Origin of the sequence: Flavobacterium sp. PL12 (genome assembly GCF_039123485.1) — a bacterium.
In the GTDB taxonomy this organism is placed as follows: Bacteria; Bacteroidota; Bacteroidia; order Flavobacteriales; family Flavobacteriaceae; genus Flavobacterium; species Flavobacterium weaverense.
In genome coordinates this window covers 1-57671 of record NZ_JBANDI010000005.1, presented here as the reverse complement: position 1 = coordinate 57671, position 57671 = coordinate 1, and the positions used below count along the sequence as shown (strand labels likewise).

Annotated in this window: 56 protein-coding genes (1 of these 56 running past the window's edge); 30 read left to right on the top strand and 26 right to left on the bottom strand. The window is 32.4% G+C overall.

The window, feature by feature from the left end; translation table 11 throughout:
• The 3 genes in view from RCH19_RS03825 to RCH19_RS03815 are tightly spaced (at most 53 nt apart) and all read left to right on the top strand, a layout consistent with a single transcriptional unit that may run on beyond the window.
• On the top strand, positions 1 to 202 hold the 3' portion of the coding sequence (locus tag RCH19_RS03825; RefSeq protein WP_343022108.1) for a DNA topoisomerase IV subunit B. Its footprint begins 1661 nt before the window's first position; the window shows 202 of its 1863 coding nt (coding positions 1662–1863); its start codon lies off the left edge, out of view; it ends in the stop codon at positions 200 to 202.
• Between the two features lie 33 nt (positions 203 to 235).
• A complete protein-coding gene (locus RCH19_RS03820; protein WP_343022107.1) occupies positions 236 to 1297 on the top strand; it encodes a PDDEXK nuclease domain-containing protein in 1062 nt (353 codons plus the stop codon).
• A 53-nt stretch (positions 1298 to 1350) separates the two neighbouring features.
• Positions 1351 to 4053 carry a DNA gyrase/topoisomerase IV subunit A gene (locus RCH19_RS03815; protein ID WP_343022106.1) on the top strand — a complete coding sequence of 901 codons (2703 nt, stop codon included), beginning with the start codon at positions 1351 to 1353 and terminating at the stop codon, positions 4051 to 4053.
• Between the two features lie 41 nt (positions 4054 to 4094).
• Here the strand turns inward: RCH19_RS03815 and RCH19_RS03810 are convergent, their stop codons facing one another.
• The 7 genes from RCH19_RS03810 to RCH19_RS03780 form a co-directional block, all read right to left on the bottom strand.
• The gene (locus RCH19_RS03810) at positions 4095 to 4865 is read right to left on the bottom strand and encodes a TerC family protein (RefSeq protein WP_121925571.1); all 771 of its coding nucleotides are present in this window, start codon (positions 4863 to 4865) and stop codon (positions 4095 to 4097) included.
• A gap of 28 nt (positions 4866 to 4893) precedes the next feature.
• A complete protein-coding gene (locus RCH19_RS03805) occupies positions 4894 to 5268 on the bottom strand; it encodes a DNA topoisomerase IV (RefSeq protein WP_343022105.1) in 375 nt (124 codons plus the stop codon).
• 9 nt (positions 5269 to 5277) lie between these two features.
• Positions 5278 to 5850 carry a pentapeptide repeat-containing protein gene (locus RCH19_RS03800; RefSeq protein ID WP_343022104.1) on the bottom strand — a complete coding sequence of 191 codons (573 nt, stop codon included), beginning with the start codon at positions 5848 to 5850 and terminating at the stop codon, positions 5278 to 5280.
• A complete protein-coding gene (locus tag RCH19_RS03795; protein WP_121925705.1) occupies positions 5850 to 6071 on the bottom strand; it encodes a DUF6095 family protein in 222 nt (73 codons plus the stop codon). Before RCH19_RS03795 ends, RCH19_RS03800 begins: the two co-directional genes overlap by 1 nt.
• Before the next feature lie 25 nt (positions 6072 to 6096).
• Positions 6097 to 6921, bottom strand: a complete 825-nt coding sequence (gene murQ / locus RCH19_RS03790; RefSeq protein ID WP_343022103.1) for an N-acetylmuramic acid 6-phosphate etherase — start codon at positions 6919 to 6921, stop codon at positions 6097 to 6099.
• A 161-nt stretch (positions 6922 to 7082) separates the two neighbouring features.
• Positions 7083 to 7778, bottom strand: a complete 696-nt coding sequence (locus RCH19_RS03785) for a ZIP family metal transporter (protein WP_343022102.1) — start codon at positions 7776 to 7778, stop codon at positions 7083 to 7085.
• On the bottom strand, positions 7778 to 8542 hold the full coding sequence (locus tag RCH19_RS03780; RefSeq protein WP_343022101.1) for a class I SAM-dependent methyltransferase: 765 nt from the start codon (positions 8540 to 8542) through the stop codon (positions 7778 to 7780). The genes RCH19_RS03785 and RCH19_RS03780 overlap by 1 nt, the downstream gene beginning before the upstream one ends.
• Positions 8543 to 8745: 203 nt before the next feature.
• Between RCH19_RS03780 and RCH19_RS03775 the strand changes: the two genes are divergently transcribed.
• Together RCH19_RS03775 and RCH19_RS03770 are read left to right on the top strand one after the other, a co-directional pair.
• On the top strand, positions 8746 to 9927 hold the full coding sequence (locus RCH19_RS03775; RefSeq protein WP_343022100.1) for a THUMP domain-containing protein: 1182 nt from the start codon (positions 8746 to 8748) through the stop codon (positions 9925 to 9927).
• Between the two features lie 42 nt (positions 9928 to 9969).
• On the top strand, positions 9970 to 10206 hold the full coding sequence (locus RCH19_RS03770; protein WP_121925564.1) for a hypothetical protein: 237 nt from the start codon (positions 9970 to 9972) through the stop codon (positions 10204 to 10206).
• A 96-nt stretch (positions 10207 to 10302) separates the two neighbouring features.
• Here the strand turns inward: RCH19_RS03770 and RCH19_RS03765 are convergent, their stop codons facing one another.
• The 5 genes from RCH19_RS03765 to RCH19_RS03745 form a co-directional block, all read right to left on the bottom strand.
• A complete protein-coding gene (locus RCH19_RS03765; RefSeq protein ID WP_343022099.1) occupies positions 10303 to 11166 on the bottom strand; it encodes a DUF6048 family protein in 864 nt (287 codons plus the stop codon).
• A complete protein-coding gene (locus tag RCH19_RS03760) occupies positions 11138 to 11659 on the bottom strand; it encodes a DUF6452 family protein (protein ID WP_343022098.1) in 522 nt (173 codons plus the stop codon). Before RCH19_RS03760 ends, RCH19_RS03765 begins: the two co-directional genes overlap by 29 nt.
• 80 nt (positions 11660 to 11739) lie before the next feature.
• A complete protein-coding gene (gene rlmD, locus RCH19_RS03755; RefSeq protein WP_343022097.1) occupies positions 11740 to 13155 on the bottom strand; it encodes a 23S rRNA (uracil(1939)-C(5))-methyltransferase RlmD in 1416 nt (471 codons plus the stop codon).
• Between the two features lie 299 nt (positions 13156 to 13454).
• Positions 13455 to 14756, bottom strand: a complete 1302-nt coding sequence (locus RCH19_RS03750; RefSeq protein WP_343022096.1) for a mechanosensitive ion channel domain-containing protein — start codon at positions 14754 to 14756, stop codon at positions 13455 to 13457.
• Between the two features lie 285 nt (positions 14757 to 15041).
• Positions 15042 to 15686 (bottom strand): SGNH/GDSL hydrolase family protein, encoded by a 645-nt coding sequence (locus RCH19_RS03745; RefSeq protein ID WP_343022095.1) that lies wholly within the window; start codon positions 15684 to 15686, stop codon positions 15042 to 15044.
• 195 nt (positions 15687 to 15881) lie between these two features.
• Here RCH19_RS03745 and RCH19_RS03740 point away from each other — a divergent pair, with 195 nt between their 5' ends.
• The gene (locus RCH19_RS03740; RefSeq protein ID WP_343022094.1) at positions 15882 to 16937 is read left to right on the top strand and encodes a HAMP domain-containing sensor histidine kinase; all 1056 of its coding nucleotides are present in this window, start codon (positions 15882 to 15884) and stop codon (positions 16935 to 16937) included.
• 201 nt (positions 16938 to 17138) lie between these two features.
• Positions 17139 to 17549, top strand: coding sequence for an OsmC family protein (locus RCH19_RS03735; protein WP_343022093.1), 411 nt, complete (start codon positions 17139 to 17141; stop codon positions 17547 to 17549).
• A 75-nt stretch (positions 17550 to 17624) separates the two neighbouring features.
• Here the strand turns inward: RCH19_RS03735 and cysM are convergent, their stop codons facing one another.
• Positions 17625 to 18512: a cysteine synthase CysM gene (cysM, locus tag RCH19_RS03730; RefSeq protein ID WP_121925556.1), complete on the bottom strand. Its 888-nt coding sequence runs from the start codon at positions 18510 to 18512 to the stop codon at positions 17625 to 17627.
• Between the two features lie 286 nt (positions 18513 to 18798).
• On the opposite strand from cysM, the gene RCH19_RS03725 reads away from it, so the two are divergent.
• Positions 18799 to 19497 (top strand): DUF1003 domain-containing protein, encoded by a 699-nt coding sequence (locus tag RCH19_RS03725; protein WP_343022092.1) that lies wholly within the window; start codon positions 18799 to 18801, stop codon positions 19495 to 19497.
• A 32-nt stretch (positions 19498 to 19529) separates the two neighbouring features.
• Here RCH19_RS03725 and RCH19_RS03720 read toward each other — a convergent pair whose 3' ends face one another.
• A complete protein-coding gene (locus RCH19_RS03720) occupies positions 19530 to 19811 on the bottom strand; it encodes a DUF2752 domain-containing protein (protein ID WP_343022091.1) in 282 nt (93 codons plus the stop codon).
• A 100-nt stretch (positions 19812 to 19911) separates the two neighbouring features.
• Between RCH19_RS03720 and RCH19_RS03715 the strand changes: the two genes are divergently transcribed.
• Both RCH19_RS03715 and RCH19_RS03710 read left to right on the top strand, forming a co-directional pair.
• Positions 19912 to 20094 carry a hypothetical protein gene (locus RCH19_RS03715; protein ID WP_343022090.1) on the top strand — a complete coding sequence of 61 codons (183 nt, stop codon included), beginning with the start codon at positions 19912 to 19914 and terminating at the stop codon, positions 20092 to 20094.
• Entirely contained in the window at positions 20087 to 20638 is a 552-nt protein-coding gene (locus RCH19_RS03710; protein ID WP_121925552.1) for a Smr/MutS family protein, read from the top strand. Before RCH19_RS03715 ends, RCH19_RS03710 begins: the two co-directional genes overlap by 8 nt.
• Before the next feature lie 137 nt (positions 20639 to 20775).
• On the opposite strand, the gene RCH19_RS03705 is transcribed toward RCH19_RS03710, so the two are convergent.
• Positions 20776 to 21723, bottom strand: coding sequence for a hypothetical protein (locus tag RCH19_RS03705; RefSeq protein ID WP_343022089.1), 948 nt, complete (start codon positions 21721 to 21723; stop codon positions 20776 to 20778).
• A gap of 204 nt (positions 21724 to 21927) precedes the next feature.
• Here RCH19_RS03705 and RCH19_RS03700 point away from each other — a divergent pair, with 204 nt between their 5' ends.
• Together RCH19_RS03700 and RCH19_RS03695 are read left to right on the top strand one after the other, a co-directional pair.
• The gene (locus RCH19_RS03700; RefSeq protein ID WP_343022088.1) at positions 21928 to 22833 is read left to right on the top strand and encodes an EamA family transporter; all 906 of its coding nucleotides are present in this window, start codon (positions 21928 to 21930) and stop codon (positions 22831 to 22833) included.
• Positions 22834 to 22862: 29 nt separating this feature from the next.
• A complete protein-coding gene (locus tag RCH19_RS03695; protein ID WP_343022087.1) occupies positions 22863 to 23987 on the top strand; it encodes a cysteine desulfurase family protein in 1125 nt (374 codons plus the stop codon).
• Positions 23988 to 24302: 315 nt separating this feature from the next.
• On the opposite strand, the gene RCH19_RS03690 is transcribed toward RCH19_RS03695, so the two are convergent.
• Positions 24303 to 24596 carry a chaperone modulator CbpM gene (locus tag RCH19_RS03690; protein WP_343022086.1) on the bottom strand — a complete coding sequence of 98 codons (294 nt, stop codon included), beginning with the start codon at positions 24594 to 24596 and terminating at the stop codon, positions 24303 to 24305.
• Positions 24593 to 25486 carry a J domain-containing protein gene (locus RCH19_RS03685; protein ID WP_343022085.1) on the bottom strand — a complete coding sequence of 298 codons (894 nt, stop codon included), beginning with the start codon at positions 25484 to 25486 and terminating at the stop codon, positions 24593 to 24595. Before RCH19_RS03685 ends, RCH19_RS03690 begins: the two co-directional genes overlap by 4 nt.
• Before the next feature lie 693 nt (positions 25487 to 26179).
• On the opposite strand from RCH19_RS03685, the gene RCH19_RS03680 reads away from it, so the two are divergent.
• From RCH19_RS03680 to RCH19_RS03655, 6 genes are all read left to right on the top strand, one after another.
• Positions 26180 to 28498, top strand: a complete 2319-nt coding sequence (locus RCH19_RS03680; RefSeq protein WP_343022084.1) for a PAS domain S-box protein — start codon at positions 26180 to 26182, stop codon at positions 28496 to 28498.
• A 6-nt stretch (positions 28499 to 28504) separates the two neighbouring features.
• On the top strand, positions 28505 to 29233 hold the full coding sequence (locus RCH19_RS03675; protein ID WP_343022083.1) for a HAMP domain-containing sensor histidine kinase: 729 nt from the start codon (positions 28505 to 28507) through the stop codon (positions 29231 to 29233).
• A 4-nt stretch (positions 29234 to 29237) separates the two neighbouring features.
• Complete coding sequence (locus RCH19_RS03670; protein ID WP_343022082.1) at positions 29238 to 29648, top strand: response regulator; 411 nt, start codon at positions 29238 to 29240, stop codon at positions 29646 to 29648.
• Between the two features lie 21 nt (positions 29649 to 29669).
• Positions 29670 to 30080 (top strand): response regulator, encoded by a 411-nt coding sequence (locus RCH19_RS03665; RefSeq protein ID WP_343022081.1) that lies wholly within the window; start codon positions 29670 to 29672, stop codon positions 30078 to 30080.
• Positions 30081 to 30099: 19 nt separating this feature from the next.
• The gene (locus RCH19_RS03660) at positions 30100 to 32451 is read left to right on the top strand and encodes a response regulator (RefSeq protein WP_343022080.1); all 2352 of its coding nucleotides are present in this window, start codon (positions 30100 to 30102) and stop codon (positions 32449 to 32451) included.
• Positions 32452 to 32555: 104 nt separating this feature from the next.
• On the top strand, positions 32556 to 32921 hold the full coding sequence (locus RCH19_RS03655) for a response regulator transcription factor (protein WP_343022079.1): 366 nt from the start codon (positions 32556 to 32558) through the stop codon (positions 32919 to 32921).
• Between the two features lie 88 nt (positions 32922 to 33009).
• Here RCH19_RS03655 and RCH19_RS03650 read toward each other — a convergent pair whose 3' ends face one another.
• Complete coding sequence (locus tag RCH19_RS03650) at positions 33010 to 34428, bottom strand: adenosine deaminase (protein ID WP_343022078.1); 1419 nt, start codon at positions 34426 to 34428, stop codon at positions 33010 to 33012.
• Positions 34429 to 34849: 421 nt separating this feature from the next.
• On the opposite strand from RCH19_RS03650, the gene RCH19_RS03645 reads away from it, so the two are divergent.
• Entirely contained in the window at positions 34850 to 36382 is a 1533-nt protein-coding gene (locus RCH19_RS03645) for a SulP family inorganic anion transporter (RefSeq protein WP_343022077.1), read from the top strand.
• Between the two features lie 77 nt (positions 36383 to 36459).
• Here RCH19_RS03645 and RCH19_RS03640 read toward each other — a convergent pair whose 3' ends face one another.
• Positions 36460 to 37698, bottom strand: coding sequence for an NAD(P)/FAD-dependent oxidoreductase (locus RCH19_RS03640; protein WP_343022076.1), 1239 nt, complete (start codon positions 37696 to 37698; stop codon positions 36460 to 36462).
• 386 nt (positions 37699 to 38084) lie between these two features.
• On the opposite strand from RCH19_RS03640, the gene yaaA reads away from it, so the two are divergent.
• Positions 38085 to 38843, top strand: a complete 759-nt coding sequence (gene yaaA, locus RCH19_RS03635) for a peroxide stress protein YaaA (protein ID WP_343022075.1) — start codon at positions 38085 to 38087, stop codon at positions 38841 to 38843.
• A 150-nt stretch (positions 38844 to 38993) separates the two neighbouring features.
• On the opposite strand, the gene RCH19_RS03630 is transcribed toward yaaA, so the two are convergent.
• The 4 genes from RCH19_RS03630 to RCH19_RS03615 all read right to left on the bottom strand — a co-directional run bounded on the left by RCH19_RS03630 (position 38994) and on the right by RCH19_RS03615 (position 43691).
• On the bottom strand, positions 38994 to 40577 hold the full coding sequence (locus RCH19_RS03630; protein ID WP_343022074.1) for a DHA2 family efflux MFS transporter permease subunit: 1584 nt from the start codon (positions 40575 to 40577) through the stop codon (positions 38994 to 38996).
• Positions 40578 to 40654: 77 nt separating this feature from the next.
• Complete coding sequence (locus tag RCH19_RS03625) at positions 40655 to 41734, bottom strand: HlyD family secretion protein (RefSeq protein WP_343022073.1); 1080 nt, start codon at positions 41732 to 41734, stop codon at positions 40655 to 40657.
• Between the two features lie 9 nt (positions 41735 to 41743).
• Complete coding sequence (locus RCH19_RS03620) at positions 41744 to 43075, bottom strand: TolC family protein (protein WP_343022072.1); 1332 nt, start codon at positions 43073 to 43075, stop codon at positions 41744 to 41746.
• Positions 43065 to 43691 carry a TetR family transcriptional regulator gene (locus RCH19_RS03615; protein ID WP_343022071.1) on the bottom strand — a complete coding sequence of 209 codons (627 nt, stop codon included), beginning with the start codon at positions 43689 to 43691 and terminating at the stop codon, positions 43065 to 43067. Before RCH19_RS03615 ends, RCH19_RS03620 begins: the two co-directional genes overlap by 11 nt.
• 361 nt (positions 43692 to 44052) lie before the next feature.
• On the opposite strand from RCH19_RS03615, the gene RCH19_RS03610 reads away from it, so the two are divergent.
• From RCH19_RS03610 to RCH19_RS03595, 4 genes are all read left to right on the top strand, one after another.
• Positions 44053 to 44442: a hypothetical protein gene (locus RCH19_RS03610; RefSeq protein WP_343022070.1), complete on the top strand. Its 390-nt coding sequence runs from the start codon at positions 44053 to 44055 to the stop codon at positions 44440 to 44442.
• Between the two features lies 1 nt (position 44443).
• Positions 44444 to 45022, top strand: coding sequence for a TetR/AcrR family transcriptional regulator (locus RCH19_RS03605; RefSeq protein ID WP_121925533.1), 579 nt, complete (start codon positions 44444 to 44446; stop codon positions 45020 to 45022).
• 41 nt (positions 45023 to 45063) lie between these two features.
• The gene (locus RCH19_RS03600) at positions 45064 to 45696 is read left to right on the top strand and encodes a nitroreductase family protein (RefSeq protein WP_121925532.1); all 633 of its coding nucleotides are present in this window, start codon (positions 45064 to 45066) and stop codon (positions 45694 to 45696) included.
• Positions 45697 to 45878: 182 nt separating this feature from the next.
• Positions 45879 to 46433: a DUF4494 domain-containing protein gene (locus tag RCH19_RS03595; RefSeq protein ID WP_343022069.1), complete on the top strand. Its 555-nt coding sequence runs from the start codon at positions 45879 to 45881 to the stop codon at positions 46431 to 46433.
• Positions 46434 to 46556: 123 nt separating this feature from the next.
• Here RCH19_RS03595 and RCH19_RS03590 read toward each other — a convergent pair whose 3' ends face one another.
• Positions 46557 to 47141, bottom strand: coding sequence for a fasciclin domain-containing protein (locus tag RCH19_RS03590; protein WP_121925530.1), 585 nt, complete (start codon positions 47139 to 47141; stop codon positions 46557 to 46559).
• 202 nt (positions 47142 to 47343) lie between these two features.
• Entirely contained in the window at positions 47344 to 47817 is a 474-nt protein-coding gene (locus tag RCH19_RS03585) for a heme-binding protein (RefSeq protein WP_343022068.1), read from the bottom strand.
• Positions 47818 to 48895: 1078 nt separating this feature from the next.
• Here RCH19_RS03585 and tkt point away from each other — a divergent pair.
• From tkt to pgi, 6 genes are all read left to right on the top strand, one after another.
• Positions 48896 to 50896: a transketolase gene (gene tkt / locus RCH19_RS03580; protein ID WP_343022067.1), complete on the top strand. Its 2001-nt coding sequence runs from the start codon at positions 48896 to 48898 to the stop codon at positions 50894 to 50896.
• A 163-nt stretch (positions 50897 to 51059) separates the two neighbouring features.
• Positions 51060 to 51188, top strand: a complete 129-nt coding sequence (locus tag RCH19_RS03575) for a hypothetical protein (RefSeq protein WP_343022066.1) — start codon at positions 51060 to 51062, stop codon at positions 51186 to 51188.
• 208 nt (positions 51189 to 51396) lie between these two features.
• Entirely contained in the window at positions 51397 to 52845 is a 1449-nt protein-coding gene (gene gndA / locus RCH19_RS03570; RefSeq protein WP_343022065.1) for an NADP-dependent phosphogluconate dehydrogenase, read from the top strand.
• A 26-nt stretch (positions 52846 to 52871) separates the two neighbouring features.
• Positions 52872 to 54392: a glucose-6-phosphate dehydrogenase gene (zwf, locus tag RCH19_RS03565; protein WP_343022064.1), complete on the top strand. Its 1521-nt coding sequence runs from the start codon at positions 52872 to 52874 to the stop codon at positions 54390 to 54392.
• Between the two features lie 4 nt (positions 54393 to 54396).
• Positions 54397 to 55125 (top strand): 6-phosphogluconolactonase, encoded by a 729-nt coding sequence (pgl, locus tag RCH19_RS03560; protein WP_343022063.1) that lies wholly within the window; start codon positions 54397 to 54399, stop codon positions 55123 to 55125.
• A 62-nt stretch (positions 55126 to 55187) separates the two neighbouring features.
• The gene (gene pgi, locus RCH19_RS03555; RefSeq protein ID WP_343022062.1) at positions 55188 to 56837 is read left to right on the top strand and encodes a glucose-6-phosphate isomerase; all 1650 of its coding nucleotides are present in this window, start codon (positions 55188 to 55190) and stop codon (positions 56835 to 56837) included.
• Positions 56838 to 56987: 150 nt separating this feature from the next.
• Here the strand turns inward: pgi and RCH19_RS03550 are convergent, their stop codons facing one another.
• Positions 56988 to 57509: a c-type cytochrome gene (locus RCH19_RS03550; protein WP_343022061.1), complete on the bottom strand. Its 522-nt coding sequence runs from the start codon at positions 57507 to 57509 to the stop codon at positions 56988 to 56990.
• Between the last annotated feature and the right edge of the window lie 162 nt (positions 57510 to 57671).

The following is a 57671-nucleotide window of genomic DNA, read 5'->3' as shown; positions in this document are numbered from 1 at the left end:
ATTTAAAGGTTTAGGAGAGATTTCGCCAGATGAGTTTAAAAACTTCATTGGAGAAACCATTCGCCTAGATCCTGTAATGATGGATAAAAATACTTCGATTGAGCAATTATTGTCTTTTTATATGGGTAAAAATACGCCTGACAGACAAGAATTTATCATCAAGAATTTGAAGGTGGAATTGGATGTAATTGAGAAGAATTAGATTTTTAAATAGATATAAAGAATACTATAATTGATGTCAGAAAATCTTCAAAATAATTCGTTATTCGCTCAAGTTGTCAATTTGCTTCAGCAATCAAAGCAACAAGTAGTACGAGCTATAAATCAAACTATGGTTTATACTTATTATGAGATTGGCCGAATGATTGTTGAAGAAGAACAAAATGGAAAAGATAGAGCAGAATACGGCAAGCAATTATTAAAAGGACTTTCAAAAGAGCTGAATCACGAGTTTGGAAAGGGGTTTTCGGTGGATAATTTACAAAACATGAGAAAATTGTTTTCTGTTTATTCAATTTACGAGACAGTGTCTAGTATTTCTGAAAACGAAATTCCTCACGTAGAGTCTGTTACTTCACAAATAACCGAAATAGTATCTCCTATTTTTAAATTGACTTGGTCTCATTATATTTTTCTAATTCGCATTGATGATTCTAATGAAAGAAGTTTTTATGAAATCGAAACTGCAAAAAATAGCTGGAGTGTTCGGGAATTAAAGCGACAATATGATACTGCTTTATATACCAGATTGTCTTTAAGCAGAGATAAGGAAGGAATTTTGAAACTTTCTCAACAAGGACAAATTATAGAAAAGCCAAAAGATATAATCAAAGATCCTTACATTCTTGAATTTCTTGGTTTACCCGAGTTAAATCAATATTCAGAAAATGAACTTGAAGAAGAAATCATCAATAAATTAGAACATTTTTTGTTAGAATTAGGTAATGGTTTTACGTTTGTTGCCAGACAAAAAAGAATCAGTTTTGATGATAAACATTTTAGAATCGACTTGGTTTTTTATAACCGAATATTAAAATGTTTTGTTCTTATAGATTTAAAAATAGGAGAATTAAAACATCAGGATTTAGGTCAAATGCAAATGTATGTAAATTATTATGACAGAGAAATGCGTTTAGAAGAAGAGAACAAAACAATTGGATTAGTTCTTTGTCAGAATAAAAGTGATTTAGTAGTAGAATACACATTACCTGAAAATAATGAACAGATTTTTGCTAGTAAATATAAAATGGTGTTGCCAAGTAAAGAGGAATTAATCCATTTAATTGAACAAATATAGAAGAATTTAAATGGAGTTATTATAGCGCCATAATTTGAGTTTTAAGCATTTTTATGAAAGACGAAGACGAAGATAACATTATACTAAACGAAGACGAATCGCAAAACGAAACGAATGATTCCAGTGAATCAAATGAAGAGGGTTTTGACGATATTATAACTTCGGGAGGACAGCATTTTTACGATAATCAAGAAGACGGAAACGATACCATTACCAAAGTTACGGGAATGTATAAGGACTGGTTTCTGGATTATGCTTCATACGTAATTCTAGAGCGAGCTGTTCCTGCGATTGAAGATGGTTTTAAACCAGTGCAACGTAGAATAATGCATTCGCTTAAAGAGTTAGATGATGGTCGTTACAATAAAGTAGCAAACGTCGTTGGGCACACTATGCAATATCACCCTCACGGTGATCAGAGTATTGGTGATGCAATGGTGCAAATAGGCCAAAAAGAATTATTAATAGATTGCCAAGGAAACTGGGGGAATATCTTAACTGGTGATGGAGCAGCAGCTTCGCGTTATATTGAAGCCCGTTTATCCAAATTTGCTTTAGAGGTTTTATATTCTCCAAAAATTACCGATTGGGGTGTTTCGTATGATGGTCGTCGTGCAGAGCCTAACAATCTTCCCGTAAAATTTCCTTTACTTTTAGCACAAGGTGCAGAAGGAATTGCAGTTGGTCTTTCAATGAAAGTATTGCCTCATAACTTTAATGAGTTAATAGATTGTTCTATCAAAATATTAAAAGGAAAGCCTTTTACCTTGTATCCTGATTTCATGACGCAAGGAATTGCTGATATATCTAATTATAATGATGGTTTACGAGGTGGACGTGTTCGTGTTCGCGCTAAAATTGCACAACTCGACAAGAATACATTGGTAATTACTCAAATTCCGTTTTCTACTAATACTACCACTTTGATTGATAGTATTTTGAAAGCCAATGACAAGGGCAAAATCAAAATCAAAAAAATTGAGGATAATACAGCCGCGGAAGTTGAGATATTAATACATCTTTTTCCAGGAGTTTCTCCCGATAAAACTATTGATGCATTATTTGCTTTTACCGCTTGTGAAACTTCAGTGGCGCCTTTGGGTTGTGTTATTGAGGATAACAAACCGCTATTTGTAGGTGTTTCTGATATGTTGCGCATTTCAACGAATAGAACGGTACAATTACTTAAAAGCGAACTTGAAATTCAATTAAGTGAATTAGAGGAGCAGTGGCATTTTCTTTCTTTGGAACGAATTTTTATCGAAAATAAAATTTACCGTGACATTGAGGAAATGACGACTCGTGAAACTGTTATAAAAGCGGTTGATGATGGATTAAAACCGCATATTCAGCATTTAAAGCGAGCAGTTACAGAAGACGATATTTTAAGATTGCTTGATATCCGAATCATGCGTATTTCTAAATTTGATAGTAATAAAGCGCAAGATAAAATTGAATCGCTAGAAGGTGATATCGAACAAGTGAAACATCATTTAGAAAATCTGATTGATTTTGCCATTGCCTATTTTGCCAAACTAAAAGAGAAGTACGGAAAAGGCAGAGAACGTCAAACTGAACTTCGTATTTTTGATGATATCGAAGCTACAAAAGTAGTATTAAGAAATACGAAATTGTATGTAAATAAAGAAGAAGGTTTTGTAGGAACAAGTTTGAAAAAAGATCAATATGTTACGGACTGTTCTGATATTGATGATGTGATTGTTTTTCTTCGTGATGGTAAAATGATGATTACCAAGGTTGATGCAAAAACCTTTGTGGGTAAAGACATTATTCACATTGCCATTTTTGATAAAAGCGACAAGCGAACCATTTATAATATGATTTACCGTGATGGTAAATCAGGTCCTTCTTATATAAAACGTTTTAATGTTTCCGGAGTTACACGTGATAAAGCCTACGATTTAACCAATGAAACGGCTGGATCGCAAGTAGTGTATTTTTCGTGTAATCCAAATGGAGAAGCGGAGGTAATTACGATTTTACTACGCCAAATAGGAACGGTTAAAAAACTAAAATTCGATATTGATTTTGCTAATCTTGCGATAAAAGGTAGAAGTTCAAAAGGGAATTTGGTAACTAAATATCCTATCAAAAAAATCGAATTGAAAGAGAAAGGAATTTCTACTTTATTACCTCGCAAGGTCTGGTTTGACGATACAGTACAACGTTTAAATGTGGATGGAAGAGGAGAGTTGTTAGGCGAATTTAGACCAAGTGATAAAATCTTGATTATCTCGCAAACTGGAAAACTAAAAGTCATTACTCCAGAATTAGCGACACACTTTGACGAAGATATGATTGTGCTTGAAAAATGGGTTCCAAAAAAGCCAATTTCAGCGATTTATTATGAAGGTGAAAAAGAACGTTATTACATTAAACGCTTTTTGATTGAAACAGAAAATAAGGAAGAGAGTTTCATTACGGAACATCCTAACTCTCATTTAGAAATCGTTTCAACGGATTACCGTCCTGTGGCTGAACTAATTTTCCCTAAGATTAAAGGAGTTCAAAAAGAGAGTATGACCGTTGATATAGAATCCTATATTGCTATCAAAGGATTTAAAGCATTAGGAAATCAATTGACAACCGATAAGTTAAAACAAGTAAACTTGTTGGAGCCTTTGCATTACGACCTTCCAGTTGAGGTTACTCCTGAACCAACACCAATAGAAGATATTGACGAGTCAGGTATTCAGTTAGATGATGATGGTCAAATAACTTTAAGTTTAGAATAAAAAAATAGCGCTCATCGAGCGCTATTTTTTTTGAAGTGTAATTAGTTTTTCTTTCGCATTTTCATATTCAGGAATTCCACTCCTAATGAAAAGGCAATGGCAAAATATAAATATCCTTTTGGTACCGCACCAACGTGTTCACCAACTAAAGCCGCGTTAGACAAGTGCATACTTTCCGTAATCAACATAAATCCAATTAGAATTAAGAACGCTAATCCTAAAATTTGAATTGATGGGTTTGCATTCACAAAATTCCCAACAGGAACAGCAAAAAGCATCATGACTCCTACAGATATAACAACTGCCGTAACCATAATGTATAAAGCTCCTTCAACACCATTAGTCATTCCTACAGCAGTTAAAATACTATCTACTGAAAATATAAGGTCAATCAATAAAATTTGGAATATTACATTACCAAAAGATTTTGCTGCAGTTGTTTTTAAATTTTTTTCTTCTTCCCCAGTATGATCCACTTTTTCATGAATTTCTTTGGTGCTTTTATAAATTAAAAACAATCCTCCAAGAAATAGTATAATTGCTTGACCAGTAAAATCTGCACTAAACCAAGTCCAGTTTACACTAAAAAAGGGTTCTTTCATTGCAATTAAAAGCGTAATTCCAAAAAGCAGGGCAATACGCATGAACATAGCTAAAAACAAACCAATTTGGGTTGCTTTTTTACGCTTTTCTTCTGGTAATTTACCTGTTACAATTGAGATAAAAATGATATTGTCAATTCCCAAAATAATTTCGAGAAAAGTTAAAGTTAACAACGCAATCCATGCATCTGGATTTAAAAATACTTCCATCTATTTACTATTTTTATTAATTAAGGTTTTATTCAGAGATTTTAGTTACGGTTCCTCTTTGCTTTGCATCAGAACCAACTATTCCAAACTCAAATGTGTACGTGTCTTTTGTAGTTGTTAAAATCTTCATTGCGATAGCTTTTTCTTCAGCCATATTTTTTGGGTGTAGTTTGTTCAACACATATTCACAATCGCTAATCCATCTTATAGAGGCAGTATCTGTCTTGCCTTCATAAGTCTCGATTTCGATACTTTCATTGCGTTCGAATACCGTAGTTTTTTTAACACCATCAACCATGTGTTCAAACTTGAATTTTCCAGTTTTAAAATCTTTGCAGTTACGTTCTTGATTATAGCAAGAAAACAAAAGTAAAATCAGGGGAAGTAAAAATATTTTTTTCATAGTATTTTATTATTGTATTTTAATATCATATTTCTCCAATAGACCAGAAATTCCTTGCACAGAAAATTTAGCTTTTCTCATTGGATTATCTTCTGGATCTATCTTATAATTATAAGCTGTTGCGAAATTAACTGCTGCCAATTGTGTGTCGTTGAAAATAGCGTTATCTAGATTGCAGTTATCAAAGACAGAGTTGGTTAAATTTGCACCATTAAAAGAACCTTCTTTAATGGAACATGAGTTGAATTTTGTTTTAGGCATTTTTTTATTGGCGAAAGATGCATAATCTAAAATACAATCTTGAAACGCTACAGTGAATAAGAAATCAGTGCATTTGTTGAAATGAATTCCTAATAACTTACAATTCTTGAAGCTAACTGATTTAAGACTTGTCGAAGTGAAATCAATCATTGATAAATTACAGTCGATAAACTCGCAATCCATAAAAATATTATTCGAAAAATCACTGTTGGAAAAGTCACAGTTTTTAAAAGTGCAATCCTCAAATTCTCTATTACTTATCCTTTTGTCAATCCAATCTACTTTCTCAAAAGTTTTTTGAATATGTATTAGCTCTTCCATTAATCGTTGAATAAACTTTTCATAATAATTTTTAAACCTAAAAAAGCGAGGTAAACGCCAGCAATGCAAAATATAATACCAAATGCTAATACCAAATAATGCCAAACATTATCTTTATTCATAAAGGCATTGTAGATTACGGCTGGTCCAATGAAGAGCAGTGGTAAAGCACCTCCTAGATATTTAATTCCTTTGTTTAAAAGTTCTTTGTTCGTTGCCATTTTTAATTTAAAATTAGAATCAACTTTATTTAATAGTACTTAGGTTAAAAAAGTCAACCGCTTTTCTGACACTTCCATGAGTTTGCAGTAAATCGCTTGCTTCTACGTAAGACACATCAATTTCCTCCATTATCATTTTCACGCCGCGATCTACAAGCTTGCTATTACTAAGTTGCATATCAACCATTTTATTCCCCTTTACCTTACCTAGCTGAACCATAGTAGCTGTTGTAATCATATTAAGCACTAGTTTTTGGGCAGTTCCTGCTTTCATCCTTGAGCTTCCAGTTACAAATTCTGGTCCTACAACTACATCTATTGGGTATTTTGAGGTTAATGAAAGTGGACTACCTTCATTACAAGAGATACTTCCCGTTATAATATTATGGTTGTTACATTCTTCTAATCCAGCAATTACGTAAGGAGTTGTTCCTGATGCAGCTATTCCGACAACTACATCATTTTCATTTATATTGTATGCCTTTAGATCATTCCAAGCTTGAGTTGTATCATCTTCTGCGTTTTCCACAGCTTTACGAATGGCTGTATCTCCACCAGCAATAATACCGATTACCAAATCGAAAGGAACACCAAAAGTAGGTGGACATTCTGATGCGTCTAGAATTCCTAATCGTCCCGACGTTCCAGCGCCAATATAAAATAATCTACCTCCCAAGTTCATTTTAGGAATAATAGCATTTATTAATTGCTCAATTTGTGGCAATGCTTTTTCGACTGCTAATGGAACCGTTTTATCTTCGTTATTAATATTCGAAAGCAAGCTTGAAACCGACATTTGCTCTAAGTTTTCGTATTTTGAAGATTGTTCGGTCGTTTTAGTAAATGTCATTTTTAATGCTGTTAAAATTTTTAGAACGCAATTTATGTTCTATTCTTATTTTTTTGCGTGAGGGATAGTTGTGAAAATCCTTTATTATGTAGCGATAGCGAAATAATAAAGATTGTAACTTATAGCCCGGTTCGCCCTTGCGAACACGCCCAAATTATTAATTATAAAAAATATGCCAATACAATTCCAATTACTATCATGGAAACTTTAGCTATATTAAATTTGTGTCCTTCACTACTTTCAAAAATGATTGTAGATGAAATGTGAAATAAAATTCCAATTACTACTGCCGTTATTTGGCTATGATATTCGTCTAATCCTGTTAAATAGTCTGACGCTAGAGTTCCTGAAGGAGTCATTACTGCAAACGTTAACATAAAGAAGAAAATTGCTTTCTTATTTAAATTAGAATTGATAAAAAAAGTTGTCAAAATTATTGCGATGGGAAGGTGGTGAATCGCGATTCCTAGCGCTAATTTGCCGTGATCGTGGCCAACAGGAAATCCTTCTAGAAAAGCGTGGATGCACAAACTGATAAATAACAGCCAAGGAATATGCGACATATTAGGTTTTCCATGCACGTGACCGTGCTCAGCACCTTTAGAGAAAAACTCTAAAATGATTTGGAACAATATACCTAACATGATGAAAATCCCCGCGTTATTGCTGTGACTTTCGCCGATTGCATGTTCGTGATCCGCGTAAACTTCTGGCAATAGATGCATGACCGTTAGCGAAAGTAAAAACGATCCACTAAAGGCGAGTAATAATTTGAGATTGGTTTTATTCTTTGGTTTTAAAACCAAAGCTATTATATATCCGAGTAGTACGGAAAGTAAGGGTAAAAGATAATTCATTACTTAAAAATCATAATTAATCGCTCGCTTTCTGTTTTATGAAATTTCTTTAATTTGTAATCACCGAAGATATCCAAAAGGTAGATTCCTGCTTCCTCCATCATCTCCTCAAAATCTTGAAGCGTCAATGCTTTCACTTTTTCAGTGTAGTGAAACTTTTCTCCCTTGTCTTCAAAATCGATTTCCTTGTAAATATGACCGTCTTTCTCGTAACGCTTTATGTGGAATTCAATATCTTCTACCGTTTTGATTTCTTCAGGAACTAAAGTGTCGATCACTTGATTCACATTCATAAAATCAATTGCTGCAAAACCATATTCAGATAGACTATCCTTAATTGCTTTTAAAGTAGTTAAGTTGTCCTCATCATTTTCGAAATAACCAAAACTGGTAAACAAATTGAATATTGCATCATATTTTTCTTCAAAAGGTTCACGCATGTCATGAACTTTAAAATGCAAAGTCTCATTAGCGTTTTTATTAGCTTCAGCGATGCTATTTTCTGATAGATCAGCGCCCAATACATCAAAGCCTAACTGGTTTAAATAGATAGAGTGACGACCTTTCCCGCAAGCTAAATCTAAAACTTTTGCTTTTTCTGGAAGATTGAGATAATGTGTCAAGTTATCCATGAAAATTTGCGCTTCTCTATAGTTGCGTTCTTTATAAAGTATATGATAATACGGCGTGTCAAACCATGAAGAATACCATTTTTCAGGTGGTTTTACTAAATTTTCAGTTGACAGTTTTTGAGCTTCAGACATTTATTCTTTTTCAATTAATTCGATTGATGCAAATTTAGTGTATTTTTGCAGAAAAAGAACTATTTCACTGCGATACAAACAGAACAATGGCATATATTTTTTTAAGAATTGTTTAGTTAGCAATTTTGACTTAAAAAGTATTGCCTATAAATGTTTTTTAGATCGAGTTTAAGTGAAATTTACTTGTTGGAATTTATATAAAGATGGAAGATAATTTTAGAATGGTTGCCAAAACCTTTTTTGGTTTTGAAGAGATATTAGCAAAAGAATTGCAAATGCTAGGCGCGCAAAACGTCGAGCAAGGTGTACGAATGGTAAGTTTTAAAGGCGATAAAGGTTTTATGTATAAAGCAAATTTAGCTTTGCGTACAGCTTTAAAAATCCTAAAGCCTATTTATTTTTTTAAGGCTAATAATGAACAAGCTTTATACAAGGGAATATCAGGTGTAAACTGGTCAAAATTGATTGGTGCAAACCAAACTTTTGTAATTGATACCACTGTACATTCTGAATACTTTAATCATTCCGAATTTGTTTCTCAAAAATGTAAAGATGCTATTGTAGATCAGTTTAGAGAAAGAACAGGTCAGCGCCCAAGCATTGATAAAGTACATCCTGATTTACGGATTAATATTCACATTGATAAAGATCAAGTTTCAGTAGCGTTAGATACTTCTGGAAATGCTTTGAATCAACGTGGTTATAGAACAGCAACAAATATTGCGCCTATAAACGAAGTATTAGCCGCTGGGATTTTATTGCTTTCTGGTTGGGATGGACAAACTGATTTTTTAGATCCTATGTGTGGTTCAGGAACTTTTCTTGCTGAAGCAGCAATGATTGCTTGTAATATTCCTGCAAATATTAACCGTAAGGAATTTGCATTCGAAAAATGGAATGATTGGGATAATAATTTGTTTGATGCTATTTCAGATAGTTTGTTAAAACGCGTACGCGAATTTCATCATACGATAAAAGGATATGACAAGGCACCAAGTGCAGTTCAAAAAGCAAAAGACAATATCAAAAACGCTAATCTTGACGATTATATTACTATCGAAGAGAATAATTTCTTTGATACTGAAAAATCGACTGAAGGTAAATTACATTTAGTTTTCAATCCACCTTATGATGAGCGATTGGATATTCACATGGAAGAGTTTTACAAAAACATAGGTGACACTTTGAAGAAAAATTATCCGGGAACAAATGCTTGGATGATTACTGCAAACTTAGAAGCACTTAAATATGTTGGTTTAAAACCTTCCAGAAAAATCAAACTTTTCAACGCAGGCTTAGAAGCAAGATTAGTGAAATACGAGATGTATGAAGGAAGTAAGAGAACAAAGTTTAATCCTGTAAACGAAGACATCGAAAAAGAATAATTATTTATCCTATTTCGACTATTCAACATAAGAACTGATATAATGACTAAATTACAAATAAGAGCTTTTATATACCAATTAGGGTGTTTCGCAATATTATTTATTTCTGCAAGATATCTCGTGGGAAGATATACAAATCTAACTGGATTTTGGATTCCGCTAACGGCTTTTGTCATAGGAACACTTTTATCTCCAAAATTTCATGCATTGAAAACCAAAGATGGAGAGAAGTTTTACATGAAGTGGATTTTTATGAAAGGTGTTCGGGAAATAGGTTAATTTTTTACATTAAAAATAGCTTCAAAAAAAATGAGATGATTTCGCAAAGAAGTCATCTCATTTTTTTTACACTATTACATTTTATAAGTAAAATTACTATTTAGCCTTTTCAGTTTTGATATTAATAGCTGGTTTTACTTTCTTTTTATAAATAGGAACAAAGTAGGTAACGGTATAGTTAAAACCCACTCCAAAACTACCATCGTAAGTTCTATTAAATCCAGGAATATATAAGTTAGAAAAATTTTCTGGCTCTTTGTTCGTGATTAATCGGTTTAATCTCAAACTGAAACCCATGAACACATTATCAAAAACTTTAGCTTTTACTCCAGCTACGACTTCAATCCAACTCGCGGATAATCCATCAAATTTTTTACCAGAAGCGATAACAGGAATTTCTCCAAAATATGGATTTGAATTATAAACTTTATAGCTATTCAATTGTTGATTGAATGTACTAAAACCATATCGAAGACCAATAGAAATAATGTTTTCCATGTCTAGCCAGTTTTCGTAAGCGTTGTAATCAAAACCAGCTTTGATATAGGAACCTTTTGTCGTAAAATTTACACGATCATCATCAGTGGTTTTATTTTCGTTCCCTAATTCGGCAGCTAGAAAATATTTTTTCGTGAGTCGGTAATCACCAACTAATTCAATTCCTTTGTAATTTTTATCATATAAAGCACGAGTAAGTTTATAAATATCAACTCCAACTCGTACACCATAACGATCAGTTTTTACAGGAATAGAATCGCTCTTTTTTACAATAGGCTCAAGGTTGACTAAAGTTAAAGGTGCATCAGGAATTTGCTGACTATCATCACTAGTTTTACTTTTACTAATTTCTGTAGGATTTGTTTTTTCTTGTTTCGGTTTCGGAGTAGTTTCTTGTGCTTGCGCCAAAGTCATCGATAGAACGAGAAAAAAACTAAAAAAAGATTTTAATGTGTGTTTCATTTTCGTTTTCTATATTATTTTTTTCTACTGATATAAATTTGATCCACTTTTGATTAGCAGCAATTGGGTCTTTATGCGTGTAAGGAGTTGTTGGGTCTAAAGTGAAAATTGATTTGTATCCACAAGCTCTTGATACAAAAACTTCCTTTGTAGTATAATCAAATTTAATAATATCCTCATCAACTAATGCTGCGTTTGAATTACCTGAATTTAATGTCAATCGATAAGTTGTAGTGGTCCCAACAGTTTTTAATGGAATTGAAATCGTATTTGCACTAGTCGTTTCTGCTCCATTAAAAAGAACACCTTTTGGCATTCCATCTCCTATAACTTTTAAATCGGTTACGTTTTTCAATACTGAAGGATTTAGAAAATCATAAAACCCAATCACTAATCGTGGAGTCGTAGGTGTATTTGCATCACAAATATCATCTTTCTCACAACCAGAAAAAGATAGCGCTAAAACAAATAGAAATAAAATTATTTTTTTCATAAATTAAATGTTCAGTGTTCAGTGTTCAATAATTAATGTTCAGATCGTTGAAACTGAATACTGTTACTGAGCACTGCCAACTATTTTCTTCTCTCTAAAAGCACTACATTTTCAACGTGATGCGTTTGTGGAAACATATCAACGGGACGCACCCTTGTTACTTTATATTTCTCATCCATTAGCGCTAAATCGCGCGCTTGTGTAGCAGAGTTACAACTTACATAAACCACTTTTTCAGGAGCAATTTTCATAATTTGTTCAATAACATCTTTGTGCATACCATCTCTTGGTGGATCAGTGATGATAACATCAGGATGTCCGTGTTGTGCAATAAAATCATCGTTAAATACGACTTTCATATCACCTACATAGAACTCGCAATTTGTAATTTCATTGCGTTCTGCATTTAACTTAGCATCTTTGATCGCTTCTGGAACACTTTCGACACCTATTACTTTCTTAGCTTTTTTAGATACAAACTGAGCAATAGTTCCCGTCCCAGTATATAAATCGTACACAATTTCATTTCCTGATAATCCAGCAAAATCTCTTGTTATTTTGTATAATTCGTATGCTTGATCAGAATTGGTCTGGTAGAAAGATTTAGCATTAATACTAAATTTCAAACCTTCCATTTCTTCTAGAATATAATCTCTTCCTTTGTATAATTTAATATCAGTATCATACAAAGTATCGTTTGCTTTGCTGTTTATCACGTATTGCAAAGAAGTAATTTGCGGGAATTTCTCGTAGATATGATTTAAAAGTAATTCTCTATTAGCTTTATCATTTTCGAAAAACTGAATCAATACCATGATTTCACCAGTGGAAGATGTTCGCAACATTAAAGTTCGTAACAAACCTTCATGCGCTCTTGGATTAAAAAAAGTTAAGCCATGCTCATTTGCAAAAGAACGAACTTCGTTTCTAATTGCATTAGAAGGATCTTCTTGTAAATGACATTTATTGATGTCTAGAATTTTATCCCACATTTTCGGAATATGGAAACCTAGCGCATTTCTATTTCCTAAATCTTCAGTACTTCCAATCTCAGCGTCTGTTAACCAACGGCTATTAGAAAAAGAAAATTCCATCTTATTTCTGTAGAAAAACTGTTTTTCTGAACCTAAAATTGGTTCAAATTCAGGAAGTTCAACTTTTCCTATGCGTTGTAAATGATTTAACACTTCATTTTGCTTGTAATACAACTGTTGGCTGTACTTCATATTCTGCCATTTACAACCACCACAAACACCAAAATGTTCGCAAATAGGTTCGATTCTATGCTCAGAATATTCATGAAAATGAATTGCTTTTCCTTCGTAATATGCTTTACGTTTTTTGAACGTTTGCACGTCCACTACGTCGCCAGGAACGACATTAGGAATAAAAACTACTTTTCCATCGGGAGCCTTTGCTACCGAAACGCCTTTTGCACCAGCATCAAGGACTTTTATTTGATGAAAGACAACTTTGTCTGTATTTTTCTTAGCCATGGCGCAAAAATAAGCCTTTGATTGGTTTTATAAATTCAAAATGTCAACTATTTTCAAAAAGTAGTATTTTTATTTGGGCCTTATCCTGCTTTCCGCTACAAATCTTCATTAATTTAAGCTGCAACGCTACGTCAGTAAAGGAGCTTCCACTGGTCGCTCTTTACTAACAAGAGTTGCAAAGCTTTAATTAATGGAGTTTTTCCACTGCAATCAGGGGCAGGGATTGTGCTTTCAAACAATTTTTAGACACAATCTATATTTCCAACTTTAAATTTTATGAAGTAAGTGATAATTATACTTTAATTTAAAATTGGTTTTTGAATAGTTATGGCACTCAAACTTCTAAAATCTCTTCCAGAAGGCTCTTCAAAAACTTCCAGTTGGAATTGAGAAGCAATGGTTAACAAATGATCAAAAATATCTGATTTTACTGCTTCGTGCTTTGCCCATTCCTTATCATGCGTAAAACAATATATTTCTAACGGCATTCCTTGAGAAGTAGGATCGAGTTGTCTCACCATAGTTGCCATTTCGCAATTAATATGTGGATTTGAAAGAATGTAATTTTCAGCATAAATTCTAAAAATACCAATATTGGTAAGACTTTTAAAATTAACTTCATCAGAATCTTCATTAAACAGCGAAGAATTGCATTTCTTTATTTCTTCTTCTTTTTTAATGATGTACTCTTTGATGAGCGCGTATTTTTTGAATTCAGTAAGCATTTCTTTATCACAGAAACAAAAGCTACTTACCTTAAGATATATTGATCTTTTTATTCTTCGTCCCCCTGAATTGCTCATTCCACGCCAGTTCTTGAAGGAATCATTGATAAATGCATATGTTGGAATTGTAGTTATCGTTTTATCCCAGTTTTGAATTTTGACTGTGGATAAATTAATAGACATTACATCACCATCTGCATCATATTTTGGCATAGCAATCCAGTCTCCAACACGTACCATATCATAAACCGACATTTGTACACTAGCGACAAAACCTAAGATTGTGTCTTTGAAAATTAATAATAAAATGGCAGTCATAGCTCCCATAGCTCCAAGAAAGTAAAGTGGACTTTTACCTAACATTAGAGATAGAATTAAAATGCCTCCTATAAAATAAACTACAATATTAAGAACTTGAATGTAGCTAGTAATGGGTTTGTCTTTAAAAATCAATGATTTAGACATGATTTCATTGATTACAGCTAGCAACGCAATAACGGTCCAAATAATTACTAGCAAAACGACCATCGTAGTGAATGTAACTATATACTTTGAAATTGTAGGGTAGTCCGCTAATATAGAGGGCAAAGTGAAAATGACAATTTCTGCTGGGATAATGAAAGCAAGTTTATCAAATATTTTTTTCTGAATTAAGATATCATCCCACGTAATTTTAGTCTTTACAAAAAGTCTATTAATTGATGTAACAATTAATTTTTTAGTTATCAACCAAGAAATGTAGCAAATGATTAGTAGGCCAAAAAGTAGTATAGGAATAGAAATATAAACAGCAACTTTAGGTTCGATGTTAAAATAATCGGTTAACCATTTAGTGTCAAACTTTATAAGGAATTGTAATTTAATAACTGAATTCATTGTTTTTGCTATGATTTATAGCAAAGGTAACATTCAAAATTCAAGCGAGCGGTAGATCGAGAGTATTGGCTTTAACTTAACATTAAAGTACATTTTATGATGTAAAAAAAATGTTTAAATTATTTTTAGGTTTGAAGAAGATAAAATTTAAGCAAAAAAAATGATTTTAAAAATTCGTTATGATAAATTGCAAAGTATTTTTTATGAATTTAGATTTGAATACTAAAACCTTGCTTGTGGATTATGAAACGAAGTCGATAGTGTTATCTTATTTAAAAAGATTTTTTATTTTCTATTTAATGCTACTTTAATTGCTTTCTCAGCAAGTGGTTGCATAACTTGATATCCATTTTGATTAGGATGTACGCCATCATCAGATAATTCTTTTTTGAGTCCCTGACGATCGTCAACCATTGAGTTGTAATAATCAATGAATTCAATGTTATTTGCAAAAGCATGATCTTTAAGAATCTCGTTTAGTATTTTTATTTTCTCAATTGGTTCTTGATTAGGTCTCCAGTGAAAATCAAAAGCGGGCAAAACCGAACAAAGAATAACTTTTATGTTATTTGCATTAGCAATATCTATCATTGAGAAAATATTATCAGTAATCATTGCAATAGTTGAGAAACCGGTATTTCCAGCAATGTCATTTATACCTGCGAGAATTACAACTACAGTGGGTTTTAAAGCGATGACATCGGCTCTAAAACGAATCAGCATTTGTGGTGTTGTCTGGCCACTAATTCCCCGATTAACGTAATTTTTGTTAGTAAAAAAATTGGGGTTGACAATACCCCAAAATTCAGTTATAGAGTCCCCAAAGAAGACGACTCTTTCTTCGTCTTGTTTAACGAGAGAAAGTGTGGTATTCATTTCTCTGTATTTCTTTAGGTTGGGCCAGTCTTGGCTCTGAAAGTTCTCTGCCATAGTATCGAAGTTTGAAAATTATATTTTTTTTAATTCCGTTTAAACTTAACTTTTAAATTATATTTTTCGATGAAGATCGTAGTTATTGTAGCGTCAAAAAAATAAATTCAAACAATGTTAAACAGTTTATAAATGTAGCTAAATAGGCATGTATCGTATATAGTTTATCTCTATATTTACGAAAAAAGAGGTAGAATGAAATTCTATCAGAAATTATCTACAATTAGTTTTTTAAAAAAGAGCTATGCTTTTAAATTTCTTTTTGTGGCATTTATTGGAATTCACATCCCACTAATAGGCATGTTATTTTACGTGCTTTATGGGAGTAATAATATATCGGCAAATACAATATTAATTGTGGCGCTCGTTATGACATTGATCGCGAGTGCCGCTACATTATATTTTTTAAAGCATTTAATTAAGCCAATTGAAATTGCCTCTAAAGCTCTGGATAACTACAGAAATGAGCGAGAAGTTCCATCTTTGCCCGTAGGTTTTACTGATGAAGCAGGTTTACTAATGTGCAATATTCAAAAATCGATTCTAGAGAATGAGCGATCTTTAAATGATAATCAAGATCTAATTTATTTGCTTTCACACGACTTTAAAAACTTCACTGCAAATTCGCAAGGTTTGGCCGAACTTATTTTGGATGAAAATCCTTCAGAAACAGTGCAAGAATATGCTCAATTAATTAAAAAGAGTACTACCCAGCAGTTTGTTTTTATAGAAATTTTTATAAAACTATTGAAAGATGAGGAAGAACTTTTAAATCGTCCCTTAAAGGTGAATACTATCAATTTGCGCTCAATTTTTGATATTGTACTTATACAAGCCGCTCCAAAATTAATTTCCAAAAAAATAGACTTAACCCCTATTTTCGAAATTGACGAAGTGCTTTTAACAATCGAAGAGGATTTGTTGGTTAGAGTTTTGGTAAACTTGATTGATAACGCGATCAAGTTTTCTTACCCAGAAAGCAAAATCCAATTTAAAGCAAGTATGATTGATGGTAAAATTGGACTTGTAGTTTCTGATTCCGGGATTGGTTTTGACCGAAAATATAAAGAAGAGCTGTATAGAAAGTTTACCACTAGAAGTAGGGTTGGTACTTCAAACGAACCTTCAACTGGAATTGGATTGTACTTATGCAAAAAAATAGTCGAAAAATATCAAGGAAAATTGACCTTAGATAGTGCTGGAGTCAATTTAGGATCAACTTTTTCTGTACTTTTTAATAAGATGGAATAAGTGTAATTATCCTTTAAAATTTCGTTAAAAAGCGTGTTTTTAAAAGAAAAGTAGGATTAAATGAGCTAAATTTGAGAAGAGTTAGATTTTTTAAGGACTATTGACTTTTTGCTTTAAGAAAAAAAACGGTCACGATCTTTTAAGAATCTAAATTTTTATCAACAATACATTTAATTTAATTCATTTAAAAATAAAGTTATTATGAAAAGAAGTGCAAAAGCAGTTTGGAATGGTTCATTAAAAGAAGGAGACGGAAAAATAAGTACCCAAAGTACAACTTTACAGGATACACAATATTCATTTAAATCACGCTTTGAAGAGGGTGTTGGTACAAATCCAGAGGAGCTAATAGCCGCAGCGCATGCAGGATGTTTTACGATGCAGCTTTCTGCTTATTTAACTGAAGAAGGTTTTGAAGTAGGAAGTATTGAAACAAAATGTGATATTGATTTAGTAGATTTTACAGTTATTAGTTCACATTTGACTGTTAATGCTAGTGTAAAAGGAATTTCTGATGAAGCATTTCAGCAGCAAGTTACAAAAGCAGAGAAAAACTGTCCTATTTCGAAATTATTAAATGCAGAAATATCTTCAACTGCAACATTGAAATAAATTTAAATTTTTATTATAAAAAAAGCTTGGTTTTACTAAAACCAAGCTTTTTTGTTTTCAACTTAAGGATTAAAGTTAATCAAACAGGTCTGAAGATAAATATCGGTCACCGCGGTCGCAAATAATAGCAACTATCACACCTGATTCTAGAGTATTTGCTATTTTGATAGCAGCAGCAACTGATCCGCCGCTACTCATTCCAGCAAATATACCTTCCTCCAGTGCTAATCGTTTTGTCATCGCACGAGCTTCTTTTTCTGAAACTTCTATTATTGTATCCACTTTTGACGCATCAAATATTTTTGGTAAATATTCTTGAGGCCATTTTCTAATTCCTGGAATTTGAGATCCATCACTAGGTTGCGCTCCTACGATTTGAATATTAGAATTTTGTTCTTTTAGATAGGTCGAAGTTCCTATAATTGTTCCGGTTGTTCCCATCGCTGCTACAAAATGAGTTACAGTTCCATCAGTATCTTTCCACACTTCTGGACCGGTGGTATTATAATGTGCTTTCCAGTTGTCATCATTTGCAAATTGATTCAGCATAATGTAACCACCTTCGGCTACTTTTTTATCTGCATAGTCTCTCGATCCAATGATTCCTGTACTAGCAGGTGTTAATATAACTGTAGCGCCGTAAGCTCGCATTGTTTGGGTGCGTTCCTTAGTCGAATCTTCAGGTAATACTAATTCTATCTCTATGTTGAATAATTGGGCTATCATCGCTAGCGCAATACCTGTATTTCCGCTTGTAGCTTCTATTAGTTTATCACCTTTTTTGATTTCGCCTCTTTCCATTGCCGATTTGATCATGAAATAAGCAGCTCGATCTTTTACACTTCCTCCAGGATTATTTCCCTCTAATTTTAATAGAAGTTTTACATTTTTATTTTTTACCAATTTGGTAGATTCCACTAAAGGAGTATTACCAATTAAGTCAATTATTTTTTGCGATTTCATCGTATTCTCTTTAATTTCAATTTGATAATTGCATTACTAAACTCTCAATAATTCCAGCTATTATTACTAATAATTTTCAGTTAAATTACTTCACTTATCTATTCATAACGCTTAAAACAAAGGTATTGAAGTAATTTGGAAAACATGGAATGGGATTAAAGAATATATACAGAAAAATTTCCTCCATTATTATTTAAATTATTTCTCGTAATAATTTATACATTTAGTATTTATAAGAAAGCTTGCTAATGTGGTTCTCTTAAAATTAGGCAATAAATGAACTACTATGAAAAATGACTCAACTTTTATAAGTGATGTTTCTAAAAAGGAATTTCCTATTTCCGACAGAATTTCTGCAAAAACTGTACGCGACCCTATTTTTACGCTGATACAAGCGGATTATCCTGATTTTGATGAAAATAAATTTCTTTCTATTGAAGAACTTAATATGTATAGAGAGAAATATATTTCTAATTATCTATCGGTTGAAATAGGGGAGTTGTCAAACTTGGAAAATAAAGTAATTGGTTCGCTAAAGGCGGATGTGTCATTAGTTAATACTGTAGAAGACGAAATAGGTTATAGAACCATAGGACAAAAAGTTGCTGATACAGTAGCTGCTTTTGGCGGAAGCTGGAAATTTATCATAATGTTTGGTGTTTTTATTTTATTATGGATTTTAGCAAACATTTACATTCTTTTAGATAAAGGTTTTGATCCTTATCCTTTCATTTTGCTGAATTTAATATTATCATGTTTAGCGGCACTTCAAGCACCAGTGATTATGATGAGTCAAAATCGCCAAGAAGAGAAAGATAGAGAAAGAGCCAAGAAAGATTATATGATCAATTTAAAATCGGAATTGGAAATAAGAATGCTACATGAAAAACTAGATCATTTAATTATGCATCAGCAAGAAGAATTGATCGAAATTCAAAAAGTACAAATCGAAATGATGAATGACATTTTGTCTAGAATTAAATAAATTTTTAGTAAGAATAAAAAATGAAAGCAAGCTTAACAGTAGTTTTTAAAAACATAACCTACAATGATAAATGTTCCGTTTAAAACTGCCGAAAACAGCAGTAATTTTTTATAATTTCTGGAGGTGTCAAAATGATTTAATCCCAGAATTAACAGAAATAAAAAAGTCGTAAAAAGTGCTGGATACATTTTAAAAGATCCAGAAATATCGCCTTGTAAAAGCAGAAAAAAACTTCGCTGAAATCCGCAACCTAAACACTCTATTCCAAAGAGTGTTTTGCTTAAACAAGGGAACATATATTTTTCTAAATCCAACAGTTTTATTTTTTACAATTTTACAATAAATTAACTAAGCATTGAAATAATAAAGAGGTAATTTTAAATTCATTACTTTTGGAATCTGATATTTTAAAAGATGAAAAAGTTTCTAATTCCCATAATGATAGTAGCCATATTAGTGGCGCTATACCAACAGGCGAGTGCTGAAAAAAACGTTTATATAATGGTTTGCGCAATTGCAGTTTTCATGTTTGGCATGATGCAATTGAGCGCAAAAACACCAAGTAAGAATCAAGATAAAGAAGATGACAATGTATAAAAAAGGGGATAAAGTTTCGGTACTTGATGAAGCGATGGATGGAGTAGTGCTGTCAGTGCAAGGCGACCAAATCACAATAGAAACACAGGATGGATTTGTGATGACATTTTTTGTCAATGAATTACTTAAAATAAATGATTCCAGTAACTTACTTGATTCTATTAGAAGATTTGATGTAAGTGAAATTTCTAAGGAAAAAGAAATTCCAAAAGCTCGAAGTTTTGTAAAAGAGAAGAAATCTAAGCATGAAATTCCTGCTCCAGAATTTGATTTGCACATAGAAAAATTAGTTCCTAACAAACGTGGAATGTCAAATTATGACATTCTTACATTACAAACTGATACGGCTAAACGTCACATAGAATTTGCAATTAGAAATAGAATTCCCAAGATAGTTTTTATTCACGGCGTTGGTGAAGGAGTGTTAAAAGCAGAGCTAGATTTCTTATTAGGAAGATACGATAACATTGCTTTTGTAGAAGGTAATTATCAAAAATATGGTCAAGGTGCCACCGAAGTTTTTATAAAACAAAGCGCGATGTAATTTGCTACATCTATTTTTAGATTAAAAAAGAGGTCCAATTTTAAACTGAAATTCACATAGAAAATTCAGTTTAAAATTGGACCTTTTACTATTTATTAGGAGCAGTTCTAATGCTATTATATACGTTATTTATAAGCCTAATTAGTGGTTAGTAATTCACCATAAATGTAATTATCACCTAAAAGAAAATCGCTATTTCCTTTCTTTAATTTTCCTTTTTTTATGACGATAGTATGCTTGAATCCATTTCCAAAAACCGTAGTTGTTACCTCGATGATTCCAGTTGTATTTGCTACGCCGGGTACTGCAATCCATTCCTCAATAATTGCAGGAGTTGCTGGATAAACACTATTACAAAAGTAGTCATCGGTTAATAAGCCAGAGAATAATCTATACGTTAGTTTATTTTTTATATCTGATATCAAACCTGTTCTCGGAGCGTTTAATGGTGTAGCTGTATTAACAATTAGTAGTGGATCAATATCTAATATTAGCGCTTCGCTACTATTCTTGTCGTAAACTTGTTTAGTGGAAGGACATTGCTTTAAAACCTTTGTAAAAGCTAAAGGTAATGCTGTTGCGCTTACAACCAAGTCACCAAAAGTAAACGTCTCGTATACTTGAGTTTTACCGTCGCTTTTATTAAATGTGATATTTTTAAACGTGATATTATGGTTATAACCCGTAATTTTAGAGCTGTTATCAGTATCCTTCACAGTTTTAACCGCTGTAGTATTTATAATTATTTTCCCTCCAGTTGCTGACCACTGATCTGTTACAACAGGAATAGCCGGTGGAATAGCGTCACAGATTGTAGCAGATGTAACCTTGTTATTATAAAAACGATAAATTAAACGGTTGGACTCACTTACGTTTAGTGTTTGAGTTGTAGTCTCTGTTGGGAAATTAATTCCAGTTGAGTTAAAAATTAAAGCTTCACTATCTTTTACTTTATAAAGTAGCGAATTTGATGCGCATTGTTGCACGCCAACAGTGTCAAAGCTAATATCTTCTTGTATTAAATCTCCGTCGTCGCAACTGTTTAAACACAAAGTAAAAATCAATAAACCAATTATTCTTTTCATTTTTATAATATTTCTAACAAAAATAGAATTTTTAATTTGTTCCAAATGGAATACCCTTTAAAATTAGATTATTTAACATCAAATTGTGTTTGTTACGCACTTAAAATTTGAGAAGAATTATTACTTATTTTTATATTCAAGAACGATTTGAAACGTGTTAAAGCAGAATGAAATCAGTATATTTGCAGCAATTTAATACTTCTTATGCCAGTTAATAAATATTATTCGGCCGCTTTCGTAGCATTCTTTCTCTGGGGTTTTTTTAGTTTCGCTTTAAAACCATTGCATAATTACGCTTCACTTGATATTCTTTTTTACCGTGTGTTTTTTAGTGTATTGACGATGGTAGCGATCAACCTTGTTTTCCGAAGAAACGTATTAAGGAAAGATTGGAGACAATTTAAAAGTAGCACCTTGCAACAAAAGAGAAGCGTAATATCTCTAACTCTGGGAGGAGCTGTCTTTCTTATTTTAAATTGGTTTGTTTTTATTTATGTGGTCAATCACGTCAGCGTAAAAGCAGCATCTTTAGCGTACTTAATATGTCCAATTCTAACAACAGTCTTCGCTTTCTTTATTTTGCAAGAGAAATTAAGTAAAATACAATGGATAGCTGTTATCATCAGTCTTTTTAGCTGCGTCTTATTGTCATTTAATCATTTTACCGATATATTCTACAGTCTTATAGTCGCCACAACCTATGCTCTTTATCTTGTTAGTCAACGAAAAAATAGCCAGATGGATAAATTTTTAGCATTAACCATACAGCTGCTCTTTACAGCTATAGTTATTCTTCCATTTTATCCTAGTTACAGCGGCGCGCTTCCTAGTGAACCTTTATTCTATGCTTGCATGTTTTTTGTGGTAGTGTTTTTTACTATAATCCCACTGTTTTTAAATTTGTATGCACTTAAAGGAATCAACTCTTCGGCGGTAGGAATTATGCTTTATATTAATCCTATAATAACGTTTTTAGTAGCGATTTTTTATTACAATGAACAAGTCAGCACATTACAATTATTGTCCTATTTTTTAATTTTAATTTCGATAGTGGTCTTTAATGCCAAAGCTTTATTCTCCCGCAGAATACTACTATTGAACAAAAAGTAGTTTTTTTTAATGCTTTATAATAAAACAAAATGAAAAATATATATCTCGATAATGCCTCAACGACGGCACTTCGGCCAGAAGTAATTCAAGAAATGACTAAGGTATTAGCAGAAGATTATGGTAACCCTTCTTCAACTCATAGCTTAGGACGCAAGTCTAAAAGTGTTTTAGAACTTTCAAGAAAATCAATTGCACAAAATTTAAATGCGACTGCACAAGAGATTATTTTTACTTCTTGCGGCACAGAAGCTAATAACTGGATTCTTCGTTCGGCTGTCAAGGATTTACAAGTGACGCGAATAATCACTAGTAGAATGGAACATCATGCGGTTTTGTACACTGCATTGGTTTTACAAAAAGAATTTGATATTAAAATAGATTATGTAAACGTCAAAGCAAGCGGAGAAATCGATGTCACTCATTTAGTGGAATTGTTATCTCAAGACGAGAAAACGCTGGTGAGTTTGATGCATGTTAATAATGAGACTGGTACTATTTTAGATTTAGAACGCGTTGGTGTAATTTGTAAAGAACATGCTGCTTTGTTTCATTCGGATACCGTACAATCCATTGGTAAAATAGAAATAGATTTACAGAAAACAGCAGTTGATTTTATTGTTGCAAGTGCTCATAAATTTCACGGACCTAAAGGTGTCGGTTTTACCTTTATTCGAAAAAATTCTGGTATCCAACCATTATTTTTTGGTGGAGAGCAAGAAAAAGGATTACGCGCCGGAACTGAAGCATTGCATCAAATTGCAGGGATGTCAAAAGCCCTAGAGTTATCCTATACCAACTTGGAAACAGAAAAAAGTCATATTTTAGACCTAAGAGATTATCTTATATCCAAATTAGAAATAGAGTTTCCAGATTATAAAGTAAATGGCAATATTGACGGCTTTTACACTATTTTAAACGTACTATTACCTTTTACCGAAGATAAAACAGCAATGATTTTATTTCATTTAGATATGAAGGGAATTGCAGTTTCTAGAGGAAGCGCTTGCCAGTCAGGAAGTATAAAGCCTTCCCACGTTTTATTAGAAATGCTTTCAAATGAGGATTTAAAAAAACCAAGTTTAAGAATTTCTTTCAGTCATTTTAATACACTGCAAGATATCGATGCTCTTATAGAAGCTTTAAAAACGATATAAATAATCAATTATAAACACAAAACCCAAAGTAGTGTAATGCTATTTTGGGTTTTCTCTTTAATAGGTGTTAGAGTGTAGTAATTATTTTGATTTATTTTACTCTAATTCTGCCTTTCTTCGATGTTTTTCGAAAGCCTCTTAGTGAATATTGATTCTATGAAGATATTTTTTTCAGATACATTGCTAGATATTTTTTTTGCTCATCTCCATCTTTAATGTGTATTTTGATAAACTCTTCAATAAAATAAAAGTGATTCAAAATTGTCCAAAATCAATATTCAGTCTTTTTATATTTTTAAAGAAGATTAGTGCAATCTAACTTTCGTAAAGTCTAAGTCTATTTTTTAAAGATTGTAGTTCACTTTGTAATCCATCTAATTTTTGTAACATGTTTAAAACAACGTCAATTCCTTCTAAATTAACTTCTAAATCTTGATGAATATGGATCATTTTTTCAATTTCGTAAATTGCGTTTAAATCGATATACGAACTGCTTTCGATCTTTATTATTTCTAATCGGCCCATTTCACTAAGTTTTGTAAAAAATGACATTTCAACTTCATAATAGGAACATAGTTCTGGGATTGGTATTAATTTTTCTATATTCATGAGGTTTTTAATTTTGCAAGTTCAGTAAATAATTCTTTTTCCTTTTCACAGAGATTTGTTGGAATTTTAATTTGATAAGTAATATATAAGTCTCCAAATTCTCCTTCTTTTTTGTAAACAGGAAATCCTTTTCCTTTCAATTTGACTTTACTTCCGTTTTGAGTTCCGGGTTTTAAAATTAGTTTTACTTTACCGTCAAAAGTGTCTGCAGTGATTTCTCCGCCTAGTATTGCAGTATATAAATCTACATCTACTGTAGTATATAAATTATGTTTCTCTAATTTGAAATTTGTATGATTTTCAATGGAGAAAGTAATGTACAAATCACCTTTTGGACCGTTAGCAGATCCTTCGCCACCTAATCCGCTAATTTTTATTTGCTGGCCGTTTTCAACTCCTGCAGGAATTGTAATCCTGATATTTTTACCATTTATAGTTAAAGTACGTTTATGAGTGGCATAAACATCTTTTAAATCTAATTGTAGTTCAGCGTTAAAATCTTGTCCTTTAAATTGTGTTGTTCTACGACCGCCATTGCCTTGAGCGCGACCACCAAACATAGATTCAAAAAAATCAGAAAAGTCCGCACCTTCGTTGAAACCTCCTTGTTGACCATTGGCTTGGTATTGCTGTTGCTGCTGTGTCGATTTTTCATACTGCTCTCCATGCTTCCAGTTTTCACCGTAAGCGTCATACTTTTTTCTGTTTTCGACGTGGCTCAAAACTTCATTTGCCTCGTTTAATTCTTTAAATTTCTTTTCGGCTTCCTTATCATTTGGATTTAAATCAGGATGGTATTTACGAGCAAGTTTGCGGTACGCTTTTTTAATCTCAGCTTCGGTCGCTTTTTTATCTATTTCAAGAATTTTATAATAGTCAATAAATGCCATTTTGTTTTTATTTATTTCGGTTTATAGAAAACAGAGTGAAGTCATGTTAAAAATTTGCGTTCTCTTGTTCCAAATTTAATCAATTTTTTAATTAAAGGACTTTATAAATCAGAGAATTACAGTTATATCTTAATCATTAAATGATATAGAAAACTTTAGTGGGAAGTTTTGTTTAGTTGATTGGAAACGATTCTTTTTTCAGTTTATTACGTGCAAGTAAAAAGTTCTGTTTACAAATCTTAATCTCTTCAACGATTGATTTCGAACATAAATTTGATTTTTTCGAATGAGAGACACTAACACAAAAATTTTGAAACGTAAATTTCTAATCATTCTATTTTCTAAATTTTAATTTTTTTAAGCTATAAGAAAGTTTTAAAAAACAGTCATATTTGAATCAATGGAGTGAATAGTTTTAATTTAAAAATGAATGCATTACCAACTCTGAATATAGCTGAAATAGGATTAAAAAGATATAATACGAAAAAGTACGAATATCAACTGCTGCTCTTTTCCGTATTTGCTAAAGAATAACGTGCTAAGTCACTGTTTAATTCAAAAATAATTTTATTTTTGTAAGGCAACCGTTTATTTAAGCAGCAAAGAACTTATAGTAGTGACAGAGATCATTATTGTCTAATCTGCGTAATTTATCGAGATTGCAGTTCACTTTTACAAAACAGCCCCAAGTTAATGAAAAAGTATCCTATACCTGAAAATGAAGTTAAAAGATTAGAAGCGCTCAAAAAGTACTCTGTTATGGATACTTTGTCTGAGAAGGAATACGATGCGATTACGCAACTTGCCTCTTTTATTTGCAAAACCCCAATCGCTCTAGTGAGTCTTATTGACGAAGATCGTCAATGGTTTAAATCAAGATTTGGTATCGATGCCACTGAAACACCAAGAGAGATTTCATTTTGTCAATATACCATTATGGGTGACGAAGTATTTGAAGTTCCAAATGCTACTGAAGATCTATTATTTTCAGATAATCCCTTAGTAACAGGTAATCCTGATATTCGTTTTTATGCTGGTGCTCCACTACGCACTAAAGACGGCTTGAATATGGGTTCGCTATGTGTTATTGACACAGAACCAAAAAATCTATCTGATGAGCAAAAAAATGCTTTAAAGCTTTTAGCGGATCAGGTTGTTACTTTACTAGATTCTAGAATGAAACATTCAGATTTTCTTGAATCGCAGAAAGAATTACAGAATTTCATTGAGCTTTCTAAAGACTTAGTTTGTATAGCAAATGTCAATGGTCTGTTTTACAAAGTTAATCCAGCAATTACAAAAGTTTTAGGTTTTTCGAACGAAGAGTTGGAAGGTGCTGCTTTTGTTGATTTTATCCATCCTGATGATTTAGCTGTTACATCAAAGGAAGTTGAGAAATTGGTAAAAGGAGAATTAACTGTTAGTTTTGTAAATCGTTTTAGATGTAAAAATGGAGATTATATTGCATTAAGCTGGAATACATCTCCAGATCCCATCACTGGAAATCTATATTGCATAGCTCGAAATGTTACAGAGGAAAAAGCAGCTGAACAAGACCTTATTGACCGCGCTAATTTATTAAATGAGTCACAAAATATTGCAAAAATAGGTAGCTGGAGTTATGATATAAAATCCCATGATCTTATTTGGTCAGAAGGGCATTATAAAATATTTGAAATGGATAATTTGCCAGCTGATCAATTGTTTCAAGCTTTTAGAACTAGAATTCATCCAGATGATTTAGAAATGATGGATAAAAGCAATGAGAGTAGCATCAAAGCAGGAGAAAGTAAAAAAATTAAGTATAGAATCGTTCTGAATGATGGAAGTGTCAAACATATTTTAGAGATTGGCCAACCCTTTAAAAACGATAAAGGAGAAGTTATAGAACTTAAAGGAATTATTCAGGATATAACTGAAATTACAGTTGCGGGGCAGGAAATTATTCGAACTTCAAAGGAAATTACAGATATTCGTTCGGCTCTTGATGAGGCGGCTATTGTCTCCATTTCTGATCAAAATGGATTGTTAACGTATGTAAATGAAAATTTCTGTACGGTTTCAAAATATGAAGAAGCAGAATTAATAGGGAAAAATCAACGAGATATCACAGGATATTTTATAAAAGCAGGAGCCAAAGCAATTTTAAATACGATAGTTAATGGTGATATTTGGAAAGGTGAAATCCGAAATTTAGCTAAAGATGGATCCTGCTATTGGGAAAAAATGACGATTGTTCCCTTTAAAGACGATCAAAATCGACCTTATCAATATATCTCCATCAGTACAGATATTACGGATCAAAAAATTGCAGAGGAAAATTTAACTAATGTGTTGAAAAATCTTGAAAAAAAGAATAAAGAACTGGATGAGTTTGCATACGTAGTTTCTCATGATTTGAAAGCGCCCTTACGAGCAATCAATAATCTAGCGGAATGGATTGTTGAGGACATGCCTACAATGCCACAGGATGTGAGTTCAAATTTTGAATTGCTTCGCGGACGTGTTTTGAGAATGGAAAATTTAATTAATGGTGTTTTAGAATATTCTCGAATTGGTCGTGTTGAAATCGAGGATGAGACGATTGATCTAAAATCCATGTTGCACCAAGTAATTGACTCGATAGTACCTAAAACAGGATTTGAAGTTATTGTTGGTGATGAATTTCCTATAATTGAATCAGAAAGAATACTTTTAGAACAAGTTTTTAGCAACTTGATAAGTAATGCAGTTAAATATAATGATAAATCAATTGGAAAGATTGAATGTCATTATGAATCGTTGCAAGGACATCATCAGTTTACTGTAACGGATAATGGACCTGGAATCGCAGAGGAGTACCATCAAAAAGTCTTTAAAATTTTTCAAACTATTGTAGCGCGAGACGTAAAGGAAAGTACGGGAGTTGGGTTGTCAATAGTCAAAAAAATTATTGAAGAAAAAGGAGGGACAATTTATATTGAATCAGTAGAAAACGAGGGCTGTAGTTTCATATTTACATTCCCTAAATAGAATATAATGGAGGAATCTTTAAAAAATTGCCAAGAGGAATTGGCCGCTTTAAAAAAAGAATACGATGAGTTTGTTTATATTGTTTCTCATGATATAAAATCGCCAATGAGAGCAATTTCAAATATAACAACTTGGATTGAAGAAGATTTAGAAAATGGATTGAGTGAGGATATTACAACTAATTTTGGATTGCTGAAAAACAGAGTCAACCGACTTGAAAACATGATGAATGGTTTATTAGAGTTGACGCGTGTAGACAGAATGGATTTAGAGTTTTATGAAGTTAATATTCCTAAAATTATTGGAAACTGTATTGACTTACTCAATAGCGACCCCAATATTGAATTTGTAGTAAAGGCAGACCTAATTAAAGAAAATGTTATAACTCTGGGCGCAAAGTTGCAAAAAGTAGTGATGAATTTGATTGATAATGCGGTGCGCTTTAATGATAAAGTAAATAAAACAGTTAGCATTACTCTTTTAGAAAGTGAAACGGATTATAAAATCGAAATTACAGATAACGGTCCCGGTATTCCAGAAGAGGTAGCGCATAAAATATTCTCTATTTTCTATACTGTAAATTCTAAAGATGTTGTGGACACTACTGGAGCAGGATTAGCGATTAGTTGTAAAATAATAAAATTAGTTGGAGGAAAAATTAAATATAAAGAAGGTATAGAAAATGGTTCAATTTTTACACTAAATTGGCCTAAAAATATAATATTAAAAAGCTAAAATTATGAACCAGAAATTGGTAAACATTTTATTGGTCGAAGACGACGAAGTAGATGTAATGAATGTGAAAAGAGCATTCTCTAAAAACAATATAAAAAATCTGCTTTTTGTTGCTGGTAACGGTATCGAAGCTTTAGAGATGTTAGAAAATCAAATTATTCCGCTTCCAAAAATTATAATTTTAGATATAAATATGCCAAAAATGAATGGTATTGAATTTCTAAAAGTAATGAGGGAAAACGAAAAGCTTAAAAATATCTCCGTTTTTGTAATGACGACTTCAAATGAAGATTCAGACAAAATAAATGCTTACAATCTTAATGTAGCAGGTTATATACTTAAACCATTGTCTTTTGAAAAGTTTCTGACTTCAGTTGCTACACTTAAGAATTTTTGGCAACTATGTGAAATGTAGGCAGTAAAATTCATTTATGTTATGGCGAATATAAGTATCTTGTTAGTTGACGATCGAGTAACTATTCTCGACAGTATTAAAAGTTTCTTTTCAGAATTTGAAATTAAACCTACTTTATATTCTGCTTGCAATGAAGACGAAGCATTATCAATGCTAAAGGGGTCTTGTAAAGTATTTCCTGTTCCTAAAATAGTTTTAATAGACGTTAATAGGACAAAAGATGAAGGTATTCATTTATTAAACACTTTACGAAATCATCAAGATTTGAAGTCAATGTTAGTGTTTGTAATCACTAATTCCGTTTCGCAGTCCAATAAATTAGCTGCCTTAAATTTAAATATTGCAGGATATATACCAATAACTTTTGGAGTACAAGAGTTAAATAACTGTTTTTCTGTACTAAATGATTATTGGAATATAATTGAGTTATAAGTTAAACCAACATAGTACTATGGCAGTCGCTTTAAAAATATTAATAATGGACGATGATAAAATCGATTCCATAACGATCAGTCGCTCCATATCTCAGTCGGGAATTGTTGCAGAGGTCGATAGCGTTTTCTCTGCTAAAGAAGGAATAATAAAAATCGAATCTTTAAAATATGATTTAATTTTTCTAGATTATATGATGCCAGATACGGATGGCATTTCTTTTCTTAAAAAAATTCGTGATCGTGGTATTGAAACTCCTGTGATTTTTGTAACGTCTCAAGGAGACGAAAAAATTGCAAGTCAGGCGATATTAAGTGGTGCTTCTGATTACATCCCTAAAACTTTACTAACGCCTGATGGTGTATCGCAAAGTATTAGAAATGCGATGAAAATGCACGACAGTTTAAAGCAGCGAAAAATAACTGAATTAGCACTTAAAGTAAATTCAACGCGTCTTTTAGAAGCTCAGAAGTTAGCTAAAATTGGTAGTTGGGAATTTAATTTGTCTAATGATGAAATGTTTTTTTCGGATGAATTCTATACTATTTTTGAAGTTGATTGTGAGCAATTATTATCAGTAGATTTTATTAAAACTTGCATAACAGATGAAAAAGAGTTAGTTCGTTTTGAAAAAAATCTTTACGATGTAAAGACTACAAGAGCTGAAGTGCAGTTTTATCATGCTATAACAACGAAAAAAGGCAATATTAAATACATGAATCAATTTATTAAATGTTTGATTGATGAGAAAGATAAACCTTGTAAAATACTAGGTACGATTCAAGATATTACAGAACAAAAGCGAACTGAATCAGAGCTTATCAAAGCCAAAGAATTAGCAGAGCAAGCTGTCATCATCAAAGAACAATTTCTAACCAATATGAGTCACGAAATACGTACTCCTATGAATGGAATCATTGGTTTTGCAAGGATACTTGAATGTACTAGCTTAGATAATGATCAAAAACAAAGTGTTGAAGCTATTAAAAAAGCTGGTCAAAACTTGATGTATATCATTAACGACATACTTGACTTTTCTAAAATTGAAGCTAATAAAATGACTTTGGAAGAAGTTCGTTTTTCTTTATCAAAAACAGTTCATTCAGTAATCGAATTATTGGATACAACCGCAAAAGATAAAGGAATTAAATTATTGTGTCAGATAAGTCCAGACGTATGTGATAATTTAATTGGCGATCCCACTAAGCTTTCTCAAATTTTGTTTAATTTAATTGGAAACGCTATAAAATTTACTGAGAAAGGATTTGTAGAATTAATAGTTAAAGAAGTAAAAAATACAGACACAGACTGCTATTTTAAATTTTCGGTGACTGATAGCGGTATTGGTATTCCAAAAGATAAAATCGATTCTATATTTGAGAGTTTCAATCAAGCATCAAATGAAACTACAAGGAAATATGGCGGAACAGGACTTGGACTCACAATAACTCGTAAACTTGTTGAATTGCAAGGAGGTAAAATCAATGTAGAAAGTTTTATTGCTAAAGGAAGTGAATTTTCATTTTCATTAAAGTATGCTAAAGCCAAAGAGAGCGAAGGCAGAAATGATGACCACATTGGAGAGAAAATTTCAGCTGATTTCTTAAAAGATATAAATATACTTTTAGTAGAAGACAATGAGCTCAATCAACTTTTAGCAATCAAAATTTTTAGAAAATGGAATAAAGAAATTGATGTTGCTGATAATGGTAAAATAGCAATTGATAAAATTGAAAACAATAGCTACGACATTATTTTAATGGACATTCAAATGCCAGAAATGGATGGGATTGAATTGACAAATCATATTAGAAATAATATGGGAGAAAAATCTACTATTCCAATAATTGCGCTAACAGCTCACGCTACAGTAGGAGAAGAGGCAAAATGTCTTGAAAATGGTATGGATGATTATTTATCTAAACCGTATGATTTTGATATTCTTTTAAATAAATTATACCAAAACTTAAATAGAAGAGTGGAAAAAAGCATACCATTAAAAGAGGTGAAAAAGGATTTAAAAAGTGTAGAAAATTTAGTTAATTTCGAATACCTAAGAGATCTTGCAGATGGAGATACAGAATTTATGAAGACAATGATTTCGTTGTTTTTAAAAAATACGCCTCAGTCACTGGATTTAATTATGAACGCTTGTCATAGCGACGATATCCAAGTTTTGAAAGATGAAGTTCATAAATTAAAATCTTCGCTTAGTTTACTAGGAATAGTTAAGGCTTCTAGAGTTGTTGATGTAATAGAAAAAGAGATAGAAGATAGTCCACTATCGCAGAAAAGAAAGGACGAGGTAACGCATTTAAATCAAATATGTAATTCAGCTATGTTAGAATTGCAAGAGGTACACGCTTTCTAGAATTCTATCTTAAATTTAAAATTTTTAAAGTCTAACAATACCGGTCTAAAGCTTGTAGGATTTGTTATCATAAATTTTATATTATAATTTTTAAATTAATTATTATGAAAAAAATATTAATTGCTGAGGATGATGAAATGATGTTAAAAGCCATGGAGTTTAAAATGGTAAAAGAAGGTTATGAAGTAATTTTATGCCAAAATGGCAAAATTGCTTTAGAGAAGATAATTTCTGAAAAGCCTGATTTAATAATATCAGATATTATGATGCCGTTTGTGAGCGGTTTAGATATTGTCAAAAAAGTAAAACTAGAACTTTCCTTATCAATCCCAATAATTATGTTATCAGCAGTGGGACTAGAAAAAACGGTTTTGGAAGCATTTGAGCTTGGCGCTGATGATTTTATCACCAAACCTTTTAGCCCCAACGAATTGTCGATTCGAGTAAAACGACTATTACAAAAAAGATAAAAAATATATTTTTGAATATTTTAAACTATAAAATAACCTCGCTAATTTATAGAATCAGCGAGGTTTTTCAGTAATTTAGTATAGTTATTTATTGCAAAGGGAAGTTGGATTCAAAAGTTTTAAATCGAGTATCTAAATCTTTGGTTAATTGCTTCTTCACTTTATCTTCTTTTATAAAACTGTAAGCGATACTATTATAAACAAATTGCTTAATATCAGCATAAGAAACGTCCTTGTACCTTTTTGCTAATAGCACATATTGTTCCGTCATATTGGTCCGCAAGATTCCTGCATCGTCAGTACTAATAACAATAGGAACGCCAAATTCCTTATACAATGTAAAAGGGTGACGGCTATCTTTTACTTTTAAAATAAATTCATTACTCACTAAGTTTATTTCTATTGGAATTGATTCTTTAGCCATGTAACGTAGCAAATTGTAAGCATCTTTCTCGTAAGCCATGCCAACACCATGACCAATGCGATTAGCTCCTGCAGTGTAAACTGCAGCGCCAATATGCCACGTTAATTCTTCAGGTTGAACTAGACCAAGAGTAAGTTCTCCAGCATGCATCGTATATTTTACATTTGGATATTTAGAATGGCAGTATTTAAACATTAACATGTGCAACCAATAATCTTTCATTGAAGTTTCACCATCTTCTGGAGAAACTATATTAACTCCTGCCATTAGCTGACTTCCATCAGCAGATATGAAAGCGATTACTAAATTTTTAAATAAGTCAACTGGTTCCATAAATCGAAGTACAAAATTTTGATAACGCATTGTAAAACGAGCATCATCGATTTTCAAATCGTTATGCATTTTCGTAACAAAATTTATATTAAAACTTTTAGCATCATTCGCAGCACCTTTTTTAAGTAAAGAAGCGTAAACAGAATCTAATGCTTTGATGATTGCTTTTTCATCTTTTACCAGCGCTAATGTTCTCAAGCGAGCATTAAATGAACTCAAATCTTCAGTATTGATGGCGGTAGGAATTGTAGAGAGTTGTGTTTCAATGTAGCTTACGTTTTCTGAAATTGCCCTATTTTTTAATTCTAATAATCCTTGTCCAAAATTACCTTGAATCGCTGGTTCAAATTTCATAAAGGATTCAAAAAACAATTTATCAGACGGATAGTCAGCAAAATTATAATCCTTTACAGACCATTTTTGCATAATTTTTTGTTTGTAGTTCTCTAATGTGCCATTTTTTTTCAAAGTTGAAAATTGTGTCCAGTTCCCAGTTAGAGGTTTGTCCTGCAAAACATCCATCGTTTCAATATTAAGATAAAAATCATCATTTATTGCTCGCTCTAATAATGGTTCAGCATAAATAGAACCAGAAAAGTGATGGTGTAAATCACCTCCTTTAGGCATTTGAGAAAAAAAAGCAGTCAATGCTACTTCATTATCTCTAATTTTTTCAAAATAGTCACTAGCTGATTGCGAATAAGAAGCAGAAAATAAAAGAGTAAAGAATAACGTATATAGTAGTTTCATAGCGTATTTATTGTAGAAATTTTAAAAAACCAGTTTAATAGTGAACACGATTTTCTTAAAAAAATAAAATTTGTCAAAGATGAATATTTTTGATTGATTTTGAAAGCTTTAACGAGAAACTCTTATCATATCATCATGAATTTTGCTTTTTAAGCATCTGAAATCACTATTTTGCTAAAAAGCGTGTCATTTAGTGCTTTATTGATATTGGATAATAGTATTCAATATTCTAAAAGGTCTATAGCAACTCCATTATATCGATTAGGAGAACGCATTTAAAAGTTTTAGTTTTGCACTTCCAATAAAAACAGTTTGAGTATTGGGTTTAACCATGATTAATGATCTTCATTTCAGCTAATTTTTCTAATGTATTTCGAAAGTTTTTCTGTTTGTTAAATTATTGGACATTTTTAATTATCATATGAAAAAAGTATTTAATTTATTTGATTTTTCTCAAAAAGTCAATTTTCGAACAGAAATTCTGGCAGGTTTAACGGTTGCTATGACTATGATTCCAGAATCGCTGTCATTTGCAATACTAGCGGGTTTTCCGCCTTTGATGGGTTTGTATGCAGCTTTTATTGCGGGTTTAGTAACAGCAATATTTGGTGGTAGACCTGGTATGATATCTGGAGGTGCAGGTGCTACGGTTATTGTTTTAATAGCTTTAATGAAATCTCATGGATTAGAATATGTTTTCGCTGCAGTTGTTTTAGCCGGAATTTTACAAATTTTAGTTGGTATTTTTAAGCTGGGAAAATTTATTCGCTTAGTACCACAGCCTGTTATGTTTGGTTTTGTAAATGGTTTAGCAGTAATCATTTTTATGTCTCAGTTAGAACAATTTAAAGTCGTCGTCAATGGAAATACGGAATGGCTGACTGGAACTCCTTTCATGATAATGGCTGGTTTAGTAATTTTGACAATTGCAATAATAGTTTTATTACCTAAAATTACAAAAGCTTTACCTGCCTCATTAGTGGCAATTATAATTGTATTTGCACTTGTCTTTTTCTTTGGAATCGAAACTAAAACAGTGCGCGACATTGCATCGATTAGCGGAGGTTTTCCTCCATTTCATATTCCTAATGTGGCGCTAAATGTAGAAATGCTACAAGTTATATTTCCATACGCATTGATAATGGCATCTGTAGGTTTAACGGAAGGATTGCTTACATTAACTCTAGTAGATGAAATTACAGAGACAAAAGGAAATGGTAACAGAGAGTGTATTGCTCAAGGAAGTTCTAATATTCTCAATGGATTTTTCTTCGGAATGGGCGGTTGTCCTATGATTGCACAAACTTTAGTGAATCTATCAGCAGGTTCAAGAGCCCGTTTGTCAGGAATAATTGCTGCTTTAACAATATTGATAATCATCTTATTTGGAGCGCGAGTTATTGAGCGATTGCCTATGGCAGCTTTAGTTGGCGTAATGTTTATGGTTGCGATTGGAACTTTTGAATGGGCAAGTTTCCGAATTATAAATAAGATGCCGAAGCACGATATATTTGTTGGAGTGCTGGTAGCAGTTATAACGATACTCTTGCATAATTTGGCTTTAGCAGTTTTAATTGGAGTGGTAATTTCGGCGCTAGTATTTGCTTGGGAAAGTGCTAAACGAATTCGAGCTAAAAAATATATCGACGAGAAAGGAGTAAAGCACTACGAAATTTATGGTCCCTTATTCTTTGCCTCAACTACTGCTTTTTTAGAAAAATTTGATGTTTATAACGATCCAGTAGAAGTTATAATTGACTTTAAAGAAAGTAAAATAACCGATATGAGTGCAATAGACGCAGTCAATAAAATTACCGAAAAATACGCTAAGCTTAATAAAAAGGTGCATTTGCAACATTTAAGTTCTGACTGTAAAGCTTTACTTAAAAATGCAGACCAAATTATAGACGTAAACATATTAGAAGATCCAACATACAAAATCGTAATTGATTAATAAAAAAAGCTTCTTATTATTAAATGATTTTGCTGCCCTTTAAAAATAAGAAGTTTCAATTATCTAAAATATTTGAACTATTGCTTCATTGCTTCTGCTGCTAATCTACCTGTCTTCATCGCGGCGTTAATAGAACCATTTAAAAGATTGTCTCCACAAATATAAAGTACATCCGAGATCTTAATCTCTTCAGCTGAAATTTCATTCCTAACAGTTTGTTGAGTGGGAAGCGCATATTCTATTCGATACCCTTTTAACATTTTCCAACTATCTACTTTTTCGCCGTACCACTGTTTTAATTCCTGCTTCATATTTTGAGCTAAAGTTGCATCATCAAAAGCTGGTTTTCCATTATAAGAAACTGAAATAAGTACTTTCCCTGCTGGCGCATAGGCTTTAGAAACGATAGAAATCACAGTCAAGTTATTTACAAACTTTTTTTGTTTTGATGCATTTAGTACTACAACAGCCTTTTTTGTTGGTGCTTCTGTGGCCTCAAAATAAATATTAGTCACCTGGTGTGACGTCATTTTTTGCTTTGGACTAAAGTTATGGGTCAATTGATTAGCTTCGGTAGCTAAAAGGATTTGGTTCGCTTCAAGAATAGTTCCATCTGCGATAATAATTTTATTACCTTCAATTGCAGTTACTTTAGTATTGCATCGAACGGTGTTTATTGGAAGCATGGTAACTAATTGCTTCGGAATTTCTTCCATACCTAATTCAGGAATAGCGACATCTCCATCAGAAAACATTTTCATTACAAAATCAAACATTCTTCTACTAGTATCTAATTTATTTTCTAAAAATATTCCAGACATAAAAGGTGCGTAAAAGCGCTCAATCATTTTTGGACTAAAACCGTATTCTATAAGTTGCTTGCTTGTTGTTTGTTCAGGTTGTTCGAAAATAGCATCTATAGATAGCTTTTGTAATCGATTTTTTAACCAAAGTGTATTTATTTTATCTTTCAATGTTCCTACCGGAGCAAAAAGAGTGGCTAACGCTGCTGACGGTCTACGGAAAGGATCTGCAATTTCAAACTGTCCGCCGTCATAGAGAACTGTCGCTCCAGGCAGCATTTTTTTTAAATTTAAGGTCGAATAATTTAGTAAGGATTTCGTCTCTGGATAAGCAGTTAAAAGGACTTGAAAACCTCTGTCGAGCAGAAAACCTTCATGCAAGTCCGTTTTTATTCTTCCGCCAGCACGTTCGCTTTCTTCTAGAACAAGAACTTTTCTACCAGCGCGATGCAAATGGACCGCAGCAGTTAATCCAGCAATTCCAGCACCTACAATTATTACGTCCTCTTTCATAATTTAAAAAAATAATTTAAGACAAAAATAAGCTAAAATTTGTCATGGTATAGGATGAAAAATTTAAATGCAGTAACAGATTGTCTATTTAAATTCCGATATAAGATTTGTCGCAGTATTCAACTCTTTAACAGTTTTAATGAAATCGGCAAGATATAATTTTTTTATATTCTCTATTTCTGTAACTAAAACATTAACTATTTTTATGCGATTTGATATATAGTTAACTTGTTTACTAATTAAATTTAAAAATACATAAATAAATCTCGAATCAATTTAAGTTGTCTATCAGGCTATTAAAGAAATCAATGTCTATGATCAAGATTTCTTATTTTCAATTTGTACTTTTGATAAAACTAATAAAAAGAACTAAAAGACTATCTATTATGAAAATTGTTATATCACCAGCTAAGTCCTTAAATTTCGATAAAGAATTACCAACAAAATTGCATACAGAATCTTTATTCCTAAAGGAATCAAGACAAGTTCAAAAAGTTTTAAAAGAGAAGAGTCCACCAGAATTATCAGAGTTAATGAGTATTTCTGATAAATTAGCCGACTTGAATTGGAAGCGAAATCAAGATTGGAATACTCCATTTACCAGCGCAAATGCTCGTCCAGCAGTTTACACATTTGATGGTGATGTGTATACTGGATTAGATGCTTACACAATTCCAGCAAATAAAATTGATGCTTTACAAGATCGTTTGAGAATACTTTCAGGATTATATGGCTTTTTGAAGCCACTTGATTTAATGCAAGCGTATCGTTTAGAAATGGGAACAAAATTGCCCATTGGTGAAAATCAGAATTTATATCATTTTTGGAAACCTACAATTACGGCTGCCTTAAATCAAGAACTTAAAGATGATGAGTTATTTGTAAATTTAGCTAGTAACGAATACTTCTCAGCTATCGATGTGAAAACTTTAAAAGTTCCAGTGATTACTCCTGAATTTAAAGACTATAAGGATGGAAAACTAAAGATTATTAGTTTCTATGCTAAAAAAGCGAGAGGAATGATGGTGCGTTACATAATCGATACAAGCGCTGAAACTATCGAAGACTTAAAAGGCTTTAATTACGACGGATACCAGTTCGATTCTAATTTATCTGAAGGCAATCAGTTAGTTTTCATAAGATAAGTTTTTTATATAAAATTAAATTGCCACTAAAATTTAAAACTCTTTTAGAATTAAAATTTAGTGGCAATTAATTTTAAACTATGTCGATTGTGAAATTTATTTTACACTTTCAGAGAAAGAAAAACTTTTTCAGACAAGCTGAAACCTATATTAATGCATTGCATCTGCAGGGTTGATTTTGTTTTTTCCTTTCTTAATTAACAGTATGAAAGGAATACACAATAAAAATAGCGCGCCTAGATATAAAAATATATCCATATACGATAAAACTGCGCTTTGCAAAGTCACTTTTAAATCGATTGCTTTATAGGCTTTTGCCAGTGACTCATTTGTCGAATACCCTTTAGACATAAAACCTAACTGTAATTGCTGAATCGTTTTTTGTACTTCAAATGAGGTTTTGTCAAGATGCGCAATTAGATTTACGCGATGCTCTTGATTGAATCTCGCTAAGAAAGTTGTAATAATAGCAATTCCGAATGATCCTCCTAGTTGGCGCATCATTCCAGTAAAAGCTGCTCCTTCACCAATACTTTTTCCTTTTAAAGTTGATAGTGAAAGTGTAGTAATTGGCACAAAAAGTAAACCTAATCCAATTCCTCTTAATATTAGCGGCCAAAACATATGCTCTTCACCTGAATCTGGTGTGATAACGTTTTGCATCCAAAAAGTAAATAAGAAAAATGCAAGAAATCCTGCTGCTACCATGTACGTCTGTGGAACACCACGCTGAATCATTTTACCTATGAAAGGCATCATAATTCCGGTAGTAATAGAACTTGGAATTAAAAGTAAACCTGCATCTAAAGCACTCCAACCTAATACGGACTGTGTGTAAATAGGAATAATAAATGTAGATCCATACAAGCCGAAACCAAGTATGAAACACATAATAGTTCCAACTCTTAAGTTAGTGTCCTTTAAAACTCTTAAATTAACAATAGGATGCTCGTATGTAAGTTCTCTCCATATAAAAAGAATCAAGCCAAAAACGGTTATAACACTCAAAGCCACTATGATCATATCATTAAACCAATCGTCTTGTTGACCATGCTCTAAAACATATTGAAGCGAACCAATAAATGACGACAAGAGAATTATTCCCCACCAATCCACTTGACTTGCTTTTAGCTTAGCACCGTAATTAGGACTTTTGACAAAAGATAGCGTTAGTAAAGTCGCTATAATTCCCAGAGGAATGTTGATGTAAAATATATAGGGCCATGAAAAGTGATCCACAATATAACCTCCTAATGGCGGACCAAGGGTAGGACCCACGATTACACCCATTCCGTAGATAGCTTGAGCCATTCCACGTTTTGCCATTGGGTAACTCTCAGTGATTATGGTTTGTGCTGTTACTAATAACGCACCACCACCAAGTCCTTGAACGAATCTAAAAGCAACTAACTCCCAAATATTATCTGCATTACCGCATAAAAAAGATGCAACTGTAAAGATTATTATTGAAGCTGCGAAATAGTTTCGGCGTCCAAATTGCTGCGAAAGCCAACTCGTCATTGGAATTACAATTACGTTTGCAATTGCGTAAGCAGTAATAACCCAAGCTACATCAGTTAGAGACGCACCAAGGCTACCACGCATATTATTTAGAGCTACATTTACAATTGTAGTATCTACAATTTCAAGCATAGCGCAAAGTACGGCCGTAATGGTTATTATGACTCTTCTAAAGCCATATTCTACTAAATCATCATCTCCGTTTTCTGCCATCTTTATACTAAATTCTAAACTGTAATTTTATTGAATAATAAATCATTTTGGCTCTTTTGAAAACGCCAACTATTATTTTAATCTAAGTGCACATCTACATCAACGTTCATTCCTGCACGTAATAATTTTATTTTTTCAGGATCATTTGCGCTATTCAAGTTTATTTTAACGGGTAGTCTCTGTATTGTTTTAACAAAATTTCCTGTTGCATTATCAGGAGGTAATAATGAAAAACGAGAACCAGTTGCAGGAGAAAAAGAAGTGATTGTTCCTTCAAAATCATAACCTGGATAGGCATCGACTTTGACAGTTACTTTCTGTCCAATGATCATTTTGTTCAATTGGGTTTCTTTGAAATTAGCAATTACCCACGCTTCTTTATTATTAATGATGTAGAATAATGATTGACCTGGTTGCACGAGTTGACCTGGTTGTATATCAATTTTTGAGACTTGACCGTCAATTGCAGCTGTAATTATAGTGTAACTTAAATTTAATTTAGCAGCGTCAAGCATTGCTTTTGCTCTTTTTATATTGGCTGCAGCCACTTCAGTTTGTTTGTTAGAAACTTTAGATTTAGCTACAATCACTGATTTTTGAAATGCACTCGCTCTTTGTTGCTGTTGTAAAACACGTACTTGGCTTTCTGCTTCCAGTTTTGCTGCAAGTGCCTGCTCATACTGTTGCTTTGTTATAGTGCGACTTTTATATAAATTGTCATAGCGATTGTAATCACTTGTAACACGATCTAATCTAATTTTTGCCGATTCAATATTTCCGCCAGCAGATTGCACATTCGCATCAGAAACCGAAATACTTGCTAAAGCACTTCCAATGTCAGCTTTTGAAACTTCAAAACTACCTTCAGCACCAACCATTGCAGCATTTGCTTCTTCAATTTTTAATAAGTAATCTCTTTTATCAATTGTAAAAAGGGTATCTCCTTTTTTTACATAATCATTATCCTTGATATACACTTTGTCAACATATCCTGAAACTCTTGGAATAATAGGATTCATATTTTTTTCAATTTGCGCATCATCTGTTTCCTCGTGTGACTGCGCATGAAGGTATTTATATGTTCCATAGCTTCCACCCAAAACCACTAAAGACACTAGGATAATAATAAATTTTGTATTTGTTTTCTTCTTTTCCATAGGACTTAATTATTTTTGAGCAACGTTGAAGGTTTGTGATAATTGGCCAGTTACGGATAGTAACTCGTAGTATTTTTGGATTGTATTGGCTTTCGCCAAAGCTTTGTTAATTTTAGAACTCAATTGTTCTACATCAGCTTCCAGTAAGTCATTTGTATCTGAGAGACCGTTGTCGTATTTATCTTTAACAATCCGATAATTCTCAGTAGATTGTTCCTCTGCTTCACCGTAAACTACACTTTGTTTTAAGGCTAAATCGTAATCTTCAATCGCTTTTTTAACCTGTATTTTGATGTAATCAGTTAGCATAGATTCAGAATTTTGAACTTCCTCAAATTTACTTTCTGCTAATTTGACTAACGTACCGTTTTTAAGAATCGCACTCAAATCATAAGAAATTCCTACGCCAATATTCATAGCATTTTTGACAGCAATGACATTGTGAAGGTCAAGCGCTGTGTAACCTCCTATAATGGCAATAACCGGATAGTAAGATCCTTTTGCTATTTTAATATTTGCTTCACTTGCTTTTCCTTGAAATCGAAGCGCTTCTAAATCTTTCCTGTTTTCAAGAGCAGGTAATTCATTTGTGGGTACATTAGTCATTTGGAAATCAACAAAATCCTCCTCGCGAACGAATAGTTTAGTGTTCGGGTTTAATTTTAAAAGCGTAACCAGATAAAAGTTGATTATTTTTAAATTGTTATTCGACTCGTCTAATGAAAGTTGAATTTTTGAAGTCTGTAACTTTGATTTTAGTAAATCATTTCTGGGAATGATACCGTTTTTTTCTAATTCGATAAAATCTTTTACGCGTTGCTGCGCACTTTTTTGATTTTCTTTTAGCAGTTCGATAGTTTTTTGTGCTTTATATAGACTAGCATAATAATCAATAACTCTGATAGCTATTTCTTCTTTAGTTTGCGAAGCAGTCGCCATTTCTGCCTGATATAAATTCTCGTAAGCTGCAATACTATTTTGAATTTTAAAACCAGAAAATACAGGAAGACTTGCGTTTAATTGACCTATCATTAACTGATCGACGACCGGTAGCGCTTGTTGGTTGGCAGAGGCATTTTGATTAATTTTAAAATTAACCGAAGCATTTGCTAATCTTTGATATTGACCTGAAAGTTTTAAATCGGGATATTGATTGTTTTTAGTTGACTGCAATTCGTATTTCTTACTTTTTACTTTCGTATTAGCAAGCGTAACTTCGTTGCTTTTGTTCCAAGCCATATTAATGGCTTCGTTCAATGTTAAACTTGTTTTTTCTTGTGCCTCCAAAGTAGAAATTCCGATAAAGAAAATCCCGAAGAGCATGAATTGACTAACTTTCATAAATTAGAAGTGCTTTAATTGTTTGTTGAATGTGCTTTGTCAAATTAGTTTCAATATAATTGTTGTACAAATTTTCTGTTTTTAAATTCAGTAAATTCTCGAAGAATGGTTTGTTCATGTGAAAGTGAAAAAAAGTACCCAAAATGGTAGGAGTGATAAGAGGAATAATTATATCCTTTCTAAAAACACCTTTTCTCTGACCTTCCTCAATAATTGTCTCTAAAGATTTTAAATTTCCTTTCTTGAGTTCAGAAATAGCATTTAAGTTTTGCTCTCTCTTTTTCGAAGCAAATTCGAAATGTAAAATTCTATATATTCCTCTATTACTATTAATTCTATTGATGTATAACTCAATAAGTTTATTAACTTTTTCAATAGGTTCTATTTCCTCTTGTAGTAAGTTTTCCAACTGGTTTTTTAGATCAGAAGTCCTATAAATAATAAGTGATTCTAGTAGTCGTTCCTTAGATCCAAAGTAATAAGAAACCATGGCAATATTAATTTTTGCCACTTTTGCAATATTCCGAATAGAAGTTCCGTCAAATCCTTTTTCTGAAAAAAGAATCTCAGCAACTTCGAGAATTTGAATTTGTTTATCGTTAAAATTACTTTTCAAGGTGGAGGGATTATTTCGAAAACAAAATTAAACAAGCGTTTAAATTAAACAACTGTTTAATTAATATTTTAACTTTATTTTAACAATATTTTACGCGTTTGTTTGAGATATAAATAACTTTAATAATATTTTTATATTATTGATTTATAGTTAATTAAGTAAATTTATTTTCAATTTCGTAAATTGAATTTGAGAATTAAAAGCGCGCAAATGTTAATCAAAAACTTGATCGCTTAGGTCCTTAAAAACAAAAAATTATAATATTAAGGAAGATGATTTACTTTCTTTAAAAGTTAAAATTAATTTATTTATGAACGTTCATTCTTTTTTAATTTATCTTTGCGCTATTAAATGGAATACAATGAAAAAACCTGCTACTACTTTTATGTCCGTAATTTCAGTGATAATTAGTTTTTTTATGATTTATGCTGGCATGATGCATTTTGTTGATCCGGAATTATTTACCCCTTACGTTACGAAATTTCTAAAATATGATTTGGCTATAATTTACATTTCAGGTGTCGTAGAAATTATAATAGGTACTCTAATTTTATTCACTAAATATCGGGGTATTGGGTCAGTTGCACTTTTTATACTTCTACTTACCTTTTTACCTATTCATATTTGGGATGTAATTTTAGATCAACCAGTAATAGGTAGTAAAGTTAAAGCTGTGGTTAGACTTTCACTTCAATTTCTGTTTATAGCATTAGCTTGGGAATTAAAGACTATCTATTTTAATAAAAAATAATATGGCATTACTGCAAAAAAGTATTGAGAAACGTGATGCGCTTTTAAAAGCTACATTATGTCTTGTTAATAATGGAGGAATTCAAGAAGCTTCGATGGCGAAAGTCGCTAAGCTTGCTAATGTTTCTCCAGCAACTATATATCTGTATTTTGACTCCAAGCAAGATATGGTGAATCAATTGTATCTGGATGTTAAACAGTCTTTCACAGACGCTGCTTTTAAAAATTTACTAACTGATAGCTCGGTCAAAGAAAATTTTGAAAAGATTTGGTTTAACATGGTTGATTTTAAGTTACACCAAAAAGAAGAGGCTTCTTTTTTATCGCAATGTGATAATACGCCTATGATTGATGAGCAAACTAGGCAAAAAGGGTTAACATTTTTAACTCCTCTTTTTGATCTATGGATAAAGGGTAAGCAACAAGGTATTATAAAAGAATTGTCACCATATCTACTTTATGCCTTCACAATTTATCCACTAGCTTTCTTAATGAACATGGAAAATAGAAAGTTATGTGAGTTGGGTGATGCTGTTTTAAAAGATGCTTACCAAGCGGCATGGGATAGCATCAAAATTTAAATGAATTATAAGTTAAAATTAAATAATTAAATAAAATCTAAATGGAATTAATAGATAGATTGAAGTGGCGTTACGCTGCAAAAGCGATGAATGGACAAAAAGTATCGCAGGAAAAAGTAGATAGGATTATTGAGGCAGCCTCATTAGCACCAACTTCTAGCGGATTACAACCATTTGAAATTATGGTGATTACGAATCAAGAGATTAAAGAAAAAATTAGAGAAATAGGTTGGAAGCAGTCTGTTATAACTGACTGTTCGCATTTACTTGTATTTGCTGCATGGGATAATTATACTGCAGAACGTATTAATAAAGTGTTTGATCTTACCAATGAAATTAGAGGTTTTAAAAATGAAGGTTTTGAAAATTACCGTCAGATGCTTTTAGGACTTTATCCACAAAGAGATCCTGAAGTAAACTTTCAGCACGCTGCGAGGCAAGCGTACATTTCTTTTTCACAAGCGATTGCAGCAGCTGCTTTTGAAGAGGTTGATAGCACACCTATTGAAGGATTTGATGAGAATGCATTAGATGAAATTTTAGGATTAAGAGCAAAAGGTTTGAGAAGTTGTGTAATCTTACCTTTAGGATATAGAGACGCTGCAAATGATTGGTTGGTAAACTTAGCTAAAGTAAGAAAGAGTAAAGAAGAATTAGTGACGCTGATTGATTAGTAATTTACGTTTATTATATACAATAGCCTTTCTTCACTGAAGGGCTATTTTTTTTATACCTAATTAAAAAAATATTCTAAATCATGTTTTGATTTGCTTTCAAATTGTGAATATCTATTTTACAATAGTTACACTTTTTTAGCATTAAAATCTATCTTTGACTTCCTTAAAATAAAAGACAGATGAGCACAATTTGGTACGAATGCAAAGTAAAATATAGAAAAACTGATGAAACTGGCGCACAGAAGATAACAACTGAACCGTATTTAGTTGACGCGTTATCATATACAGAAGCAGAAAGCAGAATTACAGAAGAAATGTCAGCTTACATTAGTGAAGAATTTAAAATTACTAATATAAAAATGGCTAATTATGCGGAAATACATCCTTTCGAAAATGCTGATCGCTGGTTTAAATCTAAAGTTTCATTATTAGCTTACGATGAAGAAAGCGGAAAAGAGCGTAAAACTAGTATGTATTTATTGATACAAGCTAATGATGTAAAAGAAGCTTTTGAAAATACGACTGGAGTTATGAAAGGCACTATGGGTGATTATACAATTCCTGCTATTTCTGAATCTCCTATTATGGATGTATTTCCTTATTTTTCAGGTGAAGAGGGAGAATTAGAGCAGTTAGAAAAGTTCAATGCTTTGAAAGCATCAAAACCTGAAATTGTTGAAGTCGAAGATCACATGGAATTTGTTGAAGAAAAAGAAGAGGAAGTAACTGCTTAGATTTAATTCGGCAGTGATTTTACTTTCATTACTACAGTCATAACAGATTTTGCAAAACACAATTAAATAAAAAAGCCGTTGCACCTATTTTGTGCAACGGCTTTTAAAGAATAAATAATAACCTTATTTAGGCATAACTACTGTATCAATAGCGTGGATTACTCCGTTTGAAGCAGCTACATCAGCAAGAATTACTGTTGACATTCCACCGTTAGCATCTTCTAACATTACTTTTCCATCTTTTAAGCTCAAGTTGATTTTTCCACCTTGAACAGTTGTAACAGTATATTTTCCGTTATTTTTTTCGATAGCATCCATTACTGATGCAGCATCAAATTTCCCTGCAACAACGTGGTACGTTAAAACAGATTTCAATTTCTCTAAATTTTCTGGTTTCAATAGGTTATCTACTGTTCCAGCTGGTAATTTAGCAAATGCAGCATCGTTTGGTGCAAATACTGTAAATGGACCTGTTCCGCTTAGTGTTTCAACTAATCCTGCTGCTTTAACCGCTGCTACTAGAGTTGAAAAATCTGCATTTCCTGCAGCTACGTCTACAATGTTTCCTGTTTCAGCAACAGCCATTGTGTCCATTTCTACTGCTGTAGTGTCCGCCATCTCTGTCGAATCAGCTGTTTTTTTCTCTCCGCAAGAAGTAGTTATTACTCCCATTAATACAAATGCTCCAATTGTTTTTGCTAATTTCATAGTTTTTATTTTAAGTTTTAATAAATTAAGATGGTCAAAGATAATTATTTATTTGGTTTGTTTAAGTTTTTTAACAAAAAATTAAACAAATTAGTAAATAAAAAAATGGCATGCGCTGTGAGGGCTGATTATCAAAGGATTTTAAAATAATTCAAACGAAATATTTTTTCGTAATATGCACTATAAATATTTATTTAGGTGTTTATAGACCCACTAAACCAGCCTTTGCAATACGTACATCTTCGCTTCCATGTGCTCCACCGACACCAATTCCTCCTACAACGACACCATCAATATAAATAGGAATACCACCATCCATCATCAATATGTTCTCATCCAGAAATCTAATATCGTCCGGAATGCTACCGTCTTTCAATCCTTTAGCAATTTCAGCGGTTTCTCTTTTTTGGGAACAAGCTGTATATGCTTTTTTATAACTGGCTCTAATAGTATGAACTCCTGCATTATGGTGACGCAAGACTGCTAATGTTTGCCCGGACTTATCGACTACAGTTATGGTAACAAATAATCCATCTTTTTCTGCTTGCGCAAAAGCTTTCTGCAATATAGCGTTTGCCGTTGCTCCTGTAAGTACGGGTTGCTGTGTGAATTTCTCTTGTGCGTTTGTCATCATTGTGATAAATAATACTAAAATTAGCGTTGTTGTTTTAATCATTGCTTTTACTCCTTTTTATAATTTGCTTTTAATTTGGTTTTCTATCAAGATTGTTTTTCTTTTTGTAACTTCAATCTTGTAAAATATGACATGGAATCAAGTTAAGTGTATGTACTTTTAAACGATGCGAATCCATATCCAATGAAAATTAAATCACTGTAATTTTGATAGATACCAAATAGAACTAAATTTATTTATTAATACAACAAGTTTATAAATACTTTAATAAAGTTAAGTGTCCACTTAAAAGTATAAGAAGTTGCTCATCTTTAATTTGATAATCAGTTTTAATTAAAGCGCTGTCTTTTCCGGGAATAGATTATTTACAATGTTCTTTTAAATATTTGTAAATGTAAAAATTAACTTGGCATTGCATTTTTCTTTGTACTCATATATAGAATGTTTTGGCTATTTAAACTAAAGTCATAGTATATCTACTAAATCGTTTTGCTAATTCGTCTTTTTTACTCAATTTTAGTATGATAAAAAGTGATGTTTAAATACTGTATTTAAGCATTTAAGGGGAGAATAATTTCACTATTTAATTGATTGTTATTTTGTACTATTTACTTTAGATTTTTTAAAAAGATCGCAGTCATTTCATTTTCCAAAATAAAGTATATCTCATTTTTATTATTATTAAGCTTTTCATTCACAAGATATTGTAGAACAGTCATTTTTTGACTCTATAAAAAAAATAAAATTTTTATGATTTTATTATAATTTCACTTCTCTGAATGTGAGTACCTTACTGTAACAAAATGTTAACCTATTTATTGATAGCAATTTTTCATACAATAACCTGATTTTGTTATGTCTAATTCACTTTTAGATTAAAAATTAAAAAACATTTTATCCAGAGGTTTTCGTTGGTGTTAAGATTTTAGATTTCTGTATTTCGTTCAATAATTTCTGAAATAAAACCAATCCTAATTTCGAAACAGAAATAGTAACATCTGATTTTAAAACTGCGTTTTTATTTTTCGAAAAAAACTATAGATAGAAATCAAAAGTGAAATGATCGTTTTTCATTTCTCCTTTTGCAGTCCACTAATAATAATAAGAATATTTATAAAATATGGAATCAGATAAATTAATTCAGAAATGCATTGACACTGTAAGAGTATTATCAGCAGATGCAGTGCAAAAAGCAAATTCAGGTCATCCAGGAACTCCCATGGCGCTTTCTCCATTAGGTCATGTTTTATGGTCTGAAATAATGAAATACAATCCTAATAATCCGAAGTGGGTAAATAGAGATCGTTTTATACTTTCATGCGGACACGCTTGTATGTTGCAATACAGCTATCTGCATCTAACGGGTTATGAAATATCCCTAAATGATATAAAAAACTTCCGACAGCTCCACAGTATCACTGCAGGTCATCCAGAATATGGTTTAACTCCAGGAGTAGAAGTCACAACTGGACCACTAGGTCAAGGATTTGCAAATGGTATAGGAATGGCAATTGCCGAAAAATATATGGCAGCTCGATACAATCAACCAGACTTTAAAATCTTTGATTACAAAATTTACACGATTTGTAGTGATGGGGATTTGATGGAAGGTGTAACTGCAGAAGCAGCTTCGATGGCAGGGCATCTCGGATTGGGAAATGTAATTTATTTCTACGATAGTAATCACATTACAATAGAAGGAGATACTGATTTGGCTTTTGATGAGGATGTCTCCAAAAGATTTGAAGCCTATGGTTGGCATGTGCAAAATCTGCCAGACATTAATGATGTAAAATCCATTTCCGAGGCAGTTAAAAATGCACAAAACGAAACTACTCGTCCTTCATTAATAAAAGTCCGTAGTCATATTGGTTATGGAAGTCCAAATAAACAAAACACTGCCGCAGCACATGGTTCTCCTTTAGGGGAAGATGAGGTTCGTTTAGTAAAAGAAAACTTCGGTTTTGATCCAAATAAAAATTTCGTAATTCCAGAAGAAGTTTTAGAATTTTATCAAAATGCTGGGAAAAGATCAGCTAAAAATGAAGACGAGTGGAATGAATTATATAAAACATATAAACAACGTCATCCCGATTTAGCGAAAGAATATGAAGCTATTAGTTCTGGAAAATTACCTGAGAATTGGGAAAAAATTCTTCCCGTTTTTGAAGCTAGTGAAGAATTGGCTACACGAAAAGCTTCTGGTAAAACCTTAAATGCTATCGCTGCAATTTTCCCTCAATTAATTGGAGGATCTGCTGATTTATCGCCCTCTACAGATACGAATCTTGACAAATTTGAATCCTTTTCTGCACAAAAAAGCGACGGTAGAAATTTCCATTTTGGAATTCGTGAGCATGCTATGGGATCAATTCTTAACGGAATGGCACTTAGTAATTACCTAGTTCCATATGGCGCTACCTTTTTAATTTTTTCTGATTACATGCGTCCTGCGCTTCGATTAGCAGCGATTATGAAAATTCGTTCTATCATGGTTTTTACGCACGACAGTATTGCTTTAGGAGAAGATGGAACTACGCATCAACCTGTGGAGCAATTGGTAGGATTGCGAACCGTTCCAAATATGACTGTGATTCGTCCTGCAGACGCTAATGAAACTGCTCAAGCATGGAGGGTTGCTATCGAACACAGAGACGGACCAGTTGCAATTGTACTCACCCGTCAAGCGATTCCAATTATCGATCAGAAGAAATATGCGAGTGCCAGAAATTTGCAGAAAGGTGCTTACATACTTTCAGATTGTAAGGGTAATCCGGATATAATTTTAATTGCAAGTGGTTCAGAAGTTCAATTGATTTTAGGAGCGCAAAAAGAGTTAGAGAAAAATAATATTCAAGCTCGTGTGGTTAGTATGCCAAGTTGGAATCTGTTTGAAAAACAAAATGCTGCATATGTAGAAACAGTTTTTCCGAAAAGTATTCGAAAAAGATTAGCAGTAGAAGCAGGTTCTTCTATAGGATGGATGAAATATACAACTGATGATGGTGCAGTAATTGGAATTGATAAATTTGGCGAAAGCGCAGCTGGGGAACAAGTAATGAAAGAGTACGGTTTTTCAATAGAAAATGTAGTAAAACAAGCAAGAGCGTTACTATCTTGATTTATCAAATTAAGAAGTCTCCAAGTTTATAATTTTTAATATCAGAGTATAGAAAGCGATTATACGGACTAAAAAGACAGTATGAGAACTATTCCAATAATAAATATCGATGTTGCTACAGAAAAACCAGAAGCGGAAGGCATTGAAAAATTCAATCAAACTGATGAAAAATAGATCAAAAGTATCGATGATCGAAAACGTAAAAATAAATAAATCTATGAGCGATTTTGATGCAACGAAAATAAAAGTGATCTTTATGGATATTGGTGGCGTATTGCTGATCAATGGTTAGGGATATGAGTTGCGCCAGAAAGCAGCACAGGTTTTTGATTATTAAGAAATGGAAATTGCTCAAGTTGCCCCCAATTAATGTCTTTATTTTTTTGACCGACCAATACTAATAAATGCAGCTAAAAAACTGGGAATGAATACGATTCTTAATCAAAATTTTGAAACAACTAAAAAGATTCTAGAAAATTTTACACAAACATAAAGCTAATATGAAATTAGATAACGAAAATGCATTTGGAATGATCGGTCTCGGTACAATGGGTTCTAATCTATTGCAAAACATTGCAGACAACGGTTACAATTGTGCTGGCTATGATAATAGCGCCGATAAAGTTGATAGCCTAAACAATTTAAAGAGAGATACAATTCAAGGTTTTTCAGATTTAAAAACTTTTGCAAAGAGTTTAAAAAGTCCAAGAATAGTAATGATGTTAGTACCTGCGGGAAAGATTGTGGACAATGTGATAGAGGAATTACTACTAGTTCTAGAAAAAGGCGATATTATAATTGATGGTGGAAACTCTCATTTTACAGACACCGAGCGTAGAAATATATCTTTGAAGGAAACAGGATATCATTTCATAGGGATGGGTGTTTCTGGAGGTGAAGAAGGAGCTCGTAAAGGTCCGAGTATGATGCCAGGAGGTGATAAAAAAGCGTATGAAATAGTAGAGCCAATTCTAAAAAAGATTGCTGCAAATGTAAATGGAGATGCCACAGTTGCTTATATGGGGGAGCGATCTGCTGGGCATTTTGTAAAAATGGTTCATAACGGAATTGAATATGCATTGATGCAATTGATTTCTGAGACTTATGAAATTTTAAAAAACGGATTAAAATATAGTGATGAAGAAATTCATGACGTATTCAAAATATGGAACGAAGGCCGACTGCAATCCTATTTATTAGATATTACACGTGATATTTTTGCTTTTAAAAATGAAGGAGAGTCAGTTGCTTTAGTGAATTATATTAGCGATCAAGCTAAAGCCAAAGGAACAGGAAAATGGACTTCTCAAGCAGCTATGGATCTTAATTGTCCTATACCTACGGTAGATATTTCAGTTTCTATGCGAGATCTTTCCCATTACAAAGACTTGAGAGTTAAAGCGTCAAAAATGTATCCTAATGATGACAACCGGCAATATGACGATAAAAGAAAGGACTACATTACTGCACTCGAAAATGCTTTCTACTTCTCCATGGTTTCTGCTTATGCTCAAGGAATGCATCTGTTGTTTAAAGCTAATGAAGAGTTTAAATATGATTTAAATCTAGATCTAATTGCAAAAATATGGCGTGGAGGTTGTATCATACGATCTGCTTTTCTAGAAGATATTTTTGCAGCTTATCAAAAAGATTCTAAATTAGAACATTTATTTCTAGATGATTCTATTCACAATAACCTAACAAAATGTATATCTGGAATTCGTACTATTGTTTCCGATGCTGTTTTACAGGGAATCGCTAGTCCTGCTTTTTCTGCATCTTTAAGTTATTTTGATAATTTTAGAAGTGCCAGTATGCCAACAAATCTTATTCAAGCACAACGCGATTATTTTGGAGCGCATACTTATGAGTTAATTGGAAAAGAAGGTGTCTTTCATACGATTTGGGAAACAAATAACAAAACAGAACAAAGCGATTTAATCTCTTAAAATAAAGGTTTCAATACATATCAATTATGCGAAAATCGGCTAATAAAAAAGCAAAGTCAACCATATTTATCATATTCGGTGGTACCGGGGATTTGACGAAACGAAAAATAATGCCAGCTCTTTACAATCTATTTTTAGACGGTTGGTTACCCGAGAAATTTGCAATCATTGGGACATCGTCCACTAAAATGACTGATGTAAAATATAAAGGTGAATTACTTGCTTCAGTAAACGAATTCTCAAGGAAAGGAAAATCAAAAAAAGAAGAGTGGTCAGAATTTGCATCTAATATATTTCATCAAGCAGCTGATATTACTAATGCTTCAACTTTTAAACCCTTTGGTGATTACATTGAGAAATTCAAAAAGGAGTGGGAAGAGGAGACTCCATCAGTGGTATATTATTGCGCTGTTGCTCCACACTTTTTTTGTACCATTGCTCACAATATTTCAATTGCAAAGTTAGACAACAGTCCTGAAACTGCTCGAATTGTTATCGAAAAACCATTTGGCACCGACCTTGAATCGGCAAAGGCGCTTAATGCAAAACTGTTAACCTTATTTCAGGAAAATCAGATTTATAGAATTGACCATTATTTAGGTAAAGAGGTTGTTCAAAATATAATGGCTTTCCGTTTTGCTAATTCGATTATGGAGCCACTATGGAACAGAAATCATATCGAACATGTTCAGATTTCGGTAACGGAACAAATAGGTATTGGCACTCGCGGAAAATATTTTGAGCAAGCTGGAATTTTGAGAGATATGATTCAAAATCATCTTCTACAACTGCTTTGTATTATTGCAATGGAACCGCCTGTAAGCTTTGATGCTGATGAGGTTCGCAATCGCAAAGTTGATATTTTAAAGGCGATGCGTAAAATTGTGCCTAGCGAAATTGATTCCATGTCTGCTAGAGGTCAATATGGTCCTGGATGGATCGAAGGCAAGGAAGTTATTGGGTATCGTGAGGAGGAAAATGTAGATCCACATTCCAATACTGAAACTTTTGCGGCTCTCAAGCTATATGTTGATAACTGGCGCTGGCAAGGTGTTCCTTTTTATTTGCGTACAGGTAAAAGGCTGTTTAAATCGGCTTCTCAAATTACAATTCAGTTCAAAGAAGTTCCTCATAATATTTTCCATTGTGAAGAAGGTAATACTCCTAAAAAGAACCGATTAGTTATTAGTATTCAGCCAGATATGGCTATTCAGTTTCAGTTGCAAAGTAAAAGTCCAGGTCTCGAGATGAATCTTAATTCAATGAATATGATTTTTGATTATTCTGGTGTAGCTAAATCAGAAACGCCAGAAGCGTATGAAACGTTGCTCTTAGATATTATTTCTGGAGATCAAACGCTCTTCATGCGTGCAGATCAAGTGGAGGAAGCTTGGGAATTAATTATGCCAGTGCTTAATTTTTGGGAAAATAGTAAAACAGCCGATTTTCCAAATTATCCAGCTGACTCTTGGGGACCAGAAAATGCAGAGGCGCTAATTGCAAGAGATGGCTATCATTGGTTTAACCTTCCAGAAAAAAGTAAGTAAAATAATGAGTGAAATAAATATCTATAATGACATTAATGAAGTGTTAAGCGCTTTGGCAGAAGCTATTTGTACTAAAGCAAAATTAGCAATAGCAGAAAGGGGACAATTCAACTTTGTTTTAGCAGGCGGTAATTCTCCAAAAAAATTATATGAATTACTAGCATCTGAAAAGTTTAAGAGTAAAATCGATTGGGACAAAACTTTTTTCTTCTTTGGTGATGAGCGTTTTCTTCCCGAAAATGATCCACAGAGAAATTCTTTGATGGTGCAAAAAGCTTTATTCGTAACTTTAAAAATTAAAGATTCTCATGTGTTCAAAGTTGATACTTCAAATAGTCCCGAAGAGGCAGCATCGAAGTACATTAAGTGCATAAAATCGCATTTTGGAGATAAAAAAGTCGAATTTGATTTTGTTCTATTAGGTCTTGGTGACAATGCGCATACAGCATCACTTTTTCCTCATACTACTGTCCTTAAAGAAACAGCCGCCAGTGTTAAGTCCGTTTATGTAAAAGAAGTGAGTATGTCACGAATTACAATGACTGCTCCACTTATTAATCAATCGAGAACTATTGCTTTTCTAATTTATGGCAAAAGCAAAGCGGAAGCAGTTTACCATGTTTTGAAAGATTTAGAAGGTACAATAAATGAACATCCTGCACGATTAATAAGTACTGATAAAGATAAAACGCAGTGGTATATAGATACTGATGCAGCATCTAAATTGAAATGACGTAAAAAAATAGTGGTCGCACTTTAAACTATTTTAAATAATAAATAAAAAAATATTCAAATATGTTACCAAAGATTAACCCTACCGAAACCAGCGCTTGGAAAGAATTATATAAACATCAATCTGAAATGAGTCAAGTTCAGATGAAAGATTTATTTAAAAAAGATCCGCAACGTTTTGATAAAATGTCAATTCAATTTGATAATATCCTTTTTGATTATTCAAAAAATATTATTAATGAAAAGACAATAGAACTACTATTTCAATTAGCAGATGAATCGCAAATAAAAGTAGCGAGAGAAGCTATGTTTAGTGGAGAAAAAATTAATTTAAGTGAAAACAGAGCTGTTTTACATACTGCTCTTCGAAATTTTTCTCAAAAATCGATTACTGTAGACGGCAAAGACATTATGCCAGAGGTTAGAGAAGCTCGTGAAAAAATGAAATCTTTCTGCAAGAAAGTTCACAGCGGAGAATGGAAAGGATATACTGGTAAAAAAATTAAAAACATAGTAAATATTGGAATTGGAGGCAGTGATCTTGGTCCCGTAATGGTTACCGAAGCATTGAAACCGTATTTGATTGAAGGAATACAAGCTTATTTTGTATCTAATGTTGATGGAACACAAGTTGTTGAAATATTAAAAAACTTAGATCCAGAGGAGACACTTTTTGCTATTGCATCTAAAACATTTACTACTCAGGAAACCATGACCAACGCTCTTACAGCGCGTGATTGGTTTTTAAAATCAGCACAGGATGAAAACTTCGTTGCTAAACATTTTATAGCACTTTCGACAAACGAAAAAGGAGTGAAGGATTTTGGTATCGACGTTGAAAATATGTTTGTTTTTTGGGATTGGGTAGGTGGACGTTATAGCATTTGGAGTAGTATCGGACTTTCCATTGCGCTTACAATTGGCTACGATAATTTTGAAAAGTTATTGAAAGGTGCTGAAGCTGCAGACAATCATTTTCAAAAAGAAGATTTTAAAACTAATGTTCCTGTAATCATGGCATTGATAGCGATTTGGTACACCAATTTTTTCGGCGCGGAAACAGAAGCTATTTTACCTTATGATCAATATATGCATCGTTTCCCAGCTTATTTCCAACAAGGAAATATGGAAAGTAACGGTAAGCACGTAGACAGTAATGGGAAAGTAGTAAATTACAGCACTGGACCAGTTGTTTGGGGTGAGCCAGGAACTAATGGTCAACATGCTTTTTATCAATTAGTGCATCAGGGAACACATTTAATTCCATGTGATTTTATAGCTCCTGCACTAAGTCATAATCCCGTGGGAGAACATCATCCTATTTTACTATCTAATTTTTTCGCACAAACGGAAGCACTTATGAATGGTAAATCAGCTGATGAAGTAGCAAATGAATTAAAAGATTCGAAGATGAGTAAAGCTGAAATTGACGAATTGATTCCTTTTAAAGTTTTTGCAGGAAATAAACCAACTAATTCGTTTTTAATTAAAGAAATTACACCGTTCTCTTTAGGCCAACTCATTGCACTTTACGAACATAAAATTTTCGTTCAAGGAATAATTTGGAATATACTAAGTTTTGATCAATGGGGTGTTGAGTTAGGTAAACAATTAGCTTCGACTGTACTTCCAGAACTTAAAAACAATGATGTAATAAAGTCGCACGATGCTTCTACAAACGGATTGATTAATGCTTATAAAAACTGGAGATAGCCTATCGAGTACACCAATTTTAAAATTTAATTATATTTCGATTACTTTTAATTAAAAAGGGATTTTAGACAACTACAATTGTAGTTGTCTAAAATCCCTTTCACTTTTATTCATTGTCTTAAATGGAAACAGTAAAATCATCTTTATTTATTACTGTTTTCCCATTTCTTTCAAGATTTTCTCTTTTCTATTATCTCTTTCAGGATCATAGGTTTTATACATCGTACTCATTTTTGCTAAATATTTTTCGGGATTTGGAGCTCCTCGATGACACATCACGCAATTAACAACCTGCACTTGAGCCGGTTTTGGATCTGGGAAATGTGGCTGAAAATAAATTTTGTTCAAGTCTTTAGTCATTTTGATCATTCCACGAGCAATCTCTTTTTCAATTTTATCATCGCTTGCAAAATCTAATTTTGTTGGATTGTCTTTTTGTGGTGCATGGCAGTAATTACATTTAACACTTAATGCACTAGTGTATCCATCCATTAAATAATCTAAACTGTCTTTTGAAATGTTTTGCGGAAGTACTTTGAGGTTTTTCCACTTAGTTTGCGGTTGATAACTTTCTTCCTCATTCGTTTTTAATTTAAACGCATAAAGTGTGGTAATTAAAACTAGAAATCCAACACTCATTAATACAGTTAGTAGTTTTCTTTTGCTTTTCACAATCCATTGATTTAGAGTTGTTATTATCCCGAATATACAAAAAATAATTGTTTGAAGAACTACTAGTTAAGTAATTAGAATAAAATAATGTCGTATTTTATTGTTTATACATCATAAATTCCGTATATTTATCTCATTATGAGATATCTAGAACTTAAAAAA

Coding starts and splice junctions, on each gene's coding strand:
- RCH19_RS03690 (WP_343022086.1), bottom strand. CDS start 24,596: ATGAATATAGAAAAATTAATACCAATCCCAGAACTATGTTCCTATTAT.
- RCH19_RS03610 (WP_343022070.1), top strand. CDS start 44,053: ATGAAAAAACCTGCTACTACTTTTATGTCCGTAATTTCAGTGATAATT.
- RCH19_RS03575 (WP_343022066.1), top strand. CDS start 51,060: ATGAAAAATAGATCAAAAGTATCGATGATCGAAAACGTAAAAATAAAT.
- yaaA (WP_343022075.1), top strand. CDS start 38,085: ATGAAAATTGTTATATCACCAGCTAAGTCCTTAAATTTCGATAAAGAA.
- pgl (WP_343022063.1), top strand. CDS start 54,397: ATGAGTGAAATAAATATCTATAATGACATTAATGAAGTGTTAAGCGCT.
- RCH19_RS03785 (WP_343022102.1), bottom strand. CDS start 7,778: ATGAATTATCTTTTACCCTTACTTTCCGTACTACTCGGATATATAATA.
- RCH19_RS03660 (WP_343022080.1), top strand. CDS start 30,100: ATGGCAGTCGCTTTAAAAATATTAATAATGGACGATGATAAAATCGAT.
- RCH19_RS03740 (WP_343022094.1), top strand. CDS start 15,882: ATGAAATTCTATCAGAAATTATCTACAATTAGTTTTTTAAAAAAGAGC.
- RCH19_RS03605 (WP_121925533.1), top strand. CDS start 44,444: ATGGCATTACTGCAAAAAAGTATTGAGAAACGTGATGCGCTTTTAAAA.
- RCH19_RS03665 (WP_343022081.1), top strand. CDS start 29,670: ATGGCGAATATAAGTATCTTGTTAGTTGACGATCGAGTAACTATTCTC.
- RCH19_RS03820 (WP_343022107.1), top strand. CDS start 236: ATGTCAGAAAATCTTCAAAATAATTCGTTATTCGCTCAAGTTGTCAAT.
- RCH19_RS03590 (WP_121925530.1), bottom strand. CDS start 47,141: ATGAAATTAGCAAAAACAATTGGAGCATTTGTATTAATGGGAGTAATA.
- RCH19_RS03800 (WP_343022104.1), bottom strand. CDS start 5,850: ATGGAAGAGCTAATACATATTCAAAAAACTTTTGAGAAAGTAGATTGG.
- zwf (WP_343022064.1), top strand. CDS start 52,872: ATGCGAAAATCGGCTAATAAAAAAGCAAAGTCAACCATATTTATCATA.
- gndA (WP_343022065.1), top strand. CDS start 51,397: ATGAAATTAGATAACGAAAATGCATTTGGAATGATCGGTCTCGGTACA.
- RCH19_RS03810 (WP_121925571.1), bottom strand. CDS start 4,865: ATGGAAGTATTTTTAAATCCAGATGCATGGATTGCGTTGTTAACTTTA.
- RCH19_RS03805 (WP_343022105.1), bottom strand. CDS start 5,268: ATGAAAAAAATATTTTTACTTCCCCTGATTTTACTTTTGTTTTCTTGC.
- tkt (WP_343022067.1), top strand. CDS start 48,896: ATGGAATCAGATAAATTAATTCAGAAATGCATTGACACTGTAAGAGTA.
- RCH19_RS03675 (WP_343022083.1), top strand. CDS start 28,505: ATGGAGGAATCTTTAAAAAATTGCCAAGAGGAATTGGCCGCTTTAAAA.
- RCH19_RS03630 (WP_343022074.1), bottom strand. CDS start 40,577: ATGGCAGAAAACGGAGATGATGATTTAGTAGAATATGGCTTTAGAAGA.
- RCH19_RS03625 (WP_343022073.1), bottom strand. CDS start 41,734: ATGGAAAAGAAGAAAACAAATACAAAATTTATTATTATCCTAGTGTCT.
- RCH19_RS03770 (WP_121925564.1), top strand. CDS start 9,970: ATGACTAAATTACAAATAAGAGCTTTTATATACCAATTAGGGTGTTTC.
- cysM (WP_121925556.1), bottom strand. CDS start 18,512: ATGAAATCGCAAAAAATAATTGACTTAATTGGTAATACTCCTTTAGTG.
- RCH19_RS03780 (WP_343022101.1), bottom strand. CDS start 8,542: ATGTCTGAAGCTCAAAAACTGTCAACTGAAAATTTAGTAAAACCACCT.
- RCH19_RS03775 (WP_343022100.1), top strand. CDS start 8,746: ATGGAAGATAATTTTAGAATGGTTGCCAAAACCTTTTTTGGTTTTGAA.
- RCH19_RS03585 (WP_343022068.1), bottom strand. CDS start 47,817: ATGATTAAAACAACAACGCTAATTTTAGTATTATTTATCACAATGATG.
- RCH19_RS03815 (WP_343022106.1), top strand. CDS start 1,351: ATGAAAGACGAAGACGAAGATAACATTATACTAAACGAAGACGAATCG.
- RCH19_RS03620 (WP_343022072.1), bottom strand. CDS start 43,075: ATGAAAGTTAGTCAATTCATGCTCTTCGGGATTTTCTTTATCGGAATT.
- RCH19_RS03655 (WP_343022079.1), top strand. CDS start 32,556: ATGAAAAAAATATTAATTGCTGAGGATGATGAAATGATGTTAAAAGCC.
- RCH19_RS03640 (WP_343022076.1), bottom strand. CDS start 37,698: ATGAAAGAGGACGTAATAATTGTAGGTGCTGGAATTGCTGGATTAACT.
- RCH19_RS03710 (WP_121925552.1), top strand. CDS start 20,087: ATGTATAAAAAAGGGGATAAAGTTTCGGTACTTGATGAAGCGATGGAT.
- RCH19_RS03725 (WP_343022092.1), top strand. CDS start 18,799: ATGAAAAATGACTCAACTTTTATAAGTGATGTTTCTAAAAAGGAATTT.
- rlmD (WP_343022097.1), bottom strand. CDS start 13,155: ATGGCTAAGAAAAATACAGACAAAGTTGTCTTTCATCAAATAAAAGTC.
- pgi (WP_343022062.1), top strand. CDS start 55,188: ATGTTACCAAAGATTAACCCTACCGAAACCAGCGCTTGGAAAGAATTA.
- RCH19_RS03695 (WP_343022087.1), top strand. CDS start 22,863: ATGAAAAATATATATCTCGATAATGCCTCAACGACGGCACTTCGGCCA.
- RCH19_RS03715 (WP_343022090.1), top strand. CDS start 19,912: ATGAAAAAGTTTCTAATTCCCATAATGATAGTAGCCATATTAGTGGCG.
- RCH19_RS03700 (WP_343022088.1), top strand. CDS start 21,928: ATGCCAGTTAATAAATATTATTCGGCCGCTTTCGTAGCATTCTTTCTC.
- RCH19_RS03685 (WP_343022085.1), bottom strand. CDS start 25,486: ATGGCATTTATTGACTATTATAAAATTCTTGAAATAGATAAAAAAGCG.
- RCH19_RS03650 (WP_343022078.1), bottom strand. CDS start 34,428: ATGAAACTACTATATACGTTATTCTTTACTCTTTTATTTTCTGCTTCT.
- RCH19_RS03595 (WP_343022069.1), top strand. CDS start 45,879: ATGAGCACAATTTGGTACGAATGCAAAGTAAAATATAGAAAAACTGAT.
- RCH19_RS03680 (WP_343022084.1), top strand. CDS start 26,180: ATGAAAAAGTATCCTATACCTGAAAATGAAGTTAAAAGATTAGAAGCG.
- RCH19_RS03705 (WP_343022089.1), bottom strand. CDS start 21,723: ATGAAAAGAATAATTGGTTTATTGATTTTTACTTTGTGTTTAAACAGT.
- RCH19_RS03795 (WP_121925705.1), bottom strand. CDS start 6,071: ATGGCAACGAACAAAGAACTTTTAAACAAAGGAATTAAATATCTAGGA.
- RCH19_RS03745 (WP_343022095.1), bottom strand. CDS start 15,686: ATGGCAGAGAACTTTCAGAGCCAAGACTGGCCCAACCTAAAGAAATAC.
- RCH19_RS03645 (WP_343022077.1), top strand. CDS start 34,850: ATGAAAAAAGTATTTAATTTATTTGATTTTTCTCAAAAAGTCAATTTT.
- RCH19_RS03735 (WP_343022093.1), top strand. CDS start 17,139: ATGAAAAGAAGTGCAAAAGCAGTTTGGAATGGTTCATTAAAAGAAGGA.
- murQ (WP_343022103.1), bottom strand. CDS start 6,921: ATGACATTTACTAAAACGACCGAACAATCTTCAAAATACGAAAACTTA.
- RCH19_RS03765 (WP_343022099.1), bottom strand. CDS start 11,166: ATGAAACACACATTAAAATCTTTTTTTAGTTTTTTTCTCGTTCTATCG.
- RCH19_RS03750 (WP_343022096.1), bottom strand. CDS start 14,756: ATGAATTCAGTTATTAAATTACAATTCCTTATAAAGTTTGACACTAAA.
- RCH19_RS03670 (WP_343022082.1), top strand. CDS start 29,238: ATGAACCAGAAATTGGTAAACATTTTATTGGTCGAAGACGACGAAGTA.
- RCH19_RS03600 (WP_121925532.1), top strand. CDS start 45,064: ATGGAATTAATAGATAGATTGAAGTGGCGTTACGCTGCAAAAGCGATG.
- RCH19_RS03760 (WP_343022098.1), bottom strand. CDS start 11,659: ATGAAAAAAATAATTTTATTTCTATTTGTTTTAGCGCTATCTTTTTCT.